Annotated in this window: 36 protein-coding genes (1 of these 36 running past the window's edge); 30 read left to right on the top strand and 6 right to left on the bottom strand. The window is 38.1% G+C overall.

The window, feature by feature from the left end; all coding sequences use genetic code 11:
* The first annotated feature begins 592 nt into the window (after positions 1 to 592).
* Genes FSZ17_RS21615 through cydC form a run of 4 tightly spaced genes read left to right on the top strand, consistent with a single transcriptional unit; the run spans position 593 to position 6,450 of the window.
* On the top strand, positions 593 to 1,996 hold the full coding sequence (locus FSZ17_RS21615) for a cytochrome ubiquinol oxidase subunit I (protein ID WP_057772979.1): 1,404 nt from the start codon (positions 593 to 595) through the stop codon (positions 1,994 to 1,996).
* On the top strand, positions 1,983 to 2,996 hold the full coding sequence (gene cydB, locus FSZ17_RS21610) for a cytochrome d ubiquinol oxidase subunit II (protein ID WP_057772981.1): 1,014 nt from the start codon (positions 1,983 to 1,985) through the stop codon (positions 2,994 to 2,996). Before FSZ17_RS21615 ends, cydB begins: the two co-directional genes overlap by 14 nt.
* Entirely contained in the window at positions 2,996 to 4,723 is a 1,728-nt protein-coding gene (cydD, locus tag FSZ17_RS21605; protein WP_057772983.1) for a thiol reductant ABC exporter subunit CydD, read from the top strand. Before cydB ends, cydD begins: the two co-directional genes overlap by 1 nt.
* Positions 4,720 to 6,450, top strand: coding sequence for a thiol reductant ABC exporter subunit CydC (gene cydC, locus FSZ17_RS21600; protein ID WP_057772985.1), 1,731 nt, complete (start codon positions 4,720 to 4,722; stop codon positions 6,448 to 6,450). Before cydD ends, cydC begins: the two co-directional genes overlap by 4 nt.
* Before the next feature lie 46 nt (positions 6,451 to 6,496).
* Here cydC and FSZ17_RS21595 read toward each other — a convergent pair whose 3' ends face one another.
* Complete coding sequence (locus tag FSZ17_RS21595) at positions 6,497 to 9,055, bottom strand: Ig-like domain-containing protein (protein ID WP_057772987.1); 2,559 nt, start codon at positions 9,053 to 9,055, stop codon at positions 6,497 to 6,499.
* Positions 9,056 to 9,598: 543 nt separating this feature from the next.
* Positions 9,599 to 10,522: a DUF3298 and DUF4163 domain-containing protein gene (locus FSZ17_RS21590; protein WP_057772989.1), complete on the bottom strand. Its 924-nt coding sequence runs from the start codon at positions 10,520 to 10,522 to the stop codon at positions 9,599 to 9,601.
* Between the two features lie 585 nt (positions 10,523 to 11,107).
* On the opposite strand from FSZ17_RS21590, the gene FSZ17_RS21585 reads away from it, so the two are divergent.
* Both FSZ17_RS21585 and FSZ17_RS21580 read left to right on the top strand, forming a co-directional pair.
* Positions 11,108 to 12,283: a DUF5050 domain-containing protein gene (locus FSZ17_RS21585; protein WP_057772991.1), complete on the top strand. Its 1,176-nt coding sequence runs from the start codon at positions 11,108 to 11,110 to the stop codon at positions 12,281 to 12,283.
* A 209-nt stretch (positions 12,284 to 12,492) separates the two neighbouring features.
* Entirely contained in the window at positions 12,493 to 14,427 is a 1,935-nt protein-coding gene (locus FSZ17_RS21580; protein ID WP_057772993.1) for a WD40 repeat domain-containing protein, read from the top strand.
* A gap of 344 nt (positions 14,428 to 14,771) precedes the next feature.
* Here FSZ17_RS21580 and FSZ17_RS21575 read toward each other — a convergent pair whose 3' ends face one another.
* Complete coding sequence (locus FSZ17_RS21575; protein ID WP_228460251.1) at positions 14,772 to 15,809, bottom strand: serine hydrolase domain-containing protein; 1,038 nt, start codon at positions 15,807 to 15,809, stop codon at positions 14,772 to 14,774.
* A gap of 583 nt (positions 15,810 to 16,392) precedes the next feature.
* Between FSZ17_RS21575 and FSZ17_RS21570 the strand changes: the two genes are divergently transcribed.
* The 10 genes from FSZ17_RS21570 to FSZ17_RS21525 all read left to right on the top strand — a co-directional run bounded on the left by FSZ17_RS21570 (position 16,393) and on the right by FSZ17_RS21525 (position 34,242).
* The gene (locus FSZ17_RS21570) at positions 16,393 to 18,270 is read left to right on the top strand and encodes a bifunctional metallophosphatase/5'-nucleotidase (RefSeq protein WP_057772998.1); all 1,878 of its coding nucleotides are present in this window, start codon (positions 16,393 to 16,395) and stop codon (positions 18,268 to 18,270) included.
* Between the two features lie 1,433 nt (positions 18,271 to 19,703).
* Positions 19,704 to 20,846 carry a glucosaminidase domain-containing protein gene (locus FSZ17_RS21565; RefSeq protein ID WP_082625276.1) on the top strand — a complete coding sequence of 381 codons (1,143 nt, stop codon included), beginning with the start codon at positions 19,704 to 19,706 and terminating at the stop codon, positions 20,844 to 20,846.
* Between the two features lie 365 nt (positions 20,847 to 21,211).
* Positions 21,212 to 21,874: a hypothetical protein gene (locus tag FSZ17_RS21560; RefSeq protein ID WP_057773000.1), complete on the top strand. Its 663-nt coding sequence runs from the start codon at positions 21,212 to 21,214 to the stop codon at positions 21,872 to 21,874.
* Positions 21,875 to 21,890: 16 nt separating this feature from the next.
* On the top strand, positions 21,891 to 23,093 hold the full coding sequence (locus FSZ17_RS21555) for an efflux RND transporter periplasmic adaptor subunit (protein ID WP_057773002.1): 1,203 nt from the start codon (positions 21,891 to 21,893) through the stop codon (positions 23,091 to 23,093).
* 207 nt (positions 23,094 to 23,300) lie between these two features.
* Positions 23,301 to 26,756 (top strand): S8 family peptidase, encoded by a 3,456-nt coding sequence (locus tag FSZ17_RS21550; RefSeq protein ID WP_057773004.1) that lies wholly within the window; start codon positions 23,301 to 23,303, stop codon positions 26,754 to 26,756.
* Positions 26,757 to 27,504: 748 nt separating this feature from the next.
* A complete protein-coding gene (locus tag FSZ17_RS21545) occupies positions 27,505 to 28,413 on the top strand; it encodes an anthrax toxin lethal factor-related metalloendopeptidase (protein ID WP_228460250.1) in 909 nt (302 codons plus the stop codon).
* Between the two features lie 319 nt (positions 28,414 to 28,732).
* Positions 28,733 to 31,219, top strand: a complete 2,487-nt coding sequence (locus tag FSZ17_RS21540; protein ID WP_057773008.1) for a phosphodiester glycosidase family protein — start codon at positions 28,733 to 28,735, stop codon at positions 31,217 to 31,219.
* A 600-nt stretch (positions 31,220 to 31,819) separates the two neighbouring features.
* Complete coding sequence (locus FSZ17_RS21535; protein ID WP_057773011.1) at positions 31,820 to 32,227, top strand: hypothetical protein; 408 nt, start codon at positions 31,820 to 31,822, stop codon at positions 32,225 to 32,227.
* Positions 32,228 to 32,416: 189 nt separating this feature from the next.
* On the top strand, positions 32,417 to 32,932 hold the full coding sequence (locus tag FSZ17_RS21530) for a GNAT family N-acetyltransferase (RefSeq protein ID WP_057773013.1): 516 nt from the start codon (positions 32,417 to 32,419) through the stop codon (positions 32,930 to 32,932).
* A gap of 581 nt (positions 32,933 to 33,513) precedes the next feature.
* Complete coding sequence (locus FSZ17_RS21525; RefSeq protein ID WP_057773015.1) at positions 33,514 to 34,242, top strand: C40 family peptidase; 729 nt, start codon at positions 33,514 to 33,516, stop codon at positions 34,240 to 34,242.
* Between the two features lie 485 nt (positions 34,243 to 34,727).
* Here FSZ17_RS21525 and FSZ17_RS21520 read toward each other — a convergent pair whose 3' ends face one another.
* Both FSZ17_RS21520 and secA2 read right to left on the bottom strand, forming a co-directional pair.
* On the bottom strand, positions 34,728 to 35,588 hold the full coding sequence (locus FSZ17_RS21520) for an accessory Sec system S-layer assembly protein (protein ID WP_057773017.1): 861 nt from the start codon (positions 35,586 to 35,588) through the stop codon (positions 34,728 to 34,730).
* A 278-nt stretch (positions 35,589 to 35,866) separates the two neighbouring features.
* A complete protein-coding gene (secA2, locus tag FSZ17_RS21510; RefSeq protein WP_057773019.1) occupies positions 35,867 to 38,242 on the bottom strand; it encodes an accessory Sec system translocase SecA2 in 2,376 nt (791 codons plus the stop codon).
* A gap of 329 nt (positions 38,243 to 38,571) precedes the next feature.
* On the opposite strand from secA2, the gene FSZ17_RS21505 reads away from it, so the two are divergent.
* The 14 genes from FSZ17_RS21505 (at position 38,572) to FSZ17_RS21440 (ending at position 55,956) form a co-directional block, all read left to right on the top strand.
* A complete protein-coding gene (locus FSZ17_RS21505; protein WP_057773021.1) occupies positions 38,572 to 39,630 on the top strand; it encodes a glycosyltransferase family 4 protein in 1,059 nt (352 codons plus the stop codon).
* 150 nt (positions 39,631 to 39,780) lie between these two features.
* Positions 39,781 to 40,893 (top strand): DegT/DnrJ/EryC1/StrS family aminotransferase, encoded by a 1,113-nt coding sequence (locus tag FSZ17_RS21500; protein WP_057773023.1) that lies wholly within the window; start codon positions 39,781 to 39,783, stop codon positions 40,891 to 40,893.
* An 82-nt stretch (positions 40,894 to 40,975) separates the two neighbouring features.
* Complete coding sequence (locus tag FSZ17_RS21495) at positions 40,976 to 41,719, top strand: GumC domain-containing protein (protein WP_057773024.1); 744 nt, start codon at positions 40,976 to 40,978, stop codon at positions 41,717 to 41,719.
* A complete protein-coding gene (locus FSZ17_RS21490) occupies positions 41,712 to 42,725 on the top strand; it encodes a Gfo/Idh/MocA family protein (RefSeq protein WP_057773026.1) in 1,014 nt (337 codons plus the stop codon). Before FSZ17_RS21495 ends, FSZ17_RS21490 begins: the two co-directional genes overlap by 8 nt.
* Before the next feature lie 193 nt (positions 42,726 to 42,918).
* Positions 42,919 to 44,232, top strand: a complete 1,314-nt coding sequence (locus FSZ17_RS21485; protein WP_057773028.1) for a nucleotide sugar dehydrogenase — start codon at positions 42,919 to 42,921, stop codon at positions 44,230 to 44,232.
* 301 nt (positions 44,233 to 44,533) lie between these two features.
* A complete protein-coding gene (locus tag FSZ17_RS21480) occupies positions 44,534 to 45,265 on the top strand; it encodes an acyltransferase (RefSeq protein ID WP_057773030.1) in 732 nt (243 codons plus the stop codon).
* A gap of 1 nt (position 45,266) precedes the next feature.
* Positions 45,267 to 46,694, top strand: a complete 1,428-nt coding sequence (locus FSZ17_RS21475) for a lipopolysaccharide biosynthesis protein (protein ID WP_057773032.1) — start codon at positions 45,267 to 45,269, stop codon at positions 46,692 to 46,694.
* A gap of 295 nt (positions 46,695 to 46,989) precedes the next feature.
* Complete coding sequence (locus FSZ17_RS21470) at positions 46,990 to 48,588, top strand: asparagine synthase-related protein (protein ID WP_057773034.1); 1,599 nt, start codon at positions 46,990 to 46,992, stop codon at positions 48,586 to 48,588.
* Complete coding sequence (gene wecB, locus FSZ17_RS21465) at positions 48,585 to 49,640, top strand: non-hydrolyzing UDP-N-acetylglucosamine 2-epimerase (protein WP_057773036.1); 1,056 nt, start codon at positions 48,585 to 48,587, stop codon at positions 49,638 to 49,640. The genes FSZ17_RS21470 and wecB overlap by 4 nt, the downstream gene beginning before the upstream one ends.
* A gap of 349 nt (positions 49,641 to 49,989) precedes the next feature.
* A complete protein-coding gene (locus FSZ17_RS21460) occupies positions 49,990 to 51,372 on the top strand; it encodes an O-antigen polymerase (protein ID WP_057773038.1) in 1,383 nt (460 codons plus the stop codon).
* 12 nt (positions 51,373 to 51,384) lie between these two features.
* Positions 51,385 to 52,497, top strand: a complete 1,113-nt coding sequence (locus FSZ17_RS21455) for a glycosyltransferase (protein ID WP_057773040.1) — start codon at positions 51,385 to 51,387, stop codon at positions 52,495 to 52,497.
* Positions 52,498 to 52,758: 261 nt separating this feature from the next.
* Entirely contained in the window at positions 52,759 to 53,841 is a 1,083-nt protein-coding gene (locus FSZ17_RS21450) for a glycosyltransferase (protein ID WP_057773042.1), read from the top strand.
* Positions 53,838 to 54,701 carry a UTP--glucose-1-phosphate uridylyltransferase GalU gene (gene galU / locus FSZ17_RS21445; protein ID WP_057773043.1) on the top strand — a complete coding sequence of 288 codons (864 nt, stop codon included), beginning with the start codon at positions 53,838 to 53,840 and terminating at the stop codon, positions 54,699 to 54,701. The genes FSZ17_RS21450 and galU overlap by 4 nt, the downstream gene beginning before the upstream one ends.
* A gap of 13 nt (positions 54,702 to 54,714) precedes the next feature.
* Positions 54,715 to 55,956 carry a glycosyltransferase family 4 protein gene (locus FSZ17_RS21440; protein ID WP_057773045.1) on the top strand — a complete coding sequence of 414 codons (1,242 nt, stop codon included), beginning with the start codon at positions 54,715 to 54,717 and terminating at the stop codon, positions 55,954 to 55,956.
* Between the two features lie 806 nt (positions 55,957 to 56,762).
* Here FSZ17_RS21440 and FSZ17_RS21435 read toward each other — a convergent pair.
* On the bottom strand, positions 56,763 to 57,671 hold the 3' portion of the coding sequence (locus tag FSZ17_RS21435) for a SpoIID/LytB domain-containing protein (protein WP_057773047.1). Its footprint extends 423 nt past the window's final position; 909 of the gene's 1,332 nt are visible here — the last part of the coding sequence; the start codon falls outside the window, past its right edge; its stop codon occupies positions 56,763 to 56,765.

The following is a 57,671-nucleotide window of genomic DNA, read 5'->3' as shown; positions in this document are numbered from 1 at the left end:
TAAATACAAGTTACCTGTAAGTATTGAAGAAGTAATTGTTTCTGAAAATCCGATAAATGTACATTTGGATGAAAACTGTGCAATAAGAAAAGGAATTTCCCCATGTCGGCACTGAAAAATATTAATCAAACGTTTGATTGATATGTGTGTTCTTATTTTAGAACTTTGCCAGGCAATTAAGATAACGTCTTTTTAAGGAAGACGTAATTGGTAAAAAGCTAAACACAAATGGAAGCATGCATCATCCGATGGACTGGACGGAGATAAAACAATAGAAGTTTAATTATTTATGAAGAAGCTGGCACATGCTAGCTTCTTTTCTTTGGCTAATGTGTTTTCATTTTAGTATCTGCTAATAAGATTGCATTAGAAAAATTTGGCAGTCACCAAAAAGGACTTGGCAAAAGCCAAGTTTTTCTAATGTTTCCTTCATTTTGATCTCTTTCTGTGATTTTTCTAACAAATAGTACAAATGTCACAAAAAGGACTAATTATGTATAAAACTTCGTCACAATACTCTGACGTATATTACACAATTGTCCTTTATGATATTGGAGTACTATATCAGAATAATTTAGGAGGGATAATCCTAATGGAAGAACTCATGCTGGCGCGGATTCAGTTTGCTTCCACCACGCTGTTTCATTTTATTTTTGTTCCTTTATCCATCGGATTAGCTTTCATCATTGCGATTATGCAATCGATGTATGTAATTAAGAAGCAAGAAATTTATAAGAAGATGACAAAGTTTTGGGGCATCTTTTTCTTAATAAATTTTGCAGTGGGTGTCGTGACGGGAATTATTCAAGAATTCCAGTTTGGAATGAACTGGTCAGACTATTCTCGGTTTGTCGGTGATGTGTTTGGTCCACCATTGGCCATTGAAGCATTGCTTGCTTTCTTTGTCGAATCGACATTTATTGGATTATGGGTTTTTGGTTGGGATAAACTCCCTAAAAAATTGCATTTAGCTTGTATTTGGATTGTATCAATCGGAACGATGTTGTCAGCATTATGGATTTTAGCTGCTAACTCGTTTATGCAAAATCCAGTTGGATATACCATTAATAATGGTCGAGCTGAAATGAATGATATTGTCGCTGTACTTACAAATGAAAAGCTGTGGGTAGCTTTCCCGCATACGATTTTCGGAGCCTTTACAACGGCGGCTTTCTTGGTTATTGGTGTAAGTGCATGGAATTTGTTGAAGAAAAGGGAAATCGAATTTTTTAAACGCTCAATGACCATTTCTTTAATCGTTGGTTTAGTATCAGGACTTGGAATTGCTTTTTCAGGGCACTCTCAAGCTGCATATTTAATAGATGCTCAGCCGATGAAAATGGCTGCGGCTGAAGGGCTATGGGAAGATAGTGAGGACCCAGCTCCATGGACCCTTTTTGCTAATATTGATGTTGAAAATAAAGAAAGTACAGCAAGGATTGAAATTCCGTATATGTTAAGTTATTTAGCTTACGGTGAGTTTTCTGGAAAAATAGAAGGAATGAACACGTTACAAGAAAAGTATGAGAAAAAATATGGTGAAGGGGATTATATTCCACCTGTAAAAACGACATTTTGGAGCTTCCGTGTAATGGTGGCAGCAGGCGGTCTTATCATATTGCTTAGCGCGTTAGGACTATTCTTAACATGGCGGAAAAAAATTGAAAAAAGCACTCGCTACTTAAAGTGGCTAGTTCCTGCTATTTTCCTTCCTTATATTGCAAACTCGGCAGGATGGATTATGTCTGAGATTGGACGTCAGCCATGGGTTGTAAATGGCTTAATGTTAACGGCTGATGGGGTTTCACCAAATGTATCCTCAGGACAAATATTGTTTTCGCTTATTTCATTCTCATTAATATACACGTTGCTTGGAATTGTCATGGTGTATTTATTCATTAGAGTGATTAAACAAGGACCAAATGAGAAGCCGAAAGAAGATATTTCTGCCTCAGATCCTTTTAATGCGGGAGGGTTGCAAGATGCAGTTAAGTGAGTTGTGGTTTGTTCTTGTCGGTGTCTTGTTCGTCGGTTTTGTTTTTCTTGAAGGATTCGACTTCGGGGTTGGAATGAGTACAAAATTCCTTGCGAAAAATGACTTAGAAAAACGCGTATTGATTAACACCATTGGTCCATTTTGGGATGCCAATGAAGTATGGCTGCTTACAGCAGGAGGAGCTATGTTCGCTGCATTCCCACATTGGTATGCGACGCTATTTAGCGGCTATTATTTACCATTCGTCGTTCTCTTGCTCGCCTTAATTGCAAGAGGTGTTGCCTTTGAGTTTAGAGGCAAGGTTGACTCCAAAAGATGGACTCAAACGTGGGATTGGGCGATCTTACTCGGCAGTATCTTACCGCCGTTTTTGTTAGGTGTGCTATTTTCTGGCCTCATCAAAGGGCTGCCGATTGATGAGAATATGAATATGCACGCTGGATTCTTAGATATTGTTAATGTTTATACCGTTGTTGGCGGACTTGCGTTCGTATTGTTATCGTATTTACACGGGTTGATGTTTATAACATTAAAAACGACAGGTTCCTTACGTGAGCGTGCCCGTCAAGCGGCATTGAAAATGTATATTGCTTCTGGAGCAGTTGTGGTACTTTTTGTTGTATTAACAGCGGTTTACACAGAGGCATTTGCAGAAAAAGGCGCTATTCTAATTCCGGTGTACGGGCTGGCAATTGTTTTATATCTGCTGCTGTATCCTTTATTACGTAATAAAAAAGAAGGTTTCAGCTTTACAGTAACAGGCATAATCATGGTACTTGTCACATCTTCGTTCTTTATTGCTTTATTCCCGAACGTGATGATTAGCTCCATCGATATTGTTAATAATTTGACTGTTTACAATGCGGCATCTGGTGATTATTCATTGAAATTAATGGCCATTGTTGCAGCGATTATGGTTCCGATTGTTCTCGGATATACCATTTGGAGCTACTATGTATTTAGAAAACGCGTAACAAGTAAGGAGCATTTAGAATACTAATGGACAAACAACTTTTCAACTATCATGGCAGTAAAACTCATATGCTAGTAGTTGGAATGCTTACGGTTGCACAGGCCATCACAATTATTTTTCAGGCGATTTTTTTATCGGAAGCCATTGTGAAAATGTATAACGGGACTGCTTGGTCAGCAGTCCTTCCCTCGTTTTATTGTTTTATCGCAGCGTATGTGCTTCGGCATTTAATCCAATGGGCGAAGGAAAGACTTGCCTATCGGTTTGCAGATAAAACGTCTCTTCACGTTCAGCAGTTACTTGTTCGCAAGTTATTCGAGCTTGGTCCTCGCCGGATCGGAAAAAAAGGTTCCGGAAACATGATCACACTATGTTTAGAGGGTATCCCAAACTTCCGAACATATCTCGAGCTTTTTATTCCTCGTTTTATTGCAACCGTTTGTATTCCGATTGTAGTGCTTATCTACGTTTTAACGGTTGATACGACTTCAGCCATTATTCTTGCTATCGTCATGCCGGTTTTGATTGTTTTTCTAGTTTTACTAGGGATGCTTGCCCAAAAGCAAATTGATGCACAATGGGATACTTATCAGCTGCTTTCCCGTCACTTTGTAGATTCATTACGGGGGCTTGTCACGCTGAAATATTTGGGACAAAGTAAGGCCCATCAAAGTGCCATTGCAACCGTAAGTAATAAATACCGGATTGCTACGAATCGGACTCTAAGGGTGGCTTTCTTATCGACATTTTCATTAGATTTCTTTTCGAGCTTATCTGTCGCCATTGTAGCTGTTGAGCTTGGACTGCGCCTTATAAATGGAGACATTGGCTTTCAGGCTGCGTTAGCCATCCTCATTTTAGCACCAGAATATTTCTTGCCAGTGCGTGATCTAGGGAATGATTATCATGCGACGATGGATGGGAAGGAAGCTGGAGAGAAAATCCGTGAGCTGCTTGAGATGGAGACCTTTGCTAGTGAAGAAAATGAGATATCCGTTCCCCAATGGAAGGAAGAAAGTACGTTAACAGTGCAACGGCTAACAAAAAGCTCAGATGATGAAGATAGGCTCCTTTTGAAAAATATAGGTTTTCAAGTGAGCGGCTACAAAAAAGTAGGCATTGTCGGAGCATCTGGAGCAGGTAAATCTACGCTTATCGATCTTTTATCCGGCTTTTCTCATCCTACAGGTGGAGAAATTAAGATAGATGGAACTGAAATTCCTTATTTTTCTCTGAAAGATTGGCAGGAGCAAGTGACCTATATCCCACAGCATCCGTATATTTTTGCTGGAACAATTGCAGAGAATATTAGCTGGTACGAACCAAATTCTCCAAGAGAAAAGATAGAAGAAGCAGCAGAAATGACGGGTTTAATGGAATTAATTAAAAGCTTTCCGAATGGTCTAGATGAAAGAATAGGTCAAGGCGGCCGAAGCTTAAGTGGAGGGGAAGAGCAGCGCATTGCGTTAGCACGAGGTTTGCTGCAAGTCCGTCCGATTATGCTAGTGGATGAACCAACAGCCCATCTAGATATTGAAACGGAACATGAGATTAAGAGCTTAATGCTTCCATTATTAGAAAATAAACTCGTCTTTTTTGCGACACATCGACTGCATTGGATGCGAGATATGGACGTTATTTTGGTGCTTGAAAATGGCCAAATTGTTGAACAGGGAACGCATGCTGATCTTTATCAGCAAAAAGGTGCATACTATCGACTAATTAAGGCACAAAGGGGGGAGAGAGCGGAATGAACTTATTTCGAACCTATATTGCTCCCTATTTAAAACAATATAAGTGGTTAATGGGCGTGACGATTTTTTTAGGCATATTAACCGCACTTACTGCATCGATGCTTACTTTTACTTCGGGGTATTTAATTACTAGGGCTGCTGAAAGACCTGAAACCATTCTCCTAATCTATGTACCAATAGTTGGGGTTCGGACATTTGGGATATCGAGAGCCGTATCAAGGTATGTAGAGAGGCTAGTTGGACATAATGCGGTGCTAAAAATATTGTCTGATATGCGTGTGAAGCTATACGGAATATTAGAGCCACAAGCATTGTTTATCCGTTCTAGGTTCCAAACGGGGGATTTACTAGGGACACTTGCAGACGATATTGAACATTTACAAGATGTTTATATTAGAACGATTTTCCCGACCATTATTGCCCTGTTTCTATTTGTGTATTCCATCATTGTTTTAGCCCTATTTGATTGGGTGTTTGCCTTATTTATGGCCCTTTGTTTAAGTATCATCGTGTTTGTTTATCCGCTCTTGTCTTTATTTTTCCTAAAAAAAAGGCAGATTGAACATAAAGAAAAACGAAGTCGATTATATCAAACATTTACAGATGCTTTATTTGGTTTAAGTGATTGGATTATTAGCGGGAAGAAAGAGCGCTTTATTAAGCAATTTGCTTCTGAAAGTAAGGAGAGCCATAGCCTTGATAAGAAAATTGCTTTCTGGAACCAAGCTCGTACGTTTCAGCTGCAAGTTTTGTCAGGAATAATCTTAATTATTGTCGGAGTGTGGGCTGGCTCTGCGGCTCAGGCGGGCGACATTATGCCAACCTATATTGCCGCATTTACTCTAGTTACGCTGCCGATTTTGGAAGGGATGCTTCCACTCTCACATGCCATTGAGCGAATCCCTGCTTATCAGGAATCATTACAGCGCATTGAACATATTCGTAAATTTGTTCCTGAGAAAAAGGTACGTACTGAAAAAGGAGAATTTTCAAGTCATCCGGAGATAGAGTTTCATGACGTTTCCTATCGTTATGAAGGGGAAAATAAGGATGCCCTTCATCATATTTCTTTATCTATTCCGCACGGACAAAAAATAGCGCTTCTAGGAAAAAGTGGGGCAGGAAAATCAACCTTATTACAATTGCTGCTAGGTGCCCTTTCTCCTAAAAACGGGACGGTCCATATTCATGGACAGCATCCGGAATCGTATGAAGAAGACATCTATAAATATGTAGGTGTGCTGAACCAAAAGCCGTACTTATTTGCCACAACAGTAGCAAATAATATTTTGTTAGGAAATAAAGAGGCAACGGCAGAGGAAGTGGCTGAGGTCATTAAGCAAGTAAAGCTCGATCACTATATCCATTCACTTCCGAAGGGGATCCATACGCAAATGGAAGAAACAGGTCAACGATTCTCAGGCGGCGAAAGGCAGAGAATCGCATTGGCACGGATCTTATTAAAGAATACGCCCATTGTCGTATTAGATGAACCGACAGTAGGATTAGATCCGCAAACCGAAGCGGACTTGCTTGAAACTATGTTTACGACATTAAAAGATAAAACGGTTATTTTAATCACGCATCATCTTATAGGAATTGAAAAAATGGATCAGATTCTATTTTTAGATAAAGGGCAGGTTGCGATGAGCGGGACACATGACCAGCTCATGGAGACGAGTGCTCGCTACAGGCAGCTGTACTTATTGGATCGGGGAGAAGAATAAAGAGATAAAAGAAAGGATTTGCTCATCGCGAGCAAATCCTTTTCTATTATTTCCCAATAGTAATTTTAGTTCCTGCTTTTAGAGTATTGTTTGCATTATCTTTGATAGCTGCAGTTTCTCTTGTCAAAATTTCTATATTAGCAGTGGTAAATGTCGTACCATTTTGCGGAATAATCAACAATTCATTTTGGTTAGAACTGCCTTGTACTTTATATTGATCAGTTTTTAGTTTTTCATTATTGACCGTTATATCAAAATTTGTTTGATTGACATCAAACAAGAAGATATTTTCTGAGAATGTTAGTTTGATATCTTCATTATCAACGGCAGCCTTTTCCAATAATGGCTGTGTATTCTCGGTCAGTTCAATGGTATTCGTGAATGTGTCCATGGTGTTATCTGAGAGATCCTTTACGCCTTTTGCAGTAATGCTGTATTTCGTTGTTGTTTTGATGGTTCCTTCAGGGAGCGTAATCGTCACTTCTCGTTGGTCAGGGCTCAAGGTTAAGGTTGAATTTGACGGTATCGCGCTATTTCCAATGAAATAGTTTGAGTACAATGTTGCGGTCCCTGCATCTACCTCTTCATTAAATTCAGCGGTGAATATTCCGTTTCCGGCTTTTTCGGAAAATGTAACCTTTGGCTTTTCTGAATCTAATTTTTTCGTGATGGAAGTAGTGAAGGCACTGTTATTATTTTCTGAAATGCTTCTATCTTTGACAGCACCCTCTGAGACACTTATATTGTATGTCCCGTCCTTTAATTTACTCGCATCAATGATAATTTGGTTCTCCCTGTTCGATTTGAAGGTTGGTGTTATTGTACTTCCTTTATAGGAAACCGTTATTTTGTCAGCTGACGGAGTTCCTGCTTTTAGCGGCTTGCTAAAGGTTAGCCGGATTTCATTTGTATTCTTATCGAATTGGGCACTAACAAATCTAGGTGGTGTTAGATCCTTGGTCATTGTGACGGATCTTTCATATGTCCGTCCCGTATTGCCATCAAGATCCTTGAATGACTTAACTTGTATATATAAATAAACGGAGATGTCATTTTGACTGTAAATGGTTGCAGGCAGTTCAATTTCGAATTTTGTTTTTCTGCCGTCGGAGATGTCTCTAATGAATGCTGGTCTAATGGTGGAATTGTTTTTTGTAATGGCAAGGTGACTTAAAGCATTGAAGTCTGCTAATGCTTCGCTAAATTCAATGGTAATGGTTTTCTCATCCTTCACCTGCAGAGAGCTGACCGTAGGGGCTATCGTATCGGCTGCCGGATTATAGAGAAAATTGCTGCTATATGTGTTCATGGTATTAGGCGTGGAGACAACTAAATCTCTTGCCCCTGATACAACAATCGAATAATATTTGCCTTTTTGTAAACCGATTTTTTCAAGCTCTGATTTAGGGACGACGACTTTGTCAGTTTCATTTGATAATGAATTAAACGTAACAGCTTTTCCGTTGATTGAAACGTTTAGAGGTGAGTTGCCGTTAATTAGCTCGGAAAAGGTGATCTCGACATTACCATTTAAATTCGTTGTCACAGCGGATACAGTTGGCTTGATTGTGTCTGAAAATGTGAATGAAGAGATATAATTTTCCATGCCTAATGGTTCATAATTGGTGGTTTGGATATTTTTTTTCAGTGTGACGGTGTAGGCCGAGTTTGTATAAAGTGGTTCATATAATTCGATAATGGCCGTTTTTTTGGTATCTGACAGCTTGATGCTTTTAATTGATCGACCGGAAACGCTATAATTTGCTATGTTTTCAGCCCCATTTGCGCCATTTCCGGAAAGCATCGCTTTATTAAAATCAACTTTTATTCTCTTTGGTTCGGATGCGCTAACTTTTCCAACCTTAGGGGTAAAATTAGAACCAATGGAGTTTAGGCGATCGGTTAGTGTTTTTTTGATGACAGGATTGTCCACATAGGGTAAGTAAAATCTTGCGGATTCTAGATGTTTTTCCGCATTTGCAAAATCATTGGCTGCAATTGCTTTTTGCGCCAAATCGATTTTAATTTTCACTGTAACAGCATATATCGCACTATCGCGAACCCTTTCAGCAGCTTGTTTATAATTTGAGCGGATGAGGTCACGTGTCGACTTCCCGTATACGCGATCCAAGAGAATGGCCTGCTTGCGGATTTCCCTCGAAAGCTCATGATACGCCATTTCTGTGTCATCATTGATAAGGTTTTTATTTATTTGATTAGCTAACACTTGCTGTTTTGCGCGAATCTTTTCTCCAGCAGTGATAGCATCGATATAATACATTGTTCGATTGATATGAAGCTTCACATGTTCATCAAGCTCGGTCATATATCTGTTCTTTTGTGAAGCGGGTAAGGTGTTGACTGCTTTTACAGCCTTGTCATAGGCTGTCTTCGCTGCGTTATAAGCTGCCCACGGCCGTGTTGTTCCATCTGCTTTACCTTCAATTGATATGGCCCATTTTAATATGGTCCCGGCATCCTTTGCTTCCTTTACTAGCTTTTCAACCTCACTGACAGAAGCAGCCTCAATGGAGCTTGTCGCAACAAAAGCAGAAGCTGCAATGGCAGAGGCACTTGCAATTTTAATAGCTTTCTTTTTGGTCATAGATATCCCCCTTGGTAACGAATAAGTGGTATTTGTGGTAATGTATGGAATGCGTTTTTGTTTTTATTGTAAGAGATTAATGGATATTGATAAATAGATAAAATGGCATACTTTTATAATGGTCTTAATGGTATAGTGGCTTTTTTTTATATCCTTCCTAATGACTAAATAATAAACAGTATTTGGGAATAAAAAGCATTTTTATTAAAGGCTGTTTTCGTAAAGTTGGTTGTTTTTAATGCAATTTTTATTTAACTATCTGAGTTGATTGGAGCGGAGGGCACTTGACTCCTGCGGGAATGGAGGGAAGCGTGAGACCCCACAGGCGCAAGCGCCGAGGAGGCTCACGTCTCTCCACGCGGAAAGCAAGTGACCGCAGCGGAAATCAACGGGTAAAATTTGAAGGCAAAAGCAACAATATATGCGAAAAGAGCCTTATTAAAACTATTATTGAAAGGAACGATAAAAAACCGTCAAAATTAGTGATGCTAATGAGGAAGCTAATTTTGACGGTTTAATCTGAGTTTTAAATCTTTAAATCAATTATCTAAATACAGAATACGGAACTTTCACCTCGAGCATTCCTGCTACATAGGCGGCAGCTTCGTAATGCTGGAATTTAACAACGATTCCATTTTCGTAAAAATAAAAAGGTCGACTATTATCAAACGTTAAATCATCAAGCTGGTCTGTAAATACCATGCCGATTTTTTTATTCTGATTTAACAGATCTGCTTTTGTATACTTCATTAACTTTGTTAGCTCACTTTTATTTTCTGCAACATTGGTTAATGCAATTTGATTTCCAGTCCGAATATCAAAATTATAAGACTGAACAGCAGTTATACCATGGGCTCCACCAGTATAGGTGTAGTCATAAATAAGGATACTGAGGAGGTTATTTTTGTTGTATTTTACTTCATAACTTACTTCATAACTTACTTCATAGCTGTATTCATGGTCGGGATCGTCTTGATTAGATTTTTTCACTTCGAGTGCGGATTTATAGGAAGATTCTATATGTTTTTGTAAAACTTCATTAATATTTTTTTGTGCAGCGCTATTCAATAATCCTTCTACTTGTGGGTATTGAAATACGTCTTGATAATTTGCCTTTGCAACCTTTACACCGAGTGCTTGCAGTTTAGCTTTGGAAGGCGTTTCGTATTTTGCAGCTGCGGATTTCTTAATGAATGACCCTCCGCCAACACCGTAAAGTCCCCCTAAATCATTCCGGTATGAATAAACGCGATACTCTTCACCTTTATTGAGTTTTCTGACCTCAACTAAAGTTTTATTATCTTTGTCAAATTTCCACAGTTGTGAATCTTGTAAGATAGTTACTTTTCCTATTTGCCCTTTTCTCAGTTCTGTTTTTCCCCACATGACACTTGCCTTCGCTGAATTGTTAGGTGAAATTGAAAAAATAAGAACAATAGCAAACAATAAACTTAATATTCTCTTCATTATAAAAGCCTCCCCGATTTTCATTTAACTTCCTTTACCTTAAAGACGTTCTGAATTAGAAAAAAGTTGACGATAAATTGAAAATTTTTTAGCTTAAACTCATGCACACGCCATGAGGATTTGTGATGATTCCTAATGCTTGTTTAATCAAACGATTGATTAATTAGATTTTCCTTTTGGTAAGGCTGTTTTCGTAAAGGTTGTTGTTTTTAATGCAATTTTTATTTAACTATTTGAGTTGATTGGAGCGGAGGGCACTTGACTCCTGCGGGAATGGAGGGAAGCGTGAGACCCCACAGGCGCAAGCGCCGAGGAGGCTCACGTCTCTCCCCGCGGAAAGCAAGTGACCGCAGCGGAAATCAACGGGCGAAATTTGAAGGCAAAAGCAACAATATATGCGAAAAGAGCCTTTGATAAAAGTTAATCATTCGCTGTTATGTTTAATTTGGTGTTAAATTTTAGTTAACTTTGTAGGATTTACCTATTTCCTGTCGAATGATAGAATATGAGGGGGCTTTTTGTTGTCATTTTGCTATTGTTCTTAGAAAGCAAATACCCTTTATAATCTATCTGGAGGGACTTTTTATGAAATTCATGAGAAAGTTCGGTCTATTGTTTCTTGTTAGTCTAATCATACTTAGTGTTAATGGAAATGGAATCAATGCTAAAGCGATGGAGACTGACTCCAGAGTATCGGAAAAAGGTCTAATGATGGCTTCAGCGAATGCAAAAGCCTATGATGAAACATATAAGAATCTATTAAAAGCGATTACTAGTTTTCAAGATACGGCTTATTTTCCTCCAAACCGCATCTCCTATAAAGAAATTAGTCCAATCATTAATCAAGTGTTAGCCGATCACCCGGAGATTTTTTATTTTAAGCATGAAGGGACTCGGTTATATTCAAATGGAAAAATTGAACTAAAATACAAGTACCCGACTAAAACGATCAAAGAAATGGTGAAAAAGCAGGAGGCAAAGGCGGCTGAAATTATTAAGCAAACGATTAAGCCTGGCTATTCAGATTTTGATAAGGTGAAGGCAATTCATGATTATATTGTCCTCAATACAGCTTACGATCACGACAATTTTCAAAAGGGAAAAGTACCTGAAGCTTCCTTTACAGCATATGGGGTATTAATAAATGGAGTGGCTGTTTGTGAGGGATATGCCGATACAATGAAGCTATTACTGGAGAAAGCAGGAGTTGAAACCCATAAAGTTTCTGGAAAGGGCAATGGGGGACCTCATGCTTGGAACTTAGTCAAGGTGGATGGAGAATATTTCTACATCGATACAACTTGGGACGATCCTGTGCCGAATCGGGAGGGGCAGGTCAGTTACAAATATTTTCTCGTTCCGGCATCCTATTTAAAGAAGGATCATTCTTGGGATGAAAAGCCATATCCAGCAGCGAAGAGCAATCGATATGCTTATTTTCAAGAGTTCTATTCTGCTCAGGAGATAGGGAATTATTACTATTATTCAAATAGCTTTGACGATCATAGGCTATATAGAATTGGAACAGATGGAAAAGGAAAGATGAAGATTCTAGATGCTAGGGCACCTTACTTTGTTGTTGCTAAAGACTCCATCTATTTTAGTAATTATTCGAATAACGGGTATCTGTTCCGAGCCAAATTAAATGGATCTGGTTTGCAGCAGATTAACAAGGTTCACTCCATTGATTTATATCTTGTAGAGGATAAATTATTCTATACAAATAAATCATCGGGTACGAAGACTAAAATTGGCATTTAAATATAGTAATAGAATGGAGTTATTGCCATTGGGTGGTAGCTCTTTTTTTATTCATATCTTGCTCTGACCATCGGAAAATTCTACTAAGCAGTATTAATCAAACGTTTGATTAATAGGGAAAAGTAGTATTTCTTGTAAATAGCATTCCAATGCAGTTGTTAATTATAGTAAAATATGTCTATGAAATAGAAATAGATGGAGTGTTGGCAGTGAAAAAGTCATGGTTATATATATCTTTTATTTGTTTATTTCTGATTTCATTCCAAGTGCAGGGAGAATCAGCCTCAGCAGCTAGCAAAATAACAAAAATAGGGAAGCCCATTACGAATAGCACAGCGATTACAGCTTCTTCGGGAAATGACGCGAAAGGGAATGCCCTTATGTATGTGATTTTACAAGGAGAGCCTGCTCAGCTTGTTGTGTTTGATATTTTTAAAAAGACATTGGTGGATCAAAAGGTGTTAACTGGTTCATCAAGCGGCTGGGCGATTGAAACAGATGGAAAAGGCGAGGTTTGGATTGGAGGAACGCCTTCAAATAAGCTTTATAAATATAACCCGAATCAAAAGAAGCTGACGGACGTTGGGAAAGCGACGAGCGGCAGTACTTCCATACATGATATTGAGGTTGATAAGGACGGCCATATTTACGGAAGTACTTCCTATGAGGGCGGGCTTTTCAAATATAGTAATGGAAATTTCCAAAATCTCGGCCAAGCTTCCAAAGGAAAAATGATTGGCCGAAGTCTAGCCTATAACCCTAAGACCCATACGATGTTTGTTGGGGTTGGGGCCAATGCTGATTTAATTGCCTGGAATCTGAAAACAAATGAGAAAAAATCCATTCTGCCAGCTAAGTATAAGAACATCACCTCTATTTATGATTTAGATCAAGCAGGCGGTGTCCTATTTGCCAAACTGGAAAAGCAAAATAAGATTCTCATGTTCGATGCACAGTCATATAAGTTCAAAGGCGAACTAAATGCAAAATCAAGAGGCGTTTCAAAGCTGTCTCCAAACGGGAAGAATGTTTATTTTACAAATGATTACCACTTGCAAAAATTAGATTTACAAACTGGGAAAATAACACCATCTAAAAAATCATTATCAGGTACAGAGGCGGTATCACTTGATTACGTTAAACAAGGTGGCAAGCCATTTTTAACAGGCCTGCTTGGAAATACAGGGACCTTCTTTACATATGATTTGGAAACGGAGGATTTAATTGTAGATCGCTTTACGCTACCTGCTTTAGGTGTGCCAATTTACAATTTGGCAGCGGGACCTGATGGGAATATTTATATTAGCAGCTATGTATCGGAAAAAATGGGCGTTTACCATCCAGAGAACAAATCTTTTTCAACCATCGATAGAGTGGGACAAGTCGAAGGATTTGCGGCGATGAACGGTCGGTTCTACTTAGGGGTATATCCAGATGGGAAAATAAATGAGATAAATTTTTTACAGAATCCTTATGTTCAGCCTCTTTTTACGATTGGAAATGGACAGGATAGACCGGTAACGATGACAGGGGCACCAGGAACAAACTATTTATATATCGGCACTCATCCGAAAAACGGAGAGGTTGGGGGCAGCTTAACGATTTATGACACTGCCAAAAAGACGCAATCTGTTAGAAGAAATCTCGTGAAGGATCAGAGCATTATTTCACTAACGACTCATCAAGGCTATGTGTATGGAGGCACCTCTATATTTAGTGGCAAAAATATTGAAGGCAAACAAAATGCTGTATTTTTTAGATTGAAAAGTAATTCCCCGACTGGCAAGATTGAAATTTTACCTTTAGGCATTAATAAGCCGCGCATGATCCATGCGCTGACTGCGGATGACAAAGGCAAAATATATGGATTATCCGATGGCAATTTCTTTGCTTATGATCCGCAAACAAAGAAAACCCAATCGGTCAATGTTGTCAAAAATACAAGCGGCCGCTTCCGCAATGGCTCACTTGTGATCGGAAACGATAAATATATTTACGGTACAGTTGAAAACACTCTCTTTAGAGTTCATTCCGGTACATTCAAATTAGAAATCTTAAAGAGTAACGGAGCAGAGAGAATCACTAAAGGAATGGATGGGGTTATCTACTTTACTTTTAAGGATGAGCTGTGGAAGTTGGAGTAGTTGTTCTTCAAGCATAATCTATAAAGAAACAGGTGCGAATCCCATAGCGGTGTTCGCACCTGTTAATATTTGGGGTTATTTTGTTTTTCATCAAAGGGACTGCACATTATCTTTGTTATGTTAATTTTTATCGCAGATTAACGGGCAGTAAGACCCCCACTACAAGGTTGCGAGAGAATCAAAGAAACCTAAGTGGAGGATCAACTGCCCGTAAAGGCCCATAAAATGAACACAGACTAAAAGCGCCACATCGTGTGGCAACGTCTGCGTGACCCACTTCCTGTGGGCCGCAACTAACCATCAGTGGGGGATGAAAGAAAACCCCCACTGATGGAAGTTTCACTTTATTTTGCTCCCATTGCAAGCTGCATAGTTAGACGAATTGGCAGTGCAGGATTAGAAAACTGATTTACATCCCCTACAAAAAACAAGTCCTTCTGTGGGTAATAAAATGCAAATGAACCTGTTGAACCGGAATGCCCCAGCAATTCTCCCTTTTCCACAAATGGTGTCATGAAGCCACCAAGGGCAATTCTCATATATCCTCCTCCATAGGAAATAGGCCACATTGTGATTTGCAGCTTGTTATAACATGCGAGTGTGTTGAAAATCGCCTTATTAAATAATTTTCCACCAAAAAATGCTTTAATAAATATCATCATTTCCCGAGCAGTAGAGACAGCACCACCGCTTGCGCGGCAACTGTTTATAAATTTAGGACGCTTCAATACTTTATCCTTGTAGTATATATTTGGCACAAAATCTCCTTCACTTTGAGGCAGGTAGGTATGTTCAAGTTGTAATGGTGCAAAAATCAACTGTTGGTAGGCTTCAGCCAATGTTGTACCGTTCACATTTTCAATAATTTCACCGAGTATATCAAAATTGATATCAGAATAATAGGCTTTCCCTTTCGTTTGTGGAGCAAAATGTGGTTTTAGCTGCTTTGTCCAATTCAAAAGTTCATCAAAAGAAAAGGAGAAATCTTCATTAATTACTTTCTTTTTTGTAGAATTTTTTTTCTCCTCAAATTTGTCAGGTAATCCGCTAACTTGAAATAACAAGTCGGAAATACATAGATCAAATGAATATTCATTTGACTTATAGAAATGTAGTTTGCTAAGGGTATTTTTGTTGAAAAATTCTGATATTTCATTATTCAAAGATAGCTTTCCTCGCTCTTGTAAAATCAAAATACAGGCGGTGGTAAACAGCTTTGTAATGCTCGCCATTAACAATGGTGAATCTACATCCTTACCGCCATGGCCTTTGATCCAAGAAAAGTTACCGCTTGAATCTTCAATATAAACAATTCCTTCGTGAATTAGCTTTGAATTCCTCGTTTTATTAAAAATTTTTTCGAATTTCAGTACTTTATTCATTCCCATAAGAACTCCTTTCTTATAAATGTTTTACAGACTTCGTGATTACTTACATTTTACAAGAAAGGGTATTTTTTATGAGTTTAAAATGCACTAAAAATTGATTTTCATCAACTTTGGGACAGACAACTTCAAGAAAAATCACGAAACCATTCCCCTGATTATAATCCCCCTTCTTATGAAGATTTCATAGACTAGTGATTTTTAATCGATGAGAAATAGGCCCCATTTCAGGAAAAACCTGAGTAAAATGGTCATAATCCTAGTACGATCCAATTTCATAAAATACAGTATTGCTTCACAGCGCTTCTCGAATATAACAAAAAAATAGACATCGGATTCCCGATGTCTATTCAAGTTAGGTAAGCACACTGGAAAATAAACCAATTGATTTATCTGCTAGCGTACACTTACTATTGTAAACTAGTATGATGAGTATGGGAATATAAAACATGATTAAATGATTATTTTATCATGGGTAAAATTTACTAATTGTTTAATATTTTACATTTTATTTACCAAAGGTTAAAAGTTTTAATATATAATATTTTTGAAATAGTAAGAGATTACAAGGAGGTAAGCCATGCAAAAGTTTAAAAAGGGCTTTGCTGTATTAGTTTCATCTGTAGTAGTATGGTCCGGTTTTGGTGGACAGTTTTCTGTAAAAGCTGAAAGTACAACGGCTAATACAGATACGAAGAAGATCACTATTCTACATACGAATGACTCACATGGACGTGTAGAGGAAAGTAAAAATGATGGAATGGGCTTTGCTAAGTTATCAACACTTGTAAAGAAATATGAAAGTGAAAATCCGAATACACTTTTATTAGATGCAGGAGATACACTGCATGGAACGACTTTTGCAACACTTAGCAAAGGGGAAAGTATTGCGAAAGTCATGAATAAGGTTGGCTATGACGGTATGGCTGCCGGGAATCATGATTTTAACTATGGTTATAAGAGATTATTAGAAATTGAAAAAATGCTAGATTTCCCGGTTTTAAGTGCGAATGTTCGCCAAAAAGATGGGTCTAATCTATTAAAACCGTATACAATTAAAGAAGTAGACGGGATTAAATTAGGTATTTTTGGCTTATCAACTCCAGAAACTTCATATAAAACACACCCGAAAAATGTTGAGGGCTTAACTTTTACTGACCCTGTTAAAGAAGCTCAGGCAATGGTGAAGGAATTAAAAGCTCAAAATGTTGATATGATTATTGCGGTTACACATCTTGGTATCGATAAATCTAGTACAGAAACATCGATTAAAGTAGCAAAAGGGGCTCCTGGCATCGACTTAATTGTAGACGGTCACAGCCATTCTACTCTTGTTGAAGGCTTAAAAGGTGAGAATGATACATTAATCGTAAGCTCTGGTGAATATACAAAGAATCTTGGTGTCGTTGAGTTAACGTTTGAAGGCAAAAAATTAACGAATAAAACGGCAAAATTAATTAATAAAGATGCAACTGCAGATGTAAAACCAGATCCAGAAGTAGAAAAAGTCATTACTGATATTAAAACGGATCAAGAGAAAATTTTATCAGAAGTGATTGGTAAGACTGCAGTGAAGCTAGATGGCGAACGCGAGCAAGTTCGTGTTGGTGAAACAAACCTTGGTAATCTAATTACAGACGCAATGGTAGACATGACTGGAGCGGATATGGCAGTAACAAATGGCGGCGGAATCCGTGCATCCATCAATGAAGGTACGATCACAAAAGGTGATGTTGTTACTGTTCTTCCGTTCGGTAACTATATTGTTACAAAAGAGTTAACAGGTGCCCAAATTAAGGCTGGTCTTGAAAATGGGGTAAGTTCATACCCAGAATCAAAAGGTGCATTCCCGCAAGTATCTGGTTTAACATTTGCTATTGATACAGCTCAAGAAAAGGGCAGCCGAGTACATTCAATGAAAATTAAAGGGCAGCCAGTTGATATGAATAAAAAATATTTGGTTGCGACAAATGACTTTATGGCTGCAGGCGGAGATGAGTATACTTCATTCGGAGAAAGCCCGATCGCAAACGAGTTCCCTGCTTTAGATGAAGCACTGATTACGTATATCCAAAAGATCGGAACAGTGAATGCAAAAGTAGAAGGACGCATTGTTGCAAAACCGATGGAGAAGGAAGAACCAGCTAAACCAGAAACACCAAAACCAGAAACACCAAAGCCAGGTTCGAAGGTTTACTGGGATGGCTTATTAATGAAAAAAGGTCAAATTGGCCGAGTGGTCATCGAAAAGCCAATCAATCTATGGAAACGCGATGCAAATAACAAACTTACTTTTGTCCGCGTGTTAAACCCGGGTGAGAAATACAGAGTTTACACTCATGATAGCAAGTATTCCGGCCAATATGGTGTAGGTGGCGGTCATTTTATTACCAACATGAAGGGCTATGTTAAATACGAAACACCGTCTAAGAAAAAATTGGCTGAGTTGAATAAATAGAAGTTAAGTAGTGACAGAGAGTCTTAAGGGCTCTCTGTTTTTTTTGCAATCTTAAATTGAAATGAATAATTTTTACAAACTTATCAGAAAAACTAGCAGGTTATTAGTAAATTTTAAGTTTATCGGCCGAACATAGCTAGTTTTCAGACAAATTCTAAAGTTTATCGGGAAACTACGTGGCTTTTGTTTCCATTTTTTCTACGAATATCTTTAAAAGTGGAAACTATCGAAGCTTTGTTTCCACTTTTCCACGATTTTTTAAAAAAATGGGAAACTACGCGGCTTTTGTTTCCATCTTTTCCGCGAATATCTTTAAATTTGGAAACTAACGAAGCTTTGTTTCCACTTTTCCACGATTTTTTAAAAATACGGGAAACTACGCGGCTTTTGTTTCCATCTTTTCCGCGAATATCTTTAAATTTGGAAACTAACGAAGCTTTGTTTCCACTTTTCCACGATTTTTTGAAAAAATGGGAAACTACGCGGCTTTTGTTTCCATTTTTTCTACGAATATCTTTAAATTTGGAAACTATCGAAGCTTTGTTTCCACTTTTCCACGATTTTTTAAAAAAATAGGAAACTACGCGGCTTTTGTTTCCATCTTTTCCGCGAATATCTTTAAATTTGGAAACTATCGAAGCTTTGTTTCCACTTTTCCACGATTTTTTTAAAAAAACGGGAAACTACGCGGCTTTTGTTTCCATCTTTTCCGCGAATATCTTTAAATTTGGAAACTAACGAGGCTTTGTTTCCACTTTTCCACGATTTTTTAAAAAAATGGGAAACTACGCGGCTTTTGTTTCCATTTTTTCTACGAATAACTTTAAATTTGGAAACTAACGAGGTTTTGTTTCCACTTTCCCACGATTTTTTAAAAAAATGGGAAACTACGCGGCTTTTGTTTCCATCTTTTCCGCGAATATCTTTAAATTTGGAAACTATCGAAGCGTCGTTCCCACTTTTTCACGATTTTTTAAAAAAATGGGAAACTACGCGGCTTTTGTTTCCATTTTTTCTACGAATATCTTTAAAAGTGGAAACTATCGAAGCTTTGTTTCCACTTTTCCACGATTTTTTAAAAAAATGGGAAACTACGCGGCTTTTGTTTCCATTTTTTCTACGAATATCTTTAAATTTGGAAACTAACGAAGCTTTGTTTCCACTTTTCCACGATTTTTTTAAAAAATATCGGCTAAATCTAGCCGGTTATCAGCCAAAAATCAAGATTATCAGCCAAATTCACCAGTTTATCAGCCAATCAACAACCATTCTCCACGCTATCAAAAATTAGTCATCAAAAGCTCAAAAATATCAACCAAATGAAATAATATTTACCAAATTGAAAAGAATAAATACCCCTACCACCTTTTGTTCCCTCCGATATCCATGTAAAATAAAACTATATTACAAAAAAGATAGATTTCAAGGAGAAGATGATGAAGAAATTAGTTACATTGTTTTTTGTTTTAGTTCTTAGCCTTTCCACTTTTACACCGGCACAAGCATCAAGTGATAAAGTGCCTATTGCAGGCAGCTCGATTTTAACTGCTAAGCAAATGGGGGATTATGTTTTATTAAAGAATCCTGAGCCGAAGTTAACGACGGTGGATATTTATAGATTGGCAGAATTATATTTATCTTTAGGACGCCAAGAGGGAATTCGCGGGGATATTGCTTTTGCGCAAGCGATTTTGGAGACGGGTTATTTTAAATTTGGGAAGGATGTATTGCCTGAACAGAATAACTACTCAGGTATTGGTGCGGTTGGCGGCGGTGCACAAGGAGCTTATTTTAATACGCCTGAAGAAGGGGTAAGAGCGCAAATTCAGCATTTGAAAGCCTATGCAAATACCGAGCCGCTTGTCACTGAGAAAATTGATCCGCGATTTGATTATGTAAAGCGGGGGATAGCTCCCTATTGGACAGATTTGAATAATCGCTGGGCCGTTCCAGGGGATCAATACGGAGAGCGAATTCTGGCTATTTTTTCAGAGATGAAGAGTATCAATTTAGCGATTCCGAATGTAAGCAGCGATTGGTCTTCCAAACTTCCTCCAGCTGCCCTTTATTTGAAAGCGGATATGCCGCTTATTAGTCCTGATGGAAAAGTGACGAAGGTGTTGAAAAAAGGATATAACTATAAAGTATTCGGAACGATTGGAAACAACTATAACATGGGTGGAAACTATTATATTGCTGCCAATAGCGGTAAAATGAGTGTTTATATTGGCAGGCTGCATATAAAAAATAAGGATGTTAATCTCTATCGACCAGATGGAAAAGTTCATCGGAAGCTAGCTCCTGGTGAGATTGTTCGCGTGTACAGCTATGATGACAAAGCCTATTATGTAGGCGGGGGCTACTATATTCAACGTAATGCCGGTGTTTCTTTTTATAAAGGCACAATCAAAATGACAGCAGATAGTCCGCTGTATGCTACAAATGGCACAGTTGCTAAAACCTTGAAAAAAGGCCAAGAGTTTAGAGTGTACGCAATCAATGGCAATAAGCTTGATCTAGGCGGTGGCTTCTATCTAAATTATGATAAACAGAAACAAGTTTACAATAATCATTAATAGATCATCTAATGGGATGTCTTCTAAGTCTATTTTTCAGCTTAGGGACGTCCCTTTTCTTTTTAGATCGATTTGCTTTTATCCCGCATTAACGGGCAGTAGACCCCCACCTCAAGATTAAGAGAGAAGCGAGGAAGATAGGTGGGGGTCTACTGCCCGTAAAAGCCCGATTGGTTCAACTAACCATCAGTGGGGGATGAAAAAAACCCCCACTGATGGAAGTTTCACTTTATCTATAAAATCGGCTAGCATCGTATCCCTCTGTGCTATAATACCTAATTTTTACAATAAATGGGGTTGGAAAGGGAATTTTTTCTACTAATGAGATAGAATGAAAGTGAAGCATAAATTTGGAGGTACGACAGATGATTTATTACGTGCATCTATGGAAGGGACTTCTTGATCCGAATGTTTTCTCTTATCAAATCGGGAAGGCAGAGGAAGTAAGAGGGGTATGGAAAAAGGCTGCTTTATTGACCTTGTTTAGTATTCTTCTATTTTCATTAAGTGGCTACTTTGGCTTAGGTCAGGATTTTTTAATGAAAGAAATAACGGAAATCAGTCGACAGGAATTAGAGGCTAAGAAGCTTCTCATCACTGCAGGTCAGCTTTTATGGGGACTTGCCTATGCTTTGTTTATTCTCTTTGGTTTCTCGGTCATTCTTTGGGCTATGCTGGATTTACCGTATAAGAAAATCGTAGTGGTTCAACTATTCGTCCTCAGTCTATTGCTGGCGGAAAAGGCGATTTTGCTGCCGTTGAATATCTGGCTAGGGATTGGTCCTGAAGCATCACCTTTCTCGCTAGGTGTGTTGATGAGATATATGACCTCAAATATCATAATCGTTCAGTTCTTTTCCCATCTTTCTATTTTTAAAATTTGGGTGATTTATTTTCAATATAAAGGTCTGAAAAATGTAAGTGAAAAAAGTCCGAGATTGGTATTATTCATTATTATTTTTGTACATGTATTCTTTTGGCTTGCGTCTGCATTATTATCCTATCTAAAAATTGAAAGTTTGATATAGACAGGTGGTGGGAAGAATGAAGAAACAGATCAAGCTAATTTTATTTATTGCTGGCGGCTTGCTTATCGCAGGAAATATGTTTTTAATCCTGAAAGACGATTCCAAAATTGAACGATCCGCTTATATCAAAAACTTTTTACCTGCTGAAAAGGAAAATATTAAGCAGTCCTTTCATACAAAGGCAATCGTTGCTCCTGAAGAAGAGTCCTATTATTTCTACGATCAAAAAATGGGGTCATTTAAACAATTCTTCGTTAAAAAAGGGGAGGAAGTAGAGGCTGGTACCCCGTTATATGAGTATATTTCTGCTGATATAGAGGCGGATCTTGCAAGAACGAAGGCGAAGAAAGAAAAGATTGAAAGTGAAATCAGTGTTTTAGAAAAACATATTAGAGAGCTTACTGACTATCGGGATTCTTTATCGTTTGATGAAGAAGAAAAGGCTATTGAACGTTCGATTATACATAGCATTGATCAAGATATTTCCAATAAACAGTTACAGGCTGACATGTTAAGGCAAACAGCTGATAGTGTTGACCAAGAGCTGAAAGCTATTCAAACGAGTGAAGGAAAGCTGACGGTTGTGAGTGAGGTTGACGGCATAGTGAAGGATGTAAATGTAAGTTTAGGAAACCCTTTGATAACAATCAGCTCAGCGATCCCAACGATTCAAGGAAACTTGAATGAAGAAGAAAGAAATATGGTAGAAATCGGTATTCCTGCTGTCGTTTCTACTAAAAAGGGGAAGCTTAATGGAACTCTTGCGAAAGCGGACCATTTGCCCGATGGAGCTTATTCAGAACAAAAAGCAAGTCAATACCCTTTTTCAATACAATTGGATGATGAAGCACCTGATCTTCTTCAAGGATCTCATGTGGACGTTACCTTTATAACAAATGAGATTAATGGTGCACTTATGATTCCTAAGCAAAGTGTAGTAAAGAAAAAGAAGGGTTCCTTTGTCTGGATCATAAATTCTAGTGGAAAGCTTGAGGAAAGAGAAATTAAGACGGGAGTAAAATCCGATCACAATATCCAAGTCAAGTCTGGGGTTGAAAAAGGTGAGCTCATTGTTAGCGATCCATCTGCCATAAAAAAAGGTGAAGGGCCGTCTATTTATTCTCCTATAAATCTAGCAAAGCTAGAAATCTCTGAAATAAAAGAAATGAGAAAAAAGCATATTTTAAAATATATGTTAAAAGGTTTTTTAATCAGATAAACGGGGTGTATGGTGCAGAATGATTTGTACATGTGGAGTGTACATTGTGCTATCCCATTTAAATAGCTAAATGACAGTGAAAGTGTCCACAAATACTGCCTTTCACACATAATTGTCGAATTATACAAAAAGTTTCCACATGGTATTTCTTGCTATTATTTGCCAGATATATGTAATATAGGGGTAGTAAATGAGAAGGGGGATATTATGAAGAAATGGGTTAAGAATGCATTGACAATTACTGTTGGACTAGGTTTGGTTACTAGTAATCTAAGTCCAGCCATAACAGTCTCAGCAGACTCTTTAAAAAATTTTCCGAATGTATCGGCTGTTGAAGTGAGTCAGCCACAGCTTCAGAAAAAGCTGGAACAGCTAAATGAAAAGGCTTTGAGTGAAGATACGTTTGTTATCAAATATTCAAAACCATTAACACAAGCAGAGCATAGAATTGCAGGAGGAACACTCGTAACGGATTTTCCATCCCTTAACTATGCCGTTGTGAAGGTGAAAAACAAAAAAGACCTCCAAAAGGTCATGCAGAAATATAGAGGCTTTTCACATGTTAACTCAGTTAATCCAAGTGCCCTTTATAAACCTTTAAGTACACCAGATCCAAAGGTCAGCGAGTCCTATCATATTGGCATGCTTAAATTAAATGAAGCCCATAAGCTTGCTGGGAAGAATTCTGTTACAGTTGCTGTGATTGATCAAGGAGTGGACGTGAATCATCCTGAACTAAAGGGAAAGCTATTGCCTGGCTATAATGCGGTCAATCCGATGAATCAAGGTACCCCTGATTTCCATGGAACTCATGTTACCGGGATTATCGCGGGTAATAAGGATAATGGTATCGGCGGATATGGAGTGAACCCGAATGTGAAGATTCTTCCAATCGATGTATTCGATCGAAGTTGGGGGGCTTATGACTATTCGATTGCCCAAGGGATTTTACACGCAGTCGAAAAGAATGCCAAAGTAATTAACATGAGCATAGGCGGGCCAATGAAATCGCCAATCATTGAAGAAGCAATTAAAAAGGCGTTAGAAAAAAATATCACGGTTGTTTCTTCTGCCGGTAATAGTGGAAATGACATGGCGAGTTACCCTGCTGCCTACGAAGGTGTTATCAGCGTTGGTTCGGTCGATAAGTCGAAAAATCTATCATCGTATTCATCTTATGGACCATCGGTTGATATCGCAGCACCAGGTGAAGCAGTTTACAGCACAATCTATGAATATGAGAAAAAATCAAGCTTCCGAGAAATGAGCGGAACTTCTATGGCGTCTCCAATGGTTGCTGGTGTTGCATCACTGCTTTTATCGAAGCATCCAAACTTAACTCCTGCTCAGGTTGAATATATTTTAGAACATACAGCAGACGATTTAGGTGATCCTGGATTTGATATCAAGTTTGGAAATGGGCTTGTCAATCCGGTTGCTGCTCTAAAATTTGATGTGAAAAAGCTTCCTGCATTAGCAAATAAGCCTTGGACTGATAAAGAAATCGCTGAAAAAGCAGAGGAAGTCAATTTAGCGAAAGTGTCAGAACTGAAGGGAGCCATTACGAAGCCTTTTGAAGAAAAATGGTATTATACAGATGTAAAGGCTGGAGAATATGTTCAATTTTCTCTAGATGGAGCAAAGCAGTATGACTATAAATTAATGATTAATCTTCAGTCTCCAGAAGGGAAGGATAAGCTCGATATTAATAATGTGCTAGATGGTAAGACTGAAGGCAAGCTTTATAAAGTGCCTTACACTGGAAAACTAGCATTTGGCGTAAAGGATGTTAATGGAAGCTATGATGATTCCAAAAAACAGCTTTCAAAATTTAATTTTTCTGTCAAAAAATATCCTGTTCTTCCTGCTGATGAATCAACCTTCGAAAAGCCAATTAACATTGAGCTTCCATACGATTCTTCAAAGGAAAAGTATACATTAATTGGTGAAGAAGGAGACAATGACTATTTCACCCTTTCTGTCAAAGAGCAGCAAGTCATTAAAATGGACCTTACTGGTATACCTGGCGTCGACACTAGTATAAGTGTTTACGAAAAATTTATCATGCCGCCTTCTGAAGATGGAGAAATGTACGAGCTTCCACAATTAAAGGAGGACGAGGTAGAGCCATCCTTCTACGCTAATAATAAAGGGAAAAGTGAAGGAGAGACCTTATCCTTTGTTGCACAGCCTGAAGTGGAATATTCTATAAAAGTTTCAAATAAAGTAAATAGTTATTTTGGATTCTTCGACTTCTTTATCAATGGAAATATGATGGAGGAAGAGCAGAAGCCTGAATCATCCGCAATTCCGTATCAGTTAAAGGTTCAAGGAAAGGTTCTTCCTCCAGATGAAGATTCCTTGCCATTCCTTATGCCTAAAGAAGAAGAGGCTAGCACGTTAGAAAAGAAGAAAGAGCTTCTATTAATGGACCCAGTTGAAGAGGAATTTGATTATGTTCAAACAATCAAGGATGGCGCTCAGTCTTATACGATAGGTCAAGCAGCGACAGGATATTTACAAACCTTTGAGGATGAGGACTGGTTCAGTGTAACTCCTGGGGATACAGGCATTTATGAGTTTTCTTTAGAGAAAAACAACGCCAATATTCCTATTCTTGGAATCTATCAAATTAAAACAGAAAAGGATCATAAAGGGAAAGAATATTCCTACTTTGAACAAATTGCTTCAAACGAATATTCTTTCTGGCAGACTGGTAAATTAGACGAGATCTTATTTACAGGGTTAAAAAAGGATGATACCTATTATGTTAAGGTCAATACTAATTACTTTAACGGATCTATCTCATTTGACCCATATACAATTACTTCTAAGCTGATCGTTAAAAATCCACAGGACAAATATGAGGATAATGATAAGTTAGAAGGAGTTAAGAATCTTCCAGCAAGTAACATAGAAGGCAACTTTGCGATGCCGTATGATCAAGATAACTTCTATTTTGAAAGCAAGCAGAATGAAATCTACGGAGTGAAGCTGGAAAGAAAACAGGTTAGCGATAAATTTAAGAAGCAATATCCGAAGGAGCTCTTAAGCCAGTTTGCAGGGGTGCTCGCAATTTACGAGGATACGAATAAAAACCGCAAGCTTGATGATGAGGAAATGAGAACCGCACAATTCATTCAAAAAGGTGCAGGACTAGGTAAAACATTCGGTTCCTTCAAAACGGAAAAAAATAAAAACTATATCATCTCGGTAATGGCTTACTTTGAAGGGGCAAGCTCATTCTCACTATTGCCGTACACATTAGCAGTAAACCCTGTAAACAAAAATGACGAGGATAAAAACTCAGTCGTAAAAAATAACATCCCATCCAAGCCGCTCGCTCTCAAAGCGAAGTCAGCGAAGCATTTGCAAGCAACTGGCCATTTAAATGCAGGTGTTGCTTATGGAGATGAAGACTGGTACGTGCTTAAGCTTGATAAGAACACAAAAGGAAAAATTGAGCTTGAAGCAGGTATTGAGATCGATGGTGTGATCTCTTTATACAGTAATGGAAAGCTTATTTCAACAGCTGATTACTATCCTGAGGGAGACAAGGAAGTCCTGAATTTCGATCTGAAAAAGGGAACCTATCACATTAAAGTCCGCGATGTCATCGGCAACGCGACATTAACACCGTATACATTAAATGTATACAAGTGATCTCGCTTCAGTAGCTGCAGCTTCAGGAATCAGGTTAAGATTCTAACTTGAACAGGGCAATTTTTATTAGGAGCCAGTCCATCTTGAAAATAGGGGACTGGTTTCTTTTTATGAAGAGGGCTTATTCTGTTAAACGGTTGGATTGGCTGATGATAATAGAGGGTGGAGGCTGATAAGGTGCAAGATTGGTGCCTATCCAGAGGAAATAGAGCCGTAAACTGTAACCAAAGCACAAGATTGATGCCCGTCCAGATGAGATATTGCCCTTAAGCGGTAACCAAAGCACAAGATTGATGCCCATCTAGAGGAAAAATTGCCTTAAGCGGTAACCAAAGCACAAGATTGGTGCCCGTCTAGAGGGAAAATTGCCTTAAGCGGTAACCAAAGCGCAAGATTGGTGCCCGTCTAGAGGGAAAATTGCCTTAAGCGGTAGCCAAAGCGCAAGATTGGTGCCCGTCTAGATGAGATATTGCCCTTAAGTGAAAGCACAAGAATGATGCCCATCCAGAGATAATTTTTGCTGTTACCGGTACCTAGCTGACAAAATTGTCATGCCAAACTCAATATCGATTCGGGAGTCACATCATAATAAGATTTGGCTATTAGGAGAAGTTCTACTGATTTACAACTAAGCTTATTTTATTAGCATTTGAAGGGCTATTCTTACCTGTGAATCTAATATAAAATGAAGTTAATAGTATCTAAAATAGTAAAAACTAATACTGCCATAATCGTAGGGGGGATGAACATGAGAAAATGTCTATTAATGATTGCCGCATTATTCCTATTAATATTGATTAACCCCGAGAAACCACAGGCAGCAACCGTTTATTGGGATGGCGTGGAGCTTAAAAAAGGTCAAATTGGCCGAGTAACCATTGTGAAACCACTTAATTTATGGAAAAGAACAGAAAATGGCCTCCAGTTTGAAAGACAGCTTCAGAAAGGCGAAAAATACCGAGTATACAGAATGGATGACCAGTACGGCGGTCAATTTGGAGTTGGAGGCGATCTCTATATAACGAATATAGAAGGTCATGTTATCTATGAAACTCCTTCTATATCAAAACGCAAGCTTCTTGACTGCGATCAAGAGTGCTTAGTTGAAACCGTTGTGATTTCACCTGAAAATAATAGAGACTCTGCAGCAGTTAAGCAAATAAAAGAACGGTTAAAACCTCTGCCAGAATCTATTTTAGTTCAGCTTATCACTCAAAATATACATGTTCACCTAGTAAATGGTCCAATTACGGATATGAAAGAATTTTCGCATCTAAAGGGCGTCGTTCCGAGAGGCTGGGAGGGCACGAATAAGACGTGGGATGACGTTCCCGGAATTGGCGGAAGTAACACCGTAGCCGTTCGAATTGGCTATAGTGATAAGGGGAATGGCCATAGCTCGGTCAACCTTGAATTACACGAGCTAGCTCATTCAATCGATAGTATTCTAAAAAATAATTTATCATCAACATCCGCTTTTCATACTGTATGGAATTCAGAAAAGAAAAAGCTTTTTCCGGTGGAACCATATTTTAATATGTACCCTGAGGAATATTTCTCAGAAGCATTTGCCATGTATTATCGAGACAAGGACTCTAGAAAAAAACTACAAAAATTAGCGCCGAAAACCTATCAAGTTATAGAAAATATTAAGTGATTCGCTCTCGAAATTCGAGGGCTTTTTTATTTGAATGGCTAAATTCCTTAGAAATGTAAACGATATCGTCAAAAAAGCACCTTTATTTTCAACTTCCTCGATTAAATTTTACTAGAAAAATATTCCCTCCTAACTACTACACATAGAGTTGTTTAATCTTCCTAAGACCTAGCTTTACTTTTAAAAAACAATGCTACCCGAAAATAAAGTAGAAAATTCACGATTATTATAGTCAAATAGTCGTTTTATAGAGTTATTTGTCCAATTTTTTGGGAAAATGTCATATAATAATAGAATAGTATAAAGAAGGAGAGGGAAAATGAGTAAAAAATGGTTTATTAATGTAGTAGTCATTGCAGCATTGATTTTTGGACTTTACTCACCTGCTCAAGCTCAAGCAAGCGAACCGAAAGTGTATTGGGACGGTCTGCTAATGGTAAAAGGGCAAGTAGGAAAAATTAAAGTGATTAAGCCTATTAATCTATGGAAAAGAGAAGGAAATAAGCTAGTTTTCGAACGTGTATTAAAGCCTGGTGAGCAATATCGAGTCTATCGTTATGACAATCTATATGGCGGTCAGTACGGACTTGGCGGCGGCTATTATATTACGAAAATGGAAGGTTATGTCGATTATCGAACACCTTCTAAGAAAAAACTTGCTGAACTAGAAGCTGCCTATGGCGGCGGTGGCGGCACAACGAAGCCAATCGGCAATTTATCGATCGGGAAAGTAACTCAGCAGCAATCGAAGAAATTGGCCCCTGGTGTTACGGAAACTCAGCTTTCAGTTGATAGCAATCGAGGAAAGCAGAAAATTTTTACCGTTGAATATGATGGAAAAACAGAAAAGATCAGCTTAGAAACAGCATTAGCAAATGATCAATTATTCGGCTTTGAAACAGTTAAGAATCAAGCAAATGGTGCACAGACTGGGGACAAGCATGTTGTGGCTGGTATCAATGGAGATTATTTTGATAAAAATGGCCATCCCATTGATTTGATGATTCAAAAAGGAAATATTCTCACAACAAGTCAAACTCCTTTGGATCAATTAGCTGTATTTGGTGTTACAAAGGATGGGAAGCCTCTCATCGGAAGTCCTGAATTAAAATTATCGGTCCAAGTGAACGGACAAGAACCATATAAAATTGATACCGTCAACCGCACTCGTTCAGCTAATCATCTTGTTCTTTATACGCCAGAATTTGCTAGCTCAACAAGAACAAATGAGCTTGGCACAGAGGTTGTTGTCAAAATCGATTCTGGTCAGTTGAACGGACATAGTGTCTTAACAGGTACTGTTGTAAAGGTTGCAAGCAATGTAGGGAATGAATCATTAAATAGTGGTGAATTTGTCTTATCAGGACATAATTTTGCCAGCGATTTTTTACATACGATTCAGGAAGGCGACAAAGTAGAGGTTAAAGCGGAATTTGCCCAAAGCGAATGGAATCAAGTCGTGGAAGCAATCAGCGGGCGTTATCATCTTGTGAAAAATGGCTCTATCGTTAATCAGGACGTTCCTGGTGTTCATCCAAGATCTGCGATTGGAATTAAAGCGGATGGCAGCGTTGTCACTGCTGTTGTTGATGGACGTCAAAGCAGTCATAGCGTAGGGCTAACATTACCTGAAATGGCTTCTGTTATGAAGGATCTTGGTGCTATTAATGCCTTTACGTTTGATGGCGGCGGATCTTCGACGATGGTTACAAGAGATAATGGGGATGACAAGGTTTCTGTCATTAATAAGCCATCTGATGGTAAGGAACGTGCCGTAGCAAATTCATTATTATTTATTAGTCAATGGATGAAAGGTCCTCTTCAACAGCTTGTTGTGAAGCCTGCAGAAATTACGCTTTTTGCTGGAGCTACATATAAGGATTTAGGCATTACCGTAAAAGGTATGGACATGTTCTATAATGCAGTGCCAGTTACACAGCCTATTACGTTTAGTTCACCGGCCTTAAAGAAAAATGCAGACGGCAGCTATACGGTTTCAACAGCATTAAGTAACAGCGAGGTAGCGGTTTCAGCTGGAAATCTTAGCAGCAAGGTTAAGCTTAGTATTATCAATTCTCTAGATAGTATTCAAGTAGATGAAAAGGATATTATCGTTGAGAAAAATAACGTTTATAAAATTCTGCCAAAAGGAATTTATAAAGGAAAGACAATTATTACGGATCCTTCTTTATTCAAATGGAGTGTCACGCCGAATATTGGAACGATTAACAATAAAGGTGAATTTAAAGCAGGTGCAGCGAATGGAACAGGCGTCATTACAGTTTCGCACGGAAAAGTATCTGCAAAAATAAATGTTACAGTTGGCACACCTGAGCCGATCCTACTTGAAGGATTTGAAAGCGGCATTACAAATTACAAAGCTTCAGGTGCAAGATATAAGAGTGTAAAAATTGAACATGACCCTGCAATTAGTAAAACAGGAAAGCATTCAATCAAGCTCAGCTATGATTTCACTGGTACAACAGGAACATCTGGTGCTTATATTGATACCGTTAATCCACTTGCAATAAAAGGCTCTCCGAAGAAAATCGGCATGTGGGTTTACGGAGATGGCAAAGGGCATTGGTTAAGAATGCAGCTGAAGGATGGAAATAATCAGGACATTCAGCTTGATTTCACGAAGAATCTTGATTGGACCGGTTGGAAGTACGTTGAAGCAAGCCTGCCTCAAGGACTGAAAACACCATTAAGAATCGACGTCCCAGTCCGCTATATGGAAACAAATGACTCCAATAAAAACAGCGGCGTCATTTATATTGATCAAATTCAAGCAGTATACAAATAATTGTCTCAAAGTAAAAGGGTCTAATGCCTCAATGATAAAAAATCGTAAGCAAATATTGCCTTCGGTTTTTAGATCATCGAGGGATTACAGACCCTTTTTTATTGAAATCCTTTTCTAGCTTTAATTAGCCAAACTTAAGTAAATAACAGCCGAATTTATGTAATTATCAGCCAATGAAATCGGAATGTTAATTTTCCCATACAAACGTATTACAGAAATAAGACAAGCATGTTAGCTAATGAAATTTATGTTATTATAGTGCAAGTGAAGTTTTGATTAAGCTTCTTTTAAAAAAGATCGCCTTAATTAAGCTAAGGCATTCACCGGAAGGACTTGGTGAGCGCAAAGCTTTTCTAAGCTAAAAGGAAAGTTTAAGTTTATTAACGTACTAAAGTAAAATGCTTTTTCAATTAAATATCTGCTAATAAGATCGCGTAAGTAAAACTAAGGCATTCGCCAAGTTTTTCTAATACTAAAAAATGTTTTAGGCATTGGTTTGATTTGTCATTTATGATATGATACGCTAATACATGCAGTCCTATTTTAGTTCCTTTTTTGTAGGATAAATCTTTATAGACCCTTTTCGTTGGAGGGAAAAGAATGTCATCAAGTTCTAAATATGATCAAATTAAGAAACAGTTTGAAAAAGAGCCTCCCAAAATTATTGGGGGTTATAAGAGGCAAGGCTGGGCTCAAAAAACTTTAGATAAAACAGCAAATGATGATATTGAGCAAGAGCCGAAAGGGTTTGTTACGGCAAAGGCGATTCTCGAAGCTAATGATGGCAGTTATTATCCTGCTTTTTTATTAATTGATACGAAGAAGAGTGGAAAAATTAAGGATGCATTCTTTATTTCAGAAGCAGAGGATCAATTTCATCTTATTCCTTTACAACTAGCTCTGGAATTTATTGATAAAGAAGCAAGTGATTTAATGCCTTTCCGATATAAAACACTTGGAAAAATAAAAGGAGACCAATACCAAAAAAATTGGCCTGACTTCTCCTAAACCTTCTTAAAAATCTATTAAGAAGGTTTTTTCCGTTATAGAGAAAAAGTCATGGCACGGCGGCAAGTATAATGTTGGTGGCGGTGATTGGTTACAAAGACGGAAAGTCATAATAAATACGAGACTCCATTAACTGGGTGATTATGGTACCATTGAGTAAATGCAGTTATTGGATGGTGGCTATTGCGCATGGAAGTATATATTGAAAAACTACAAGCCACAGATGCGGAAAATTTGTATATTTTCGAACTCGAAAACAGAACTTTTTTCGAAGAAATGGTACCGACCCGTGGAGACGACTACTATAATCCTGAGATTTTTAAAAAAAGATATGAAGACTTACTGGAAGAACAAGCTCAAGGAATTTCTTATTTCTATTTAATTAAAGATAAAGATCATTCAATTCTGGGAAGAATAAATCTAGTAGATATTGATAAATCTCAAAAAATCGGCCATCTCGGTTATAGAGTGGGGCAAGTACATACTGGAAAAGGTTTTGCAAATATAGCATTAAAATTGTTATTAGAAACAATTCCTGACAATGACATAGTACAGATTAAAGCGAAAACAACCACTAATAACATTGCATCTCAAAAAGTTTTAGAGAAAAATGGATTTGAGAGAGTAGCTACTAGTAGTGAAGAATTCGAAATGAATGGTAAGAAGTTAAATTTTGTTTATTATACTTTGACCATTAGAGTTTAGTCTTTTTGAACTACCGGGGGCTTTAGTATAATAAAAATTGGTGAAGTCAGCAGTTACTGTTGGCTTTTTTTATGTTGTAGTCGGATGATAATGTGCAACAGCATATACAGAGATATTAGACCGAAATGATAGGTGTTTTTTCATTGCCCTTTCTACTTAATTGCTGATCTATCTTATCATCTGCCTTCAATAGAATCGACAGGGCTAAAGCAATAAATGAAGTTGCATTGAAGAATACTCGTGTGATGAATGATGTTTACATGTAGCAAACTGTAAAAAGCCCGGCATTCCATTTAGATATTCTACATATGGGCGTTATACGGGTGTGAGGATACTATAGTGGAAGCGAATTGTTTCTTGAATTAATCGGCAAAGATGCTGAATTCCTTCCCCTCCGAAAATCTCATGACTTTTGGGGTGGAAGACTATCTAAAATCTAGTGAATTAGGCCATTTGTAACATTAATGTAATATAACACCGTATAATTTAATAGAATTGAAATGAAAAATTACCTGAAAATAATGTAAAATAAACGTATAAACGATAAATTATGACATTTTTCTAATTTTCAGGAGGATAAGATGAAAAGAATAGCGAAAGTAGTCATAACAGCCGCTTTATTATTACCAACTTTTTTCGGAGTTGAAAAAGCGAGCGCTGCAAATATAAATGAAGAAATGATTGATTATAGTAAAACATTAATCGGGATTCCATACGTATATGGTGGAAACAGTACGAGTGGATTTGATTGCTCCGGATTTTTAAAATTTGTTTACGATAAATTCGACGTCTCACTTCCAAGAATTTCCTCTGATCAATATGCTGGTGGTACAGCAGTTAATAAAGAAGATTTAATTCCTGGAGATCTTGTCTTCTTTAATACAACAGGTGGTGGGAAAGTTTCTCATTCTGGTATTTATCTTGGAGATAATCAGTTTATCCATGCGGATTCAACAAAAGGAATTAAGATTAGTAATTTAGAAACTGAACGCTATTGGAAAAATGCCTATCATGGTGCAAAGCGATATATAGAAGCTCCGGCAACTGAAGCGGCTGGAATGTTTCAAGGCCTTGACATTAGGGAGAACCAGGTCGGTGTAATTGAAGTAAAGAAATCTATTAATCTATGGAAACGTGATAGTGATAATAAATTAACATTTGAAAGAGTACTTAATCCAGGTGAAAAATACCGTGTTTATGCATATGATTCAAATCATGGTGGACAATATGGATTAGGCGGAGACCTTTACATTACCGATATGAAATCGCATATTAACTATCATTCACTACCACAAGTAGCAAAAAACTAATAAAAGATCTACATCATGTATATGATTGAACCAGCCTGTGGGGCATGTGGACAGACTTATGATTCGTTCGTTGAATCACTTTCTGTGCATGTGACCAACAGGCTTTTTTATATTGTTGCTAGCGGAAACCAAAGTGTATGAATGATACCCATCCAGAGGAAATATTGCTTTTAACGGTAACCAAAGTGAGTGATTGTTGCCCGTCCAGAGGAAATATTGCGTTTAGCGGTAACCAAAGTGAGTGATTGTTGCCCATCCAGAGGAAATATTGCGTCTAGCGGTAACCAAAGCGAATGATTGGTACCTGTCTAGAGGAAATGTTGCCGTAAGCAGTAACCAAAGCAAAAGATTGGTACACACCTATAGGAAGTTTTACTATAATTGGTAACCAAAGCACATAATTGATAACCGTCCTAAATTGCAAAAAAGTCGAGGTATAAAATCATACGATTTTATACTTCGACTTATCTTCATTTCCTAGACTTTTAAGATTGCTTTACATCTACCTTAGCTGACTGCGGTACATAAGCTCTCCATTTTGATAAATCCAAATGTTCCTTTGTTACGGACGATTCTGGGAAAACAAAGGTCCATGGCTTGCAAGTTCGGCTCTTCACTTCGAGATTATTAAGTTGGAAGCCTGCTTGTGCTATAACTTCTTGGGAAGCATCCTCAAAAACAAGTGGGAGGTTTTCAATAAAGATACTGCGGTTGCTGGCATTGCGAATTAATAGTGTTGCTGCTAAGCCTTTTCCTGAGATAAAATTAGCTTCTAATCCCATGAAATTGACCTCACCTTCACGGATAGGCGGAAGGTTTTTTACGATGTTTTCTAGTTTTGTTAGCTGCTCCTCGCTAAAAGCTTCTTTCCAGCTGTCCTCTAAATCTAGGGGAAGCGCGTCGTCTGCAGACTTATTCTTTAGCTCGAATACAAGCTTCCAGCCCTTTTTCGGAAGCTCTTCCACTAGTTTGTTGTCATTTTCGAATAGGAATCTCCAAGGTCTGCTTGTGTTTGAAGGAAGCTCACCAAATAGATCCATCTCGAAGCTTTTTCGTGCTAATGGTTCATTGTTTTCGTTAACAAGGACAAGGTCAATCACTTCAAAGGTGATCGCTTGCGGTAATGAACTGCTTAAAAAAGCGGTTACGACAAATCCCTCATCATATTCGTATAAATTAATCAAGCTAACGGATAGCTGATTTGGCTGAAGGAGAGGTAACTTTTGGTGGTTGAATTGAAAAACATATTTTTCTTGGACAGATAAATCCCAATCTGGATGATAAGAAAGTGTTGTTTTTATTCCTTCATCTTTAGGTGTGTTGCTATTATTTTCGATTTCGTTCATTTTTTAATAAGCCACCTTTTTAAAATAAGTATTTTTATAGAAGTAAACCCATACTGATGGAAGTTTCACTTTATCGCAGATTAACGGGCAGTAAGACCCCCGCTACAAGGTTGCGAGAGAACCAAAGAAACCTGAGTGGGGGATCAACTGCCCGTAAAGGCCCGATTGGTTCAACTAACCATCCGTGGTGGATGAAACCCCCACTGATGGAAGTTTTACTTCATGATATATCACATTTAACGGACGACAAGCATGCTGATCGTCCGTTAAATGGTTACTTATTGAACTGTTACTATATCCTGCTCTGCCAAAAAATGCTGAATATATAGTTTTGCTTGCCTACTGATTTGAGCGTCTAATTCTGCTAAGAAGTGAATAAATTCATCATAAGCTTCACCTGCGTATAGACGATATGGGTCTTCTTGTCCATATCCGCGAATTCCGATATCTTCTCTCATCGCGAACAATAATTCCATATGAACAATCCAAGAGTGATCTAATGTTTGTAAATACATATTTTTGATTTGAACTTGGAAATCCTCGTTCACTTCTAGTTTTTCTAATAGAAGCAATTGGTTATTATAAAGCTCATCTATTTTCTTTTGGATGAATGGCTTCTCAGCACCCCTAATATCAGAAGCTGGGAATGAAAGGCTGCCAAACACTAAAGTTAATTCTTCATAGAGGCTTTCAGTTAACCAATCTTCCTCTAATACATTTTCAGGACAATATTTCTCGATAAGCTTTTGTATATGATTGTTTAACGATTCTTTTAATAGTTCATTAAAATTAGAGATTGCTAATAAGTCATTGCGTTTCTTATAGATAATTTTTCTTTGCTGATCAACAACATCATCTAGCTTTAATAGATGGTTTCTTGAAGAGAAGTGGGCGCTTTCTACAGTTTCCTGAACCTTCTTAACGAACTTAATAGGGTTTGGAGATTGAATCATGCCGTGCTCATCTGTCTTGACTTTTTTCTTCCACTTATCCATTTCCTCTTTATCATAGCTATGGAAGATATCGTCTTCAATGGAAATGATGAATTGCGTTGCACCTGGATCTCCTTGTCTGCCTGATCTTCCTCTTAACTGCATGTCGATACGAGCACTTTCATGCATTTCTGTTCCGATAATTTGAAGACCGCCAAGCTCTTTCACACCATCACCTAGTAAAATGTCGGTCCCGCGTCCAGCCATATTCGTTGAAAGCATGACTTTATTCTTTTGTCCTGCTTGTGAAATAATAGAGGCCTCGTCTTCTTCTGTTTTTGCATTCAGAATTTGGTGTGAGATGCCATCCTTCGTTAAATAAGTAGATAGTCGTTCAGATTGCTCAATGGATGTCGTTCCGATGAGAACAGGTCGACTCAGTTTATTATGTTTGCTAACTTCCTCAACGATTTTTTTCACTTTCGATTCATAGTCTTTATATACTAATGGCTCATCATCCTGGCGAGCATTCGGCTTATTCGTTGGAATGGCGATAACGCCTAAACGATACGTTTCCCAAAACTCCTGTTTTGCTGGAATCGCGCTTCCTGTCATGCCAGAAAGGGTAGCATACATTCTGAAATAGTTTTGTACAGTAATAGATGCTTGTGTTTGATTTTCCTCTTTAATAGTGACGCCTTCTTTGGCTTCGATCGCTTGATGAAGACCATCGCTGAAGGTGCGTCCTTCCATAATTCTTCCTGTGTACTGATCGACGAGCATAACGACATCTTTTTTTACAATATAGTCAACGTCTTTGCGCATGACTACATGTGCTCTTAATGATTGCATAATATTATGAAGAAGCTCGCGATGCTCAGCATCATAAAGATTTTCAATCCCGAAAGCTTGCTCAAATACGTCTGCGCCATTATCAGCTAAGACAATTTGCTTCGTTTCAGGGAAAAATTCATAATGATTCCCATCTTCAAATTCCCGAATGACTTCAGAAGTAATTTGAAAGAGTTCTGTTGCAATATCTGATTTACTGGCAATAATTAAAGGAGTTCTTGCTTCGTCTATTAAAATACTATCGATTTCATCGACGATTGCATAATGTAATGGTCTTTGCACTTGGTCTTCAATGCGGGAAACCATGTTATCTCGTAAATAATCAAAGCCAAACTCTGTTCCAGTTCCATATGTAATATCAGCGTTATAGGCTTCTTTTTTCTCAGATTCTGAGATTTGGGAAATATTCAAGCCGACACTTAGGCCAAGGAATTCGAGGACTTTCCCCATCTGCTCACGGTCACGTTTAGCTAAATATTCATTTGCTGTTATAACGTGTACACCTTTGCCTTCTAAAGCCTTTAAATAGCTTGGCAGAGTAGCTACAAGTGTTTTTCCTTCACCTGTTTGCATTTGAGCAATGCCACCCTCAAGCATGACAAGACCGCCAATCAATTGTACGTCATAGTGGCGAAGACCTAGGATGCGTTTGGATGCTTCGCGTACAATTGCGAAGGCCTCTTCTTTTAGATTGAATATCGATACGCCTGATGCAATTTTTTCTTTAAAATATTGAGTTGATTCCTTAAGTTCTTCATCGCTTAATTTAGATACTTTTGCCTCTAATTCATTAATACTCGTAACATGTTTATATAGACGTTTTAGTTCGGCAGAATCTTCATTAAAAATACGCTTCATCAAAGATAGCATCTTGTTCTCTCCTAAAACTTTTTTTCTAGCAAAATTATAACATATAATGTAGTATAATATAATTTATGTGTATTACTGCAGTAAATTTCTTACAAATTCTATTATTCTCTATTCTTTGAAACTTTTTTTCGATATGAATCGTCATATTTAGAGGATTATACCATTTTAGGTCGAAATATGATAAAGACTTTATGGCAAATGAGGTGATACTATTATTGAAGTAATTCATATAATCATTCTGTAATATTTGAAAAATGAAATTAATTGAATTCTTTTTAATATGTGTTAGGATAAATTTGATTCATAAATACAAACTTAAGGTGATACCATTGGATATAAAATTTTTAGTTGCCTTTATAGCAGCTTTAGTTACATCCTTACTGATTACGCCACTTGTTATTAAATTTGCGATTAAAATTGGTGCGGTTGACAAGCCTAACCAAAGAAAAGTCCATTCGAAAATTATGCCTAGACTAGGCGGCTTGGCCATTTTTGCTGGTGTCGTTGTTGGCTATTTTGTCGGCGGTCTTTATAATGAGAAAATTACTGGTATTACAGTTGGAGCACTTATCATTGTCCTTACAGGTGTTTTAGATGATAAATATGAGCTGAAAGCTAAATACAAGCTTCTCGGACAACTTCTTGCAGCGGCTGCAGTAGTTGGAAGCGGATTGACAATTGATAATTTGACCATACCGTTTATCGGCACCTTTGATGTTGGTTTTTGGACCTACCCTCTCACTGTCTTTTGGATTGTCGCGATAACGAATGCTATCAACCTAATTGACGGTCTTGACGGGCTCTCCGCTGGGATTTCAGCAATTGTCATTGCAACGATTGCATTCATGGCAGGGGTAGCAGGTAAGCCGCTTATTCTTATGCTTTCGCTAATTTTATTAGGAAGCACCCTTGGCTTCTTGTTCCATAATTTTCATCCGGCTAAAATTTTCATGGGTGATACGGGTGCGCTGTTTTTAGGCTATTCCATTTCAATTCTTTCTTTACTTGGTCTATATAAAAGTGTGACTTTGTTTAGCTTCATTGTTCCAATCATCATATTAGGTGTTCCAGTTTTTGATACAACTTATGCAATCATTCGAAGGATTGTTAATAGAAAACCGATTTCAGCACCTGATAAATCACATTTACACCACCGCCTGCTTGCACTTGGGTTATCCCATCGAAAAACAGTGCTTTGCATTTATGGTTTTGGAATTGTTTTCAGTATTAGTGCCATACTATTCTCATCTGCAACTTTATGGGTGAGTATCTTCATTATCTTTGGGCTCTTATTAATTCTTGAGCTATTGGCTGAAACCATTGGTCTCGTACACGAAAAGTACAAACCTATGATAAAAATTTATCGTAAGGTAACTGGAAGGCAATAATGATAAAGCCGTTTGTGGACGACTCGCAAACGGCTTTATTAAAAAAGATTTCGAAATTTGTCATTTAACGGGAAGAAAAATAACAATTAATGGCCCATTTTGTGTTAAAATAATCGAGTATTTCATCTATGAAATTTGGAGGAAATTGGTATGAATATTCCAATGTTAGATTTAAGTGAACAATATCAAGCATTAAAAGAAGAAATGCTAGTTGCATTAGATCAAGTAATGAGCTCTTCTCGATTCATTTTAGGTGATAACGTGAAGAAACTTGAAGCGGATGTAGCTGAGTATAGTCATGTTGCACATGGGATTGGCTGTGGAAACGGAAGTGATGCTATACATATCGCTCTACAAGCTGCAGGTGTAGGACCTGGAGACGAGGTTATTACGACCGCATTCACTTTCTTTGCAACTGGGGGTTCTATTGTAAGAGCCGGAGCAACACCAGTCTATGTAGATATTGATCCAGTAACATTTAATATTGATCCTGCTAAGATTGAAGAAGCCATTACAGATAAAACGAAAGCGATTATTCCAGTTCATTTATACGGCCAAACAGCAGATATGGAAGAGATTTGCAAAATCGCTGATAAGCATAATCTAGTTGTTATCGGTGATGCAGCACAAGCAATTGGTGCAAAGCATCATGGAAAAACGGTAGCAGAATATGGAACAGCTGCAACATACAGCTTCTTCCCAACAAAGAATTTGGGTGCGTATGGAGATGCAGGTATGATTGTAACGAACAATGATGAAGTGGCTGAAAATTGCCGTGTCATTCGTGTACATGGAAGCAAGCCGAAATACTATCATCATGTATTAGGTTATAATAGCCGTTTGGACGAGCTTCAAGCTGCAGTTCTCAATGTGAAATTCCCACATTTAAATAAGTGGAGCGAGCTTAGAAGAGAAAAAGCAGCTGTATATACTCACCTTCTAAACGAACAATTGGGTGACTTAGTAAAAACACCAGTTGAAAAAGAAGGAAATTACCACGTCTTCCATCAATATACGATTCGTGTAGAAAAACGTGATGAGCTACAAGCCTTCTTAAAGGAGCAAGGAGTGCAAACAATGATTTATTATCCACTTCCGCTTCATATCCAGCCTGTCTTTAAAGATTTAGGCTATAAAGAAGGAGACCTTCCGGAAGCTGAAAAGGCAGCGAAAGAAGCTGTATCACTTCCGATGTTCCCTGAACTGAAACAAGAGCAACAGGAATATATTGTAGCTAAAATTAAAGAGTTCTATAACAAATAAAAATCAGAGTGGAACGTCGCCGAATAGGGGGCGTTCCTTTACTTGCTTTATTTATCTATTTTAAAAGGATTGGTGAGAATTGTTGGCTGAACAAAAAAAGTTTGTACTTTATGAATACTTGGATTTCTTTTGGAAAAAGAAGGTTTTCTTTCTAATAATCCCACTACTCTTTACTTTGCTGGGCTTTGGAGCATCGTATGTTATTCCTAATAAAGGGAATTACGTAGGGAGTGCTAAAATTTTTACAGGCGCAGTTAGTTTGAAGGGATTGAAAGATCCTTCATATGTAGTGGATCAATTTGGCAAGGATGTAAACGGTGAAATTGAGGCTTTTGTATCAAGTGATAGCTTTATAAAAATTAAAATTTATAATGATGATAAAGAAGAGCTTAAGAAAGATCTTCATAAAATGACTTCCTCGATTGAAAAGGCCATGCTTGATAATTATAATCTTAGATATTCAATTACAGAAGATAATATCAATAATAATGAGAATCAATTAAAAGAGCTTAATGATGTGTTAAAGGTAACAAATGAAAAGCTCGAAAGTGGACAATTAAATGTTACCGAAGCAGAGAGGGTTGCAAGTGTCCTAGAAAATACAGAGGCACAAATTGCTGATGTTCAAGCGAGAAACCAAAGAATGACAGGGGATCTTGCGACATTTGAAAAGCCAAGCATTGCTAGTGAGGAAGTAAAAGCTGTTGATAGACACCAAGTAGAGCTATCTTTAGCTGGATTGGTTTTTGGTGTATTTGCTACATTCCTTATTCTTATGCTTTGGAAGTATGTAAACGAAGCTAGGAGGTACTACAATCATGATTAATTTTGCCATCGTAGGCATGGGGCATATCGCGAATAAACATATTGAGGCAATCGAAAAGGCTGAAAACGCCAATTTATTTGCTATCTGTGATACAAATCCTGCTCGATTAGAAATTGAAAATCCAAATGTGAAAAAATATACAGACCTACAAAACATGCTTGAAGAAAATCCGGAAATTCACGTTGTGAACATTTGTGTACCTTCTGGACTTCATACTCCTTTAACTAAAATTGTTGCCGAGCAAGGCAGACATATTATTGTTGAAAAGCCAATGTCATTGAAGCTTCATGAAGCGGAAGAAATGATGAAATATGCAAATGAGAACGGTGTGAAGCTTGCGGTAGTCCACCCAAATCGTTTCCGACCAGCTATCCAGAAATTAAAGGAACAAATGGATGCAGGCGCTTTTGGAAAACTCAGTCATGCAAATGCTACAGTGCGCTGGAACCGAAATCAAGCCTATTATGATCAAGCGGCATGGAGAGGAACGAAGGAATTTGATGGCGGCGTTCTTATGAATCAAGCGATCCATGACTTGGATTTGATGCTTTGGTTAATGGGACCAGTTGAATCTGTACAAGCTATGGCAGCGACACGTTTGAGAAAAATTGAAACAGAAGATGTTGCAGCTGCAGTTGTCCAATTTAAAAATGGTGCTCTAGGCGTAATTGAAGCAGCGACAACGATTTATCCGAAAAATCTTGAAGAATCCATTGCCATCTTTGGTGAAACAGCCTCTGTTAAAATTAGCGGCAGAAATGCTACATTTATTGAGACTTGGGATATTGAAGGGGTAAGCGAAGAGGAAACGGATAAAATCAAAAATGAAATAAAAGAGGACCCATTTGGCAAACCGGGTCATCAATGCATCATTGAAGATATGGTGCTTGCAGTGAAAGAAAATCGTAATCCAATTGTAACTGGTGAAGACGGGATTGCTCCTGTAAAATTAATACTGGCTATTTTAGAGTCTGCTGAAACAGGAAAGAAAGTTACTTTAGCTTAAAAGGTTATTTGTACTAAAGTCGAAGTGAGGTTTCGATATAGTATCTGCCAGTAAAAATCAGGTTTTCGCCGATCGACTTGGCGAATATCAAGCTTTTCTAATCATCATCTAGGAATCTAACATAATTAGGCGTCGTGAGCAGTTGAGAGACACAAGCTCCGTCCCCTATTCCAACGAAAAGGAGAAAAAAGAGATGGACGTATATACATCTTTAATTAATAAAATCGAAAATAAAGAAGCTGTTATTGGAGTTGTAGGATTAGGCTATGTAGGTCTTCCGTTAGCAGTTGAAAAAGCAAAAGCAGGATATAAGGTAATCGGATTTGACGTACAGGCAGCTCGTGTTGAGCAAGTAAATATGGGAATTAACTATATTGGCGACGTTGTCGATCAAGATTTAGCTGATATGATCAAAAGCGGTCATTTAGTAGCTACAACTGATTATGCGAGAATTGCTGAAGTGGATGCTGTTGCGATCTGTGTACCAACTCCACTTGATATTTATCAACAGCCTGACACTTCATATGTAGAAAGCTCCTCAAAGGAAATTGCTAAATATGCACATGAAGGCATGCTTGTAGTCCTAGAATCAACAACATACCCTGGTACAACAGAAGAAATCGTTAAGCCAGCCCTTGAAGAAAAAGGTCTTAATGTAGGAGAAAATGTATTTATTGCCTACTCTCCAGAGCGCGTTGATCCAGGTAATAAGCAGTTTAAAACAAAGAACACACCTAAAGTGGTAGGTGGAATTACAGAAAAATGTACAAAAGTGGCAGCTTCTCTTTACCGCAATGTTCTTGAAGGAGATGTTCACGAAGTATCTTCTCCGGCAATAGCTGAAATGGAGAAAATCTTCGAAAATACGTTCCGTCATATTAATATTGCGTTAGCAAATGAAATGGCGATTTTATGCGAAAAAATGGGCATAGATGTGTGGGAAGTAATTGATGCTGCTAAAACAAAGCCTTACGGATTCATGGCATTCTATCCAGGTCCAGGACTAGGCGGACATTGTATTCCTATCGATCCTTTCTACTTAACATGGAAGGCTCGTGAATATAACTATCATACAAAATTAATCGAGCTTGCTGGTGAAATCAATAACAGCATGCCTGAATATGTTATTACACGCTCCATGCAAGTACTAAACGAAGATGGCAAAGCTCTACGCGGTGCAAAAGTTGCTGTACTTGGCGTTGCATACAAAAAGGATATTGATGATGTTCGTGAATCTCCAGTTCTTAAGATTGTTGAACTATTAGAGCATCATGGTGCAGATTATAAAGTTGTCGATCCATATGTAGCATCTTTCAAATCTTGTAACCAAAAAATCGAAACAGTTGAACTGACTAAACAGCTTCTAAATGATGCTGACCTTGTTTTAGTAACTACAGATCATACTGATTTTGATTATGAAATGATCGCAAAAGAAAGCAAAGTGATTTTCGATACTCGTAATGCAATGAAGGGCATTGACAAGCCGAATAAATATATTAAACTGTAATGGATTTGCGGTTTAATTAGGATTTTTAAAGTAGTCGGTTATTTTCGGGGATGTATTGGCTGATTTTCGTAGATATCGGTCACATTCAGGGATATATCGGTCAGTTTTCGCAGATATCGGTCAGTTTCGCGGATATATCGGTCACTTTATTCAGATATCCGCCAGATATCTTGATATATCCGCGACTTTTGCGCAGATATCCGCCAGATATCTTGATATATCCGCGACTTTTGCGCAGATATCCGCCAGATTTCCGATATATCCGCCGCTCTATAATTTTAAGATAAAGGGAGACATTCGAATGAATTTTATAGATCCTTCCGCTCAAATAGACTCATCCGTTCAAGTCGGATACTTTTCCGTTGTAGAAAAGGATGTAAAAATCGGTAAAAATGTAGTGATTGGGAACCGAGTAACCATTCACGAAGGAACAACTATTGGTGATAACACTACTATTGCGGACGGTGCTGTTGTTGGGAAGCCTCCAAAGCCTGCAAAAACAAGCACAGTTAAACTCTCAGGTACAATTCCAGCCCTCGAAATCGGCGAAGATGTAACAGTTGGGGCAAACTGTGTGATCTATAGAGGAGCAAAAATTGGCTCCAATACGCTAATTGCTGATCTTGCAAGCGTAAGGGAAAATGTTGAAATCGGTAATTTTGTCATTGTCGGCAGGGGCGTTACCGTTGAAAACTATGTGAAGATTGGGGATCGGACAAAAATCCAATCGAATTCTTACATTACAGCGTATACAACTCTTGAGGATCATGTCTTTATCGCACCTTGTGTGACAACAACGAATGATAACTTTATGGGTAGAACAGAGGAGCGCTTCGATAAGATTAAGGGCGCTCATGTTAAAAGAGGAGCACGTGTTGGCGGTGCATCTATCATTCTTCCAGGGATTACGATTGAGGAAGAAACCTTTGTTGCTGCTGGTGCATTAGTAACAAAGCATACAGAACCAAAGACTTTAGTTAAAGGGGTTCCTGCTAAATTTGTCAAAATGGTTGACGAGCGGGAGCTGTTATAGGGTGTTCGCCCAAATTAAGCGTTTAGGAGCGGATTCGCTCCTTTACGCATTTATGAACGTTGGAACGAAGCTGATCGCCTTTATCATGCTTCCAATATACACATCCTTCATTCCTGACCCTGCCGAATATGGAGTATTGGATTATTTGGATCGACTTACATCGATGCTTACCTTCCTAGTCATCTTTGGTACCGATTCTGCTCTTGCTTATTACTACTTCGAATCAGAAGATAAAAAGAAAAGGCTTGAGTATGTCAGGTCTGTTATGACATTTAGATTGCTGATTGTTTTAATCACAGCCATCGTATTTCTTATTGGTGGTCCATGGTTGTCTCAGCTCCTATTAGAAGATGCAAGCCTATATTATTTATTCAATATTGCCATTGGGGTTATGGCCTTGGATACAGTCATCGCTTTAATCTTAACGGTTCTTCGTTATGATTTTTTCACGAAAAAGGTAGTAACCATTACGATTTTGAAAATGCTCTTGATTGCCGTCCTTTCCTATGGATTTTTAGCCTATGTTAGCCCAACAATCGACGGCATTTTATATGGAAGACTTATAAGTGTAGCCATCGTTGCGCTGCTATTAATCAAGCCCCTTTTGAAATACATTAAATTTACATTTAATAAAAAGCTATTAAAGGAAATCCTAGTATACGCGACTCCACTTGTTCCGGCATCATTAGCCTTTTGGGTAATTGTTAATGCTAATTCTATTCTTCTTAAAGAGTTCACTTCTTTATACGAGGTAGGTATTTACGGTTCAGCCGTCAAGTTTGCCTCCTTAATTACGCTGCTTACGAGTGGTGTGCAAATGGCTTGGAGACCTTTTTCTATGTCTTTAAAGGATAAGAAGGATAGTCCTGTTTTATTTGCGAAGTTGTATTATGGTATTCTGTTACTAGGGACAATAGGTATTTTGATGGTCGCTACATTAATGCCGTGGATTATTCGCATGTTAAGCGACAATTATCATGAAGCTTATCAGTATGTAGCTATTTTATCGGCTGTTACATTCTTGAATTTTTTCTATATGATTATTTCAGTCGGTATTTTCTATACGAAGCAAACAAAGATTATTTCGTACGCATTTGGTATGGCAGCGGTTGTCAATATTATTTTGAACGTGCTGTTAATCCCTCAATTTTCTATATGGGGGAGTGTCGCGGCTTATTTGATTTCGTATATCATCGCGATTACTTATATATTCTTTAAAAGCCAAAAGCTCTATCATGTTCCTGTGTCATTTGGCAAAATGACCTTTTTATTCCTATCCTCTCTTTTAGCTGTGATCGCTATCGTTTATATTCAAGAGAGCAGTATCCCTGATTTAAATATTGTTTTTGCTTGGTTAGGATTTTTCGTTGCCATCCTTTTATCAAGGATCGATAAAGATTTATTGAAGAAAAGGTCAACGTCAATTTAACTTCAATAAGTAGGAATGCAATTTAGTGAGATTAAAATCCCCCTAAGTAAGGTTTAAGCTTCTGGTGAATGCCCCAGATTTTTATCGCAGATTAACGGGCAGTAAGACCCCCACTTCAAGGATTCGCGTATGCAAAGAAGAGTAAGTGGGGGATCAACTGCCCGTAAAGGCCCGATTGGTTCAACTAACCATCAGTGGGGGATGAAGAAAAACCCCCACTGATGGAAGTTTCACTTTATTAAAATTTGGGTGCAATCACGCCATGGCGAATTTGATTGTAAAATAGGTGATCCGTTTGTTAAATGAAGTAAAGATTACAGACAACAGACTTATAAAAGAATTCCAATTTCCTTTTGGCCAAATCTATTTTGGCGGTTATGTTATTTACAAAGGGAAATATTATCATATGGATAATATTCAAGAAGTCTTTCAAGAGGAAGGATTTTTTGAAAATCATCTAAATGATTTAATTGGCGAGTTTGTTTTTATTAAAGCTGCCCAAAATGAATTGCTTGCTATTGTCGATCGAAAGAGAAGTATTCCTCTTTTTTACTATAAAGAGGGGTCTCACTGGATTGTGACAGATAAGATTTCACACCAGAAGGATAAACCCCTGCATCAAACAGCTGCAAAAGAGTTCCTTATCACGGGCTTTACTGCGAACGAAAAGACGCTTTATGAAGGTGTTTACCAAATTGAAGCTGGCTCTTATATCCGGATTCATGAAGAAGGGAAGGTTGATAAACAAGAATATTATCAATTCTATCACCACCCTTTGAACAAGGATATTGAGGAATTCAGTGAAGAGCTGAAAACGGTTCTGTTAGCAGTGTTTGAAGATTTAATCAAACGATTGATTAATAAAGCGCCTATTTTGCCATTGAGCGGCGGATATGATTCTCGCATTATTGCTTTATTGTTAAAAGAGTATGGAATTGAAGACATTTCTTCCTTTACATATGGTAAAAGGGAGAATAAAGAAGCATTAGTTAGTAAAGATATTGCGAATCGTCTAGGATTAAAATGGGATTTCATCGAGTATAAGAAGGATGATTGGTATCGCTGGTATCATTCGCAGGAATGGAAGGATTATGTCAACTTTGCGGTGAACGGCTCATCAATGGCCCATTTACAGGATTGGCCAGCGGTTCGAGAGATTCTTGCAAAACAGGATAAAGATTATGTGTTTATCCCTGGCCATTCTGGTGATTTCGTTGCGGGCAGTCATTTAGCCTATGAAATCACGGTGGACAGAGAATTTACGTTGGATGATGTCATTCAGTTTACCCTTCAAAAGCATCATAAGCTTTGGGAGATGGATAAGGGTATCCACAAATCTGGCGAAGATGTCTTGGCTGAAATTCAGCGATCATTTGGAGACTTGCCATATGAAACAAATGAACAGGCAAGTGCTCTCTTTGAATATTGGGATTGGCGCGAGAGACAAGCTAAATTCATCATTAATTCCGTGAGAGTGTATGAGTTCTATCAGAAGAGCTGGGAGATTCCATTATGGGATGACCGTTTAATGGAATTTTTCAAGACCGTTCCAGTAGAGTTTCGCTTTAAAAAATATTTATATGATTATACACTTCATCAAATGTATCCAGACTACTTCCCAAAACCGGAAAAGCCAGCTGCTGTGAAGGCTGTTTCGTTAAAAGAGAAGTATGGAATATTATATAAGCCGGCGAAAAAGCTTTATAATCAAAAAAAGCTATTTGAAAGATACTATACAGAACCAATGGAATGGTATGGAATTTACAAAAGCTATCCTGATTATTTAAAGGCATTGTCCTTTAAATATGACCGTATTAAATATAAGCAGCCTTATAATATTAATTCGTTTTTAGCAAAAGACTATATCCAAAGCTTGAAAGGTGATTCTATATGAAAATATTAACAATCATTGGCGCCAGACCGCAATTTATTAAAGCAGCTCCTGTTTCGAGGGTTTTAAGAAAGCATATGGAAGAGAAAATCATTCATACTGGTCAGCATTATGATGCGAATATGTCTGATATTTTCTTCGAAGAGTTGCATATTCCAAAGCCGGATTACCATCTAGGTGTAGGCTCAGGGAATCATGGGAAGCAAACCGGGGAAATGATGGCGAAGATTGAAGACATCGTTTTGAGTGAAAATCCTGATTACTTAATGGTATATGGCGATACGAACTCGACCTTAGCTGGTGCTCTTGTTGCTGCAAAGCTTCATGTTCCAGTTATCCATATTGAAGCGGGATTAAGAAGTTTTAATAAGAAGATGCCTGAAGAGGTTAATCGTATCATGACGGATCATGTATCTGAATTTCTATTCTGCCCGACTGATACAGCTGTAACGAACTTAGATAATGAAAATATTACGCACAACGTGTTTAATATTGGTGATGTTATGTATGATGCGGTTTTATATAACCGTGAGCTTGCGAATGAAAAATCAACAATCCTAGAAGATGCTGGCTTAATAGCGAAAAAATATCATTTGATCACAATTCATAGAGCAGAAAATACAGATGATATCGAAAAGATGAAAAATATCCTTGATGCCTTTTCAAATATTGAAGACGTAAAGGTATGGCCAATCCATCCTAGAACGAAGCATAAATTAGCTGATTATGGATTGAACCTAGATGATGTACCAAATTTAAAGGTTATTGATCCTGTCGGTTATTTAGATATGCTGACATTAGAAGCAAATGCAAAGAAAATTGTTACGGATTCTGGCGGTGTTCAGAAGGAAGCCTACTTTATGAAGGTTCCTTGTGTAACGATTCGTGAACAAACAGAATGGGTAGAGACGCTTGAAGGTGAAGCGAATATTTTAACAGGAACCGACACGGAGAAAATCCTTGCGGCTGTTCAAAAAGAGGTTAGCCCTCAATATAAAGAAGTATTTGGCGATGGTCAGGCTTCTGAAAAAATTGTTGAATTAATTAAAAAGTAAATCGGTCCTCCTTATTCCTTGTGGAAGTCACGCAAAAGAAGTAATCGTGACCGAAAAGTTGAAAAAAGCACCAAACCGGTCACGAAAAAGAGTTAATCGTGCCCGAAAAGATGGAAAAAGCATCAAACCGGTCACGAAAAGGAAGTAATCGTGCCCGAAAAGATGAAAAAAGCACCAAAGCGGTCACGAAAAGGAGTTAATCGTGACCGAAAAGATGAAAAAAGCATCAAACCGGTCACGAAAAAGAATTAATCGTGACCGACAGATGAAATTTTGACAGACGGCATCCTTTTACGAAGCTTAACAGGATGCCGCCCAAATATTTACACATAAAAGTAGGTGCTGACGAATGTTGGCTTTATTTGTATGGATCATTGTATCCATTCTATCTATCATGCTCTTTAAAAGAGTGTCAGGAAGTCTTGCTTTGACAAAGCCGAATTTAGTTTCATTAGTTTTTTACTATTCTTTATTCGTATCGAGCTATATCGGAAGCTTGCTTATTGTGCTGGATATTGATCATTACTATATGATTAATAAGCTGGACCATGAAAGCAGCAGGTATATCGGCTTTGCAGCGGTATCATTTGTCATGGTTTTTCTTCCATTAACGATGCTAGGTGTATCTAAGCTTGCAAACTTTAATGCGAAGAGAGAATTTGCTGACTACCTGAAAAAACCAGTTGCCAATACGTTTGATCAAAAAAATGAATTTTATTTGCTTTTTCTAGGTATTTCAATCATAAGCATGCTAGCTGTTGCCTATACGTTATTAAAGACATACCAAGTCCCGCTTTTTGAATTGTTAAAAGGGAATTTCGCTGAGCTTGGTAAGCTGCGGATTGACGCTGCACGTAATTTTAACGGCAATGTCTTAATAAGAAATATTTTTGCAATTGCTCTGACACCATTACTATCCTTAATAGCGTATGTATATACAGTTAAGACGAAGCAATTGAAATGGTTTTTCTTATTTTTAGCCCTTTTTGGAAGTGCGATCCTAATAAACATATATGATTTGGCAAAGTCTCCCATTTTCTTCTATATCATTATGTTTATCTTTGTTCGAATTTATATTGGAAAAACGGTGCTTACACGCGGGAAAATTTTCGCATTATCCGCTATCGGAGCGGTGGCAATTGTGTTCATGTATGTATTCATTCAGGGCGTGAATGATATTGAAGCTTTCTTATCCTATTCGTCTGGCCCAATTGGAAGGATCATTCTGGCTCAAATTGCGCCGACATTTTTGCATTTTGATATATTCGGTGACTCTATTCCTTTTTTGCATGGCAGCAGTCTTCCGTCTATCATAACGGGCTGGTTTGATGTGGAACAAGTCCGCTCGGCAAGGCTTGTTATGGCGAATGCTTTTCCAAATCGGATTGAGGATGGGACAGGCGGAGTATTAAATACTCTGTTTATTGCTGAAGCGTATGCGAACTTTGGTTATTTAGGGGTCATAATTGGAACGATATATGTAGGGATATTTATTCAGCTACTCTATATTATTTTTATCAGACTTCCAAAAAATCCAATCTTTTTATGCTTATTTATTTATTTTTCCATCAATATTCCACGGACATTAGTAGGTGGCTTTGCCGATTTTCTATTTAATCCAATATGGCTATTCATCACTTGCTTATTCGTTGGAATGTTATTGTTTATTAGATTTCGTTTAGATTTGTTTGCCTACTTTTCAAAAAGGAAAGCGGCAGGAAACGAAAGATAAGGAGAAAACAGGATGAAATCAGTTTTGCTATATTATCCATTTGAAGTAGCAGAGAATGCCAATAGCGGCTCTAAGCTTCGCCCGAAGGAAATATTGAAAGCCTTCCAGCAATGGGGGGAGAGGGAGAAGGTTGACATTTTGCTGCTATCCGGAAATTCAACTGCTAGGCATGCTCTCTTTGAAGAATGGCGAGCTGCAGGGAAGCTTGATAATCTTTGGTTTTGCTATATGGAAAATCAGACGATTCCGTTCTGGCTGACAGACAAAGGGCATATTCCTAAAAAGCCGTTTGTTGACACAAAGGTCATGAAATTTCTAAAACAGCATCATGTTCCGGTAGGCGTTTTTTACCGTGATGTGTATTGGAAATTTGATGAGCTTTATCCGTTAAAAGGTGTTAAAAAATCAGTCATGAAAGCCATTTATCGGATGGAGGAAAGCTTTTACAACAAATATTGCCGTGTCATTTTCTTGCCGAGCGATGCGATGGGCAAGTATGTCGATATTCAGCAGGAGAAAATCTCGCTTCCTCCAGGCGGTAAAGATATGAAAGTTGTGAGAAAAGAGAAAGTCTCGCAAGTTTCTCAAGGACTTTATGTAGGCGGCATTAATAATGAGGATTACGGTTTATTCCTTTTGCTTGATGCATTGGAATTGGCCAATAAGCAGGAGAAGGTCTCCGAATTAACGGTTGTTTGCCGCGAGGATGAATACAAACAATTGCCTGAAGAGAAAAAGGCCAGATTAAATGAGTTGGGTGTAGAAGTAAAGCATGTTAGCGGTGAAGCATTAAATGATCTATACCGTGAAATGGACTTTGCCTATATTCCAAGATTCCGGAGCACCTACAATGATTTTGCTGTTCCTGTTAAGCTAGTTGAGTATCTATCAAATGAGCTTCCTGTCGTCGCCACCTATTGTCAGGCACAAAAAGAAATTATAGAAGCAGATGGATATGGCATAATCTGTGAGGATAAGGCAGAGGATATGGCCAGGGCGATTCAAGAGATGGCGAGGAATGCCGCGAATTACAGGGGAAATATCCAAAATACCTTTGTGCAAAAGCATTCATGGCTGGCTAGGGTAGAAAAGGTTAAAGAAGCATTAGTTTTGAATGAAAAGTAATAAAAATAGATCTGGTTCCGAGCACTAGCGTGCATGTATCGCAGATTAACGGGCAGTAAGACCCCCACTTCAAGTTTGTGAGAGAATCAAAGAAACCTAAGTGGGGAATCAACTGCCCGTAAAGGCCCGATTGGTTCAACTAACCATCAGTGGGGATGAAAGCCAACTAAGAACGCCATGTCCTGTGGCAACGTCGGCACTAGCATGTCCTGTGCGTCGAAAAACCCCCACTGATGGAAGTTTCACTGTATAGGAGGAATTATGAAAGTATTAATTTTGGCTCCGAGCAAATCAATACACACTCATAAGTGGGCCTTATTTTACAAAAATAAAGGTATCAATGTGAAGGTCGTAACTTTTTTTGATCATTACTCTGAGGAGAATGCGAAGGAAATTGATACGATTACACTTCCGAAGCTGCTTCCAGGAAAGCTATCCTATATTTCAAGTGTTTTCGCTTTAAAGAAAATTTTAAAGCAATTCCAGCCGGATATTCTTCATGCGCATTATGTATCAAGCTATGGGTTTATCGGGGCACTTGCAAATTATAAGCCTTTCTACGTATCGGTATGGGGAAGAGATATATTTCAATTTCCACAGCAAGGCAGTATGAATCGAAAAATTGTCGAATATACGCTTTCAAAAGCGGATGTCATTTGTTCTACAAGTCATATCATGGCTAAAGAAACAAATAAGTATACTGGTAAAAAAATATTTGTCACTCCATTTGGCGTGGATATGGAAAAATTCAAGCCTATTTCAGGTTTGAAATCGGATGATCATATCACGATTGGGACGGTAAAGGCTTTGGAAGATAAATACGGAATCGGTGATTTAATTCACGCCTTTGCCTCAATCCACTCAAGCAAGAAAAATTCCAAGCTGCTTATTGTTGGGGATGGCAAGCAGAAGGATGAGTATATCCAATTGACGCGTGATCTGAAAATTGATCATGTCACGACTTTTACAGGCAGGGTTCCTAATGATAAGGTTCCTGAATATATCAATAAAATGGATGTATTCGGTGTGCCTTCTACCGAGGACTCTGAGAGCTTTGGTGTTGCTGCGGTTGAATCAATGGCATGTGGAGTACCTGTTGTCGTTTCGAATGTCGGTGGGCTGCCTGAAGTTGTTTTGGAAGGAAAGACTGGCTACGTAGTACCAAAGGAAAATTCTGAAGAATTGGCGAAGGCCATCCTATCTTTAATTGAGAATAAAGAAAAAAGCACCGAAATGGGTCTAGCAGGGATTGACCATGTGAAAGCTAATTATAACTGGGTCGATAATGCAAATGGAATGTTAGATCTTTATGGACAAACCTTGAAAGAGGGGATGAAATCATGATTAAAAAGGCAGTAATTCCTGCTGCAGGGTTAGGAACGAGATTTTTGCCAGCAACAAAGGCACAGCCGAAGGAAATGCTTCCAATTGTTGATAAGCCGACGATTCAATATATTATTGAAGAAGCAGTGGAATCTGGTATTGAGGATATTATCATTGTAACAGGAAGAAGCAAAAGAGCCATCGAGGATCATTTTGATAAATCGGTTGAATTAGAAATGTTGCTTGAAAGAACAGGCAAGCATGACATGCTCGAAATTGTTGAGAATATCTCCAACCTCGTTGATATACATTATGTACGTCAAAAAGAACCGCTTGGTTTAGGACATGCTGTATTATGTGCAAAAAAATTCATTGGCAATGAGCCATTTGCTGTCTTGCTTGGCGACGATATCGTTGATAGTGAAGTTCCAGCTCTTAAACAAATGATTAATCAATATAATGAAGTCCAAGCAAGCATACTTGGCTGTAATGAGGTTCCGCGGTCAGAGGTTAATAAGTATGGAATCGTAAATTACTCCGAAAAAAATGGCGAGCTTTTTAAAGTGGAAAGTCTAGTAGAAAAGCCTGCGATTGAGGAAGCTCCGTCTACTCAAGCCATTGTAGGACGCTATATATTATCACCAGCTATTTTCGAATTGCTTGAAGAAGTAGCACCAGATAAAAAAGGTGAAATTCAGCTAACCGATGCAATTGATCGCTTGCTAGGTAAAGAGTCTATTTACTCTTATATCATTCAAGGAAATCGTTATGATGTTGGAGATAAGTTTGGATTTTTACAAGCGTCAATTGACTATGCTTTAAAAAGACCAGATCTTAAAGATAAGCTTGAAGCCTATATTAAGCAATTAAAAGTGAACTAATGGAGATGGGAAAATGAGAGTGATTTACTTATGTCAGCATTTTCCCCCTGAAACAGGTGCTCCGCAAATTCGTGTATACGAAGTGAGCAAAGAGCTAATTAGCAGAGGACATCAGGTGGAAGTGATAACAGCATTTCCTCATCATCCTCATGGGATTATCCCAGAGGAATATCGAGGAAGGTTTTATATGTTTGAAGATTGGGATGGGATCCCTGTTCATCGATCTTGGATTTATCCATCTCCAAAGGGAAGCTTTTGGAAGCGGCTAGCTTCTTATTTTTCCTTCACTTTTAGTGCGTTTTATTCATTAGCAAAGTCTAAGCCAACGGATGTTATCATCTGTAACTCGCCGCCGCTTTTTCTCGGAATAACGGGTTATCTTGGCGCGAAAATGAAGAGAGCTAAATTCGTCTTCAACGTCGCAGATATTTGGCCTGAGTCAGCAGTTGAATTAGGCATTTTAAAAAATAAAACCTTTATCCGTTTAGCGGAAATGCTGGAAAAATTTCTATATAAGAAATCATGGAAAATTGCTACAGCGACAGAAGGAATTAAGGACTACATGGTTCGAAAAGGGAAGAATGAAGCCGATGTCTTTCTTCTTCCAAATGGAGTAAACACAGATACATTTAAACCACTCCCGAAGGACCATGAGCTTCTTGAGAAAATTGGCATACAGGAGAAAAAGGTATTTATGTATGCTGGAGCATTAGGCTATGCACAAGGACTGGATTCTGTGTTGGAAGCGGCTCTTTTACTAAAGGACAATCAGCCCGATGTACATTTCCTCTTTGTAGGAGACGGACAAGAACGTGAAAAGCTGGTAAAAATGAAAGAGGATTTAGCGCTTGATAATGTGACATTTTACGGTTCAGTTCCTGTATCTGAAATGCCTAAAATGTTCTCAATTGCTGATTACAGCGTTGTTTCGCTACGGAATATTGAGCTGTTCAAAGGGGCAAGGCCTTCCAAAATATTCCCAGCGATTTCTTCAGGAAAGCCTGTTTTATACTGTGGTGATGGCGAAAGCGCTGCAATCCTTGAAGAATATCACTGTGGAAAAATTGCTCCTCCAGAAAACCCTGAGGGGATTGCGGGCGCAATTGAGGAGTTAATGAAAGTATCAGACGAAGAGTACCAAGCAATGAGTGAAAATGGCAGAAAGCTTGCCATCGATCAATATTCTTGGAAAAGCATTGTAGATGAGATTCTTGAAAATATCGAAATGAAGCAAAAAGAAAAGGCCAATTCCTGATAGGGATTGGTTTTTTCTATGGTATGAAGAGGCAGTAATCCACGATAAGGGGCTTAGATGTCCACAATGTGTGAGAATGTAGCAAACTCAGCCTTCAAAAGGGGCTTAAGTTATCCACTTAAAGAGAGAAAGAAGCCGATTATCCCCAAAAAGGCCTCGAGTTGTCCACATAAAGCGAGAAAGAAGCCAGTTATCCCCGAAAAATATCTCGAATTGTCCTCAAAGAGGCCAAGGTGGCGGATATAAATAATATTTGGCGGATATATTGCCTAAAGTCGCGGATATAATTAAATTCCCGCGGATAAATTTCGTGAAGTGACCGATATAAACGGAAACTGACCGATATTATTGAAAAATTAACTGCTACACTTAAAAAATAACCTGAAAAAGTTAGATTTTATAAAAAATTATCGATTTTCTTAAGAAGTTCGGGCTTCTATAAGTTCAGCTTAGGAAAGATAGATGAAAAAATGCAATAATTACGGAAAGTATCCCCGAAAAAGGGCTCGAGTTTTCCTCAAACAGTGTGACCGAGACAATTATCCACAAAAAGGCTCGAGTTTTCCTCAAACAGTGTGAACGAAGCCAATTATCCACAAAAAGGCTCGAGTTTTCCTCAAATAGTGTGAAAGAGGACTATTATCCCCAAAAAGGCTTGAGTTTTCCTTAAACAGTGTGAACGAAGCCAATTATCCACAAAAAAGCGCAAGTTGTCCTCAAGCTGAGGTAATATCCCAATAACAATCTATGTAATAATAACCCCCAAAAAAAGAAACCGGCAAAGATGCCGATTTTATTAAGACTTACTATTTCGATACGGTTGTTCCTTGGAAGTAGTGGGTAAGTATTTGCTCAGCCGTCCAGCCTTTTTCTGCAAATCCTTTAGCTCCGTATTGGCTCATGCCGATGCGGTGTCCCCAGCCTTTTCCGTTTAGGGTAATAGAAGTAATGTTTCCTGTTGTTCCTTCGTTGGTGATAACTCCATTTGCTGTTTGGATGGAAACTTTAGAATCTGTTAGTGTTACTTCACCATTTGCGGTTTGCACTTTTTGGCCTTTTATATCGCCAAGGTCTGATGTTCCGCTAGAAGTTTGTACAGATAGATTTTCTGCAGCCGAGCCATTTGTCTGTATGTCGAACCAATTAGATTGCAATTTATTATAAAGCTGTGGGTTACTTATAGGGAAGTAGCTTCGAATGACAGATTCATTCCCAGTTACCGTTTTATCCCCTGCAGAGGTTTTTAATGTAACGCCACTTACTTCTCCGTTCGCACCTGTTTTTGACAAGGTGATATCATAGATTTGAGCTGATAGATCCTTAAACCCAAATGATTTTAAAAGAGTCTCAGGAGTGAATGTTTCGCTCCAATTACTGAACGGGGACGATTCATATGGATCGTCTACAGATACAAGGTATGGGTATTGCTCTTGTTTCGAATTCCAAACATCGCCTACATTTGCCGTTTTGCCGCCGCTAGTTGAAAAGAAAAATGCTTGGATGGGCTTGCCATTGTATTTTACTAGCAATCCTTCCGTTTCCTTAATTGCAGTATTTGTTCTTGCATCCTCACCGGTATATCCTCGATAAACTTGGCTAGATGCGGTGCTTGTCAGCATCAATGTATTAGCAGCATAGCTTCTTGCAGCTATCGCTTGGGCCTTTAGTGCTTCCTTAGGAAAGGATGCAGGCATTTCACTCGGAACGACGCCCTT

It is taken from the genome of Cytobacillus dafuensis (assembly GCF_007995155.1).
In the GTDB taxonomy this organism is placed as follows: Bacteria; Bacillota; Bacilli; order Bacillales; family Cytobacillaceae; genus Cytobacillus; species Cytobacillus dafuensis.
Note: the sequence above shows the minus strand (reverse complement) of the source record. Positions and strands in the feature narration are given on the sequence as shown.

Bases quoted from the DNA above. Each gene is read 5' to 3' on its own strand.
- secA2 (WP_057773019.1), bottom strand. From the start codon at position 38,242: ATGCTATCTTTGATGAAGCGTATTTTTAATGAAGATTCTGCCGAACTA.
- cydB (WP_057772981.1), top strand. From the start codon at position 1,983: ATGCAGTTAAGTGAGTTGTGGTTTGTTCTTGTCGGTGTCTTGTTCGTC.
- FSZ17_RS21455 (WP_057773040.1), top strand. From the start codon at position 51,385: ATGAAATCAGTTTTGCTATATTATCCATTTGAAGTAGCAGAGAATGCC.
- galU (WP_057773043.1), top strand. From the start codon at position 53,838: ATGATTAAAAAGGCAGTAATTCCTGCTGCAGGGTTAGGAACGAGATTT.
- FSZ17_RS21540 (WP_057773008.1), top strand. From the start codon at position 28,733: ATGAGTAAAAAATGGTTTATTAATGTAGTAGTCATTGCAGCATTGATT.
- FSZ17_RS21555 (WP_057773002.1), top strand. From the start codon at position 21,891: ATGAAGAAACAGATCAAGCTAATTTTATTTATTGCTGGCGGCTTGCTT.
- FSZ17_RS21440 (WP_057773045.1), top strand. From the start codon at position 54,715: ATGAGAGTGATTTACTTATGTCAGCATTTTCCCCCTGAAACAGGTGCT.
- wecB (WP_057773036.1), top strand. From the start codon at position 48,585: ATGAAAATATTAACAATCATTGGCGCCAGACCGCAATTTATTAAAGCA.
- FSZ17_RS21570 (WP_057772998.1), top strand. From the start codon at position 16,393: ATGCAAAAGTTTAAAAAGGGCTTTGCTGTATTAGTTTCATCTGTAGTA.
- FSZ17_RS21535 (WP_057773011.1), top strand. From the start codon at position 31,820: ATGTCATCAAGTTCTAAATATGATCAAATTAAGAAACAGTTTGAAAAA.
- FSZ17_RS21585 (WP_057772991.1), top strand. From the start codon at position 11,108: ATGAAATTCATGAGAAAGTTCGGTCTATTGTTTCTTGTTAGTCTAATC.
- FSZ17_RS21545 (WP_228460250.1), top strand. From the start codon at position 27,505: ATGAGAAAATGTCTATTAATGATTGCCGCATTATTCCTATTAATATTG.
- FSZ17_RS21480 (WP_057773030.1), top strand. From the start codon at position 44,534: ATGAATTTTATAGATCCTTCCGCTCAAATAGACTCATCCGTTCAAGTC.
- FSZ17_RS21520 (WP_057773017.1), bottom strand. From the start codon at position 35,588: ATGAACGAAATCGAAAATAATAGCAACACACCTAAAGATGAAGGAATA.
- FSZ17_RS21615 (WP_057772979.1), top strand. From the start codon at position 593: ATGGAAGAACTCATGCTGGCGCGGATTCAGTTTGCTTCCACCACGCTG.
- FSZ17_RS21485 (WP_057773028.1), top strand. From the start codon at position 42,919: ATGGACGTATATACATCTTTAATTAATAAAATCGAAAATAAAGAAGCT.
- FSZ17_RS21565 (WP_082625276.1), top strand. From the start codon at position 19,704: ATGATGAAGAAATTAGTTACATTGTTTTTTGTTTTAGTTCTTAGCCTT.
- FSZ17_RS21525 (WP_057773015.1), top strand. From the start codon at position 33,514: ATGAAAAGAATAGCGAAAGTAGTCATAACAGCCGCTTTATTATTACCA.
- FSZ17_RS21460 (WP_057773038.1), top strand. From the start codon at position 49,990: ATGTTGGCTTTATTTGTATGGATCATTGTATCCATTCTATCTATCATG.
- FSZ17_RS21530 (WP_057773013.1), top strand. From the start codon at position 32,417: ATGGAAGTATATATTGAAAAACTACAAGCCACAGATGCGGAAAATTTG.
- FSZ17_RS21450 (WP_057773042.1), top strand. From the start codon at position 52,759: ATGAAAGTATTAATTTTGGCTCCGAGCAAATCAATACACACTCATAAG.
- FSZ17_RS21500 (WP_057773023.1), top strand. From the start codon at position 39,781: ATGAATATTCCAATGTTAGATTTAAGTGAACAATATCAAGCATTAAAA.
- FSZ17_RS21560 (WP_057773000.1), top strand. From the start codon at position 21,212: ATGATTTATTACGTGCATCTATGGAAGGGACTTCTTGATCCGAATGTT.
- cydD (WP_057772983.1), top strand. From the start codon at position 2,996: ATGGACAAACAACTTTTCAACTATCATGGCAGTAAAACTCATATGCTA.
- cydC (WP_057772985.1), top strand. From the start codon at position 4,720: ATGAACTTATTTCGAACCTATATTGCTCCCTATTTAAAACAATATAAG.
- FSZ17_RS21590 (WP_057772989.1), bottom strand. From the start codon at position 10,522: ATGAAGAGAATATTAAGTTTATTGTTTGCTATTGTTCTTATTTTTTCA.
- FSZ17_RS21490 (WP_057773026.1), top strand. From the start codon at position 41,712: ATGATTAATTTTGCCATCGTAGGCATGGGGCATATCGCGAATAAACAT.
- FSZ17_RS21575 (WP_228460251.1), bottom strand. From the start codon at position 15,809: ATGAATAAAGTACTGAAATTCGAAAAAATTTTTAATAAAACGAGGAAT.
- FSZ17_RS21595 (WP_057772987.1), bottom strand. From the start codon at position 9,055: ATGACCAAAAAGAAAGCTATTAAAATTGCAAGTGCCTCTGCCATTGCA.
- FSZ17_RS21550 (WP_057773004.1), top strand. From the start codon at position 23,301: ATGAAGAAATGGGTTAAGAATGCATTGACAATTACTGTTGGACTAGGT.